The 57,671-nt window shown below is 41.2% G+C and carries 57 protein-coding genes, 1 tRNA gene, 1 rRNA gene and 1 other RNA gene (1 of these 60 running past the window's edge); 53 read left to right on the top strand and 7 right to left on the bottom strand.

The features are described 5' to 3' along the window. The 4 genes from ACVBAX_RS19510 to ACVBAX_RS19495 all read left to right on the top strand — a co-directional run. A protein-coding gene (locus ACVBAX_RS19510) for a beta-glucoside-specific PTS transporter subunit IIABC (RefSeq protein WP_447118473.1) crosses the window boundary here: on the top strand, positions 1–1,033 show its 3' portion. Its footprint begins 887 nt before the window's first position; only the last 1,033 of its 1,920 coding nucleotides appear in the window; the start codon falls outside the window, past its left edge; the stop codon is at positions 1,031–1,033. 59 nt (positions 1,034–1,092) lie between these two features. Further along, complete coding sequence (locus tag ACVBAX_RS19505; protein ID WP_447118472.1) at positions 1,093–2,523, top strand: 6-phospho-beta-glucosidase; 1,431 nt, start codon at positions 1,093–1,095, stop codon at positions 2,521–2,523. Positions 2,524–2,648: 125 nt separating this feature from the next. After that, positions 2,649–3,479: a BglG family transcription antiterminator LicT gene (gene licT, locus ACVBAX_RS19500; RefSeq protein WP_447118471.1), complete on the top strand. Its 831-nt coding sequence runs from the start codon at positions 2,649–2,651 to the stop codon at positions 3,477–3,479. Between the two features lie 61 nt (positions 3,480–3,540). Next, positions 3,541–3,678, top strand: a complete 138-nt coding sequence (locus ACVBAX_RS19495) for a hypothetical protein (protein ID WP_430775652.1) — start codon at positions 3,541–3,543, stop codon at positions 3,676–3,678. Between the two features lie 50 nt (positions 3,679–3,728). Here ACVBAX_RS19495 and ACVBAX_RS19490 read toward each other — a convergent pair whose 3' ends face one another. Continuing rightward, positions 3,729–4,640, bottom strand: a complete 912-nt coding sequence (locus ACVBAX_RS19490) for a TIGR03943 family putative permease subunit (RefSeq protein WP_447118470.1) — start codon at positions 4,638–4,640, stop codon at positions 3,729–3,731. A gap of 13 nt (positions 4,641–4,653) precedes the next feature. Beyond that, complete coding sequence (locus tag ACVBAX_RS19485; RefSeq protein WP_447118469.1) at positions 4,654–5,649, bottom strand: permease; 996 nt, start codon at positions 5,647–5,649, stop codon at positions 4,654–4,656. 214 nt (positions 5,650–5,863) lie between these two features. Here ACVBAX_RS19485 and ACVBAX_RS19480 point away from each other — a divergent pair, with 214 nt between their 5' ends. The 5 genes from ACVBAX_RS19480 (at position 5,864) to ACVBAX_RS19460 (ending at position 11,060) form a co-directional block, all read left to right on the top strand. Next, positions 5,864–6,283 (top strand): universal stress protein, encoded by a 420-nt coding sequence (locus ACVBAX_RS19480; RefSeq protein ID WP_447118468.1) that lies wholly within the window; start codon positions 5,864–5,866, stop codon positions 6,281–6,283. A 115-nt stretch (positions 6,284–6,398) separates the two neighbouring features. Next, entirely contained in the window at positions 6,399–7,361 is a 963-nt protein-coding gene (locus ACVBAX_RS19475) for a methyl-accepting chemotaxis protein (protein ID WP_447118467.1), read from the top strand. A gap of 273 nt (positions 7,362–7,634) precedes the next feature. Then, the gene (locus ACVBAX_RS19470) at positions 7,635–8,072 is read left to right on the top strand and encodes a MarR family winged helix-turn-helix transcriptional regulator (protein ID WP_447118466.1); all 438 of its coding nucleotides are present in this window, start codon (positions 7,635–7,637) and stop codon (positions 8,070–8,072) included. A gap of 24 nt (positions 8,073–8,096) precedes the next feature. Next, positions 8,097–8,495, top strand: a complete 399-nt coding sequence (locus ACVBAX_RS19465; protein ID WP_447118465.1) for a DoxX family protein — start codon at positions 8,097–8,099, stop codon at positions 8,493–8,495. A 201-nt stretch (positions 8,496–8,696) separates the two neighbouring features. Then, positions 8,697–11,060 carry a sensor domain-containing protein gene (locus tag ACVBAX_RS19460; RefSeq protein WP_447118464.1) on the top strand — a complete coding sequence of 788 codons (2,364 nt, stop codon included), beginning with the start codon at positions 8,697–8,699 and terminating at the stop codon, positions 11,058–11,060. Between the two features lie 235 nt (positions 11,061–11,295). Here ACVBAX_RS19460 and ACVBAX_RS19455 read toward each other — a convergent pair whose 3' ends face one another. Next, the gene (locus ACVBAX_RS19455) at positions 11,296–11,577 is read right to left on the bottom strand and encodes an alpha/beta-type small acid-soluble spore protein (RefSeq protein WP_447118463.1); all 282 of its coding nucleotides are present in this window, start codon (positions 11,575–11,577) and stop codon (positions 11,296–11,298) included. A 121-nt stretch (positions 11,578–11,698) separates the two neighbouring features. Here ACVBAX_RS19455 and ACVBAX_RS19450 point away from each other — a divergent pair, with 121 nt between their 5' ends. From ACVBAX_RS19450 to ACVBAX_RS19320, 27 genes are all read left to right on the top strand, one after another. Next, positions 11,699–11,926: a CsbA family protein gene (locus ACVBAX_RS19450; RefSeq protein WP_119709995.1), complete on the top strand. Its 228-nt coding sequence runs from the start codon at positions 11,699–11,701 to the stop codon at positions 11,924–11,926. A gap of 294 nt (positions 11,927–12,220) precedes the next feature. Continuing rightward, positions 12,221–14,200, top strand: a complete 1,980-nt coding sequence (gene uvrB, locus ACVBAX_RS19445; protein WP_447118462.1) for an excinuclease ABC subunit UvrB — start codon at positions 12,221–12,223, stop codon at positions 14,198–14,200. A gap of 7 nt (positions 14,201–14,207) precedes the next feature. After that, the gene (gene uvrA / locus ACVBAX_RS19440) at positions 14,208–17,087 is read left to right on the top strand and encodes an excinuclease ABC subunit UvrA (RefSeq protein WP_447118461.1); all 2,880 of its coding nucleotides are present in this window, start codon (positions 14,208–14,210) and stop codon (positions 17,085–17,087) included. A 112-nt stretch (positions 17,088–17,199) separates the two neighbouring features. Further along, a complete protein-coding gene (locus ACVBAX_RS19435) occupies positions 17,200–17,526 on the top strand; it encodes a DUF4870 domain-containing protein (RefSeq protein WP_119709992.1) in 327 nt (108 codons plus the stop codon). 21 nt (positions 17,527–17,547) lie between these two features. Further along, positions 17,548–18,654 (top strand): DUF4097 family beta strand repeat-containing protein, encoded by a 1,107-nt coding sequence (locus ACVBAX_RS19430; RefSeq protein ID WP_447118460.1) that lies wholly within the window; start codon positions 17,548–17,550, stop codon positions 18,652–18,654. Positions 18,655–18,669: 15 nt separating this feature from the next. Beyond that, positions 18,670–19,032: a phage holin family protein gene (locus ACVBAX_RS19425; protein ID WP_447118459.1), complete on the top strand. Its 363-nt coding sequence runs from the start codon at positions 18,670–18,672 to the stop codon at positions 19,030–19,032. Positions 19,033–19,465: 433 nt separating this feature from the next. Beyond that, positions 19,466–21,070 carry an alkaline phosphatase gene (locus ACVBAX_RS19420; RefSeq protein WP_447118458.1) on the top strand — a complete coding sequence of 535 codons (1,605 nt, stop codon included), beginning with the start codon at positions 19,466–19,468 and terminating at the stop codon, positions 21,068–21,070. A gap of 130 nt (positions 21,071–21,200) precedes the next feature. Next, positions 21,201–22,139 (top strand): HPr(Ser) kinase/phosphatase, encoded by a 939-nt coding sequence (gene hprK / locus ACVBAX_RS19415; RefSeq protein WP_160548664.1) that lies wholly within the window; start codon positions 21,201–21,203, stop codon positions 22,137–22,139. 21 nt (positions 22,140–22,160) lie between these two features. After that, a complete protein-coding gene (lgt, locus tag ACVBAX_RS19410) occupies positions 22,161–22,979 on the top strand; it encodes a prolipoprotein diacylglyceryl transferase (RefSeq protein WP_430775667.1) in 819 nt (272 codons plus the stop codon). Between the two features lie 197 nt (positions 22,980–23,176). Then, a complete protein-coding gene (locus ACVBAX_RS19405; RefSeq protein ID WP_430775668.1) occupies positions 23,177–24,121 on the top strand; it encodes a nucleoside recognition domain-containing protein in 945 nt (314 codons plus the stop codon). Beyond that, positions 24,111–24,761, top strand: a complete 651-nt coding sequence (gene ppaX / locus ACVBAX_RS19400) for a pyrophosphatase PpaX (protein ID WP_430775669.1) — start codon at positions 24,111–24,113, stop codon at positions 24,759–24,761. Before ACVBAX_RS19405 ends, ppaX begins: the two co-directional genes overlap by 11 nt. After that, entirely contained in the window at positions 24,761–25,300 is a 540-nt protein-coding gene (locus tag ACVBAX_RS19395; protein WP_447118457.1) for an acyltransferase, read from the top strand. Before ppaX ends, ACVBAX_RS19395 begins: the two co-directional genes overlap by 1 nt. A gap of 225 nt (positions 25,301–25,525) precedes the next feature. Further along, the gene (locus tag ACVBAX_RS19390) at positions 25,526–26,704 is read left to right on the top strand and encodes an ATP phosphoribosyltransferase regulatory subunit (RefSeq protein WP_447118456.1); all 1,179 of its coding nucleotides are present in this window, start codon (positions 25,526–25,528) and stop codon (positions 26,702–26,704) included. A 2-nt stretch (positions 26,705–26,706) separates the two neighbouring features. Further along, positions 26,707–27,345, top strand: a complete 639-nt coding sequence (hisG, locus tag ACVBAX_RS19385; RefSeq protein WP_119709982.1) for an ATP phosphoribosyltransferase — start codon at positions 26,707–26,709, stop codon at positions 27,343–27,345. Positions 27,346–27,350: 5 nt separating this feature from the next. After that, positions 27,351–28,616, top strand: coding sequence for a histidinol dehydrogenase (gene hisD, locus ACVBAX_RS19380; protein ID WP_447118455.1), 1,266 nt, complete (start codon positions 27,351–27,353; stop codon positions 28,614–28,616). Between the two features lie 110 nt (positions 28,617–28,726). Next, a complete protein-coding gene (gene hisB / locus ACVBAX_RS19375) occupies positions 28,727–29,314 on the top strand; it encodes an imidazoleglycerol-phosphate dehydratase HisB (protein ID WP_447118454.1) in 588 nt (195 codons plus the stop codon). After that, positions 29,315–29,950: an imidazole glycerol phosphate synthase subunit HisH gene (hisH, locus tag ACVBAX_RS19370; protein WP_447118453.1), complete on the top strand. Its 636-nt coding sequence runs from the start codon at positions 29,315–29,317 to the stop codon at positions 29,948–29,950. After that, on the top strand, positions 29,947–30,675 hold the full coding sequence (hisA, locus tag ACVBAX_RS19365) for a 1-(5-phosphoribosyl)-5-[(5-phosphoribosylamino)methylideneamino]imidazole-4-carboxamide isomerase (RefSeq protein WP_119709978.1): 729 nt from the start codon (positions 29,947–29,949) through the stop codon (positions 30,673–30,675). The genes hisH and hisA overlap by 4 nt, the downstream gene beginning before the upstream one ends. Position 30,676: 1 nt before the next feature. Further along, positions 30,677–31,435: an imidazole glycerol phosphate synthase subunit HisF gene (gene hisF, locus ACVBAX_RS19360; protein ID WP_447118452.1), complete on the top strand. Its 759-nt coding sequence runs from the start codon at positions 30,677–30,679 to the stop codon at positions 31,433–31,435. Then, positions 31,432–32,073 (top strand): bifunctional phosphoribosyl-AMP cyclohydrolase/phosphoribosyl-ATP diphosphatase HisIE, encoded by a 642-nt coding sequence (hisIE, locus tag ACVBAX_RS19355; protein ID WP_119709976.1) that lies wholly within the window; start codon positions 31,432–31,434, stop codon positions 32,071–32,073. Before hisF ends, hisIE begins: the two co-directional genes overlap by 4 nt. Positions 32,074–32,249: 176 nt before the next feature. Next, entirely contained in the window at positions 32,250–33,731 is a 1,482-nt protein-coding gene (locus ACVBAX_RS19350; RefSeq protein WP_447118451.1) for a tetratricopeptide repeat protein, read from the top strand. 102 nt (positions 33,732–33,833) lie between these two features. Beyond that, on the top strand, positions 33,834–34,784 hold the full coding sequence (gene trxB, locus ACVBAX_RS19345) for a thioredoxin-disulfide reductase (RefSeq protein WP_447118450.1): 951 nt from the start codon (positions 33,834–33,836) through the stop codon (positions 34,782–34,784). A 483-nt stretch (positions 34,785–35,267) separates the two neighbouring features. Continuing rightward, positions 35,268–35,726 carry an NUDIX hydrolase gene (locus tag ACVBAX_RS19340; protein WP_066058777.1) on the top strand — a complete coding sequence of 153 codons (459 nt, stop codon included), beginning with the start codon at positions 35,268–35,270 and terminating at the stop codon, positions 35,724–35,726. Between the two features lie 12 nt (positions 35,727–35,738). Then, entirely contained in the window at positions 35,739–36,632 is an 894-nt protein-coding gene (rapZ, locus tag ACVBAX_RS19335; protein ID WP_160548677.1) for an RNase adapter RapZ, read from the top strand. Further along, complete coding sequence (locus ACVBAX_RS19330; protein ID WP_160548678.1) at positions 36,629–37,612, top strand: YvcK family protein; 984 nt, start codon at positions 36,629–36,631, stop codon at positions 37,610–37,612. The genes rapZ and ACVBAX_RS19330 overlap by 4 nt, the downstream gene beginning before the upstream one ends. Positions 37,613–37,649: 37 nt before the next feature. Continuing rightward, positions 37,650–38,603, top strand: a complete 954-nt coding sequence (gene whiA, locus ACVBAX_RS19325) for a DNA-binding protein WhiA (RefSeq protein ID WP_447118449.1) — start codon at positions 37,650–37,652, stop codon at positions 38,601–38,603. Positions 38,604–38,643: 40 nt separating this feature from the next. Beyond that, entirely contained in the window at positions 38,644–38,901 is a 258-nt protein-coding gene (locus ACVBAX_RS19320) for an HPr family phosphocarrier protein (protein WP_119709969.1), read from the top strand. Positions 38,902–38,951: 50 nt separating this feature from the next. On the opposite strand, the gene clpP is transcribed toward ACVBAX_RS19320, so the two are convergent. Beyond that, positions 38,952–39,593, bottom strand: a complete 642-nt coding sequence (gene clpP / locus ACVBAX_RS19315) for an ATP-dependent Clp endopeptidase proteolytic subunit ClpP (RefSeq protein WP_447118448.1) — start codon at positions 39,591–39,593, stop codon at positions 38,952–38,954. Between the two features lie 647 nt (positions 39,594–40,240). Here clpP and ACVBAX_RS19310 point away from each other — a divergent pair. The 10 genes from ACVBAX_RS19310 (at position 40,241) to eno (ending at position 50,024) form a co-directional block, all read left to right on the top strand. Continuing rightward, on the top strand, positions 40,241–40,789 hold the full coding sequence (locus ACVBAX_RS19310) for a DUF6241 domain-containing protein (RefSeq protein WP_447118447.1): 549 nt from the start codon (positions 40,241–40,243) through the stop codon (positions 40,787–40,789). Between the two features lie 90 nt (positions 40,790–40,879). Next, a tRNA-Arg gene (locus tag ACVBAX_RS19305) sits at positions 40,880–40,951 on the top strand. A gap of 106 nt (positions 40,952–41,057) precedes the next feature. Continuing rightward, complete coding sequence (gene rpoN, locus ACVBAX_RS19300; protein WP_447118446.1) at positions 41,058–42,371, top strand: RNA polymerase factor sigma-54; 1,314 nt, start codon at positions 41,058–41,060, stop codon at positions 42,369–42,371. 12 nt (positions 42,372–42,383) lie between these two features. Then, positions 42,384–42,632, top strand: coding sequence for a glutaredoxin family protein (locus ACVBAX_RS19295; protein ID WP_447118445.1), 249 nt, complete (start codon positions 42,384–42,386; stop codon positions 42,630–42,632). Between the two features lie 127 nt (positions 42,633–42,759). Continuing rightward, positions 42,760–43,779 carry a sugar-binding transcriptional regulator gene (locus tag ACVBAX_RS19290; RefSeq protein ID WP_430775692.1) on the top strand — a complete coding sequence of 340 codons (1,020 nt, stop codon included), beginning with the start codon at positions 42,760–42,762 and terminating at the stop codon, positions 43,777–43,779. Between the two features lie 50 nt (positions 43,780–43,829). Continuing rightward, positions 43,830–44,837 carry a type I glyceraldehyde-3-phosphate dehydrogenase gene (gap, locus tag ACVBAX_RS19285; RefSeq protein WP_160549601.1) on the top strand — a complete coding sequence of 336 codons (1,008 nt, stop codon included), beginning with the start codon at positions 43,830–43,832 and terminating at the stop codon, positions 44,835–44,837. A gap of 153 nt (positions 44,838–44,990) precedes the next feature. Next, positions 44,991–46,175 (top strand): phosphoglycerate kinase, encoded by a 1,185-nt coding sequence (locus ACVBAX_RS19280; RefSeq protein WP_447118444.1) that lies wholly within the window; start codon positions 44,991–44,993, stop codon positions 46,173–46,175. A gap of 23 nt (positions 46,176–46,198) precedes the next feature. After that, a complete protein-coding gene (tpiA, locus tag ACVBAX_RS19275) occupies positions 46,199–46,960 on the top strand; it encodes a triose-phosphate isomerase (protein ID WP_447118443.1) in 762 nt (253 codons plus the stop codon). Then, on the top strand, positions 46,953–48,488 hold the full coding sequence (gpmI, locus tag ACVBAX_RS19270; protein WP_447118442.1) for a 2,3-bisphosphoglycerate-independent phosphoglycerate mutase: 1,536 nt from the start codon (positions 46,953–46,955) through the stop codon (positions 48,486–48,488). The genes tpiA and gpmI overlap by 8 nt, the downstream gene beginning before the upstream one ends. 240 nt (positions 48,489–48,728) lie before the next feature. Next, complete coding sequence (gene eno, locus ACVBAX_RS19265; protein WP_066058826.1) at positions 48,729–50,024, top strand: phosphopyruvate hydratase; 1,296 nt, start codon at positions 48,729–48,731, stop codon at positions 50,022–50,024. 149 nt (positions 50,025–50,173) lie between these two features. On the opposite strand, the gene ACVBAX_RS19260 is transcribed toward eno, so the two are convergent. After that, positions 50,174–51,208 (bottom strand): nuclease-related domain-containing protein, encoded by a 1,035-nt coding sequence (locus ACVBAX_RS19260; protein WP_447118512.1) that lies wholly within the window; start codon positions 51,206–51,208, stop codon positions 50,174–50,176. Between the two features lie 98 nt (positions 51,209–51,306). Between ACVBAX_RS19260 and secG the strand changes: the two genes are divergently transcribed. From secG to ssrA, 5 genes are all read left to right on the top strand, one after another. Continuing rightward, complete coding sequence (gene secG / locus ACVBAX_RS19255; RefSeq protein ID WP_430775698.1) at positions 51,307–51,537, top strand: preprotein translocase subunit SecG; 231 nt, start codon at positions 51,307–51,309, stop codon at positions 51,535–51,537. A 139-nt stretch (positions 51,538–51,676) separates the two neighbouring features. After that, a complete protein-coding gene (locus tag ACVBAX_RS19250; protein WP_447118441.1) occupies positions 51,677–52,423 on the top strand; it encodes an alpha/beta hydrolase in 747 nt (248 codons plus the stop codon). A gap of 19 nt (positions 52,424–52,442) precedes the next feature. Continuing rightward, entirely contained in the window at positions 52,443–54,806 is a 2,364-nt protein-coding gene (gene rnr, locus ACVBAX_RS19245) for a ribonuclease R (RefSeq protein ID WP_447118440.1), read from the top strand. A 99-nt stretch (positions 54,807–54,905) separates the two neighbouring features. After that, positions 54,906–55,370 carry an SsrA-binding protein SmpB gene (gene smpB / locus ACVBAX_RS19240; protein WP_119709954.1) on the top strand — a complete coding sequence of 155 codons (465 nt, stop codon included), beginning with the start codon at positions 54,906–54,908 and terminating at the stop codon, positions 55,368–55,370. 163 nt (positions 55,371–55,533) lie between these two features. Beyond that, positions 55,534–55,869, top strand: a transfer-messenger RNA (tmRNA) gene (gene ssrA, locus ACVBAX_RS19235). A gap of 109 nt (positions 55,870–55,978) precedes the next feature. Here the strand turns inward: ssrA and ACVBAX_RS19230 are convergent. Beyond that, on the bottom strand, positions 55,979–56,149 hold the full coding sequence (locus tag ACVBAX_RS19230; RefSeq protein WP_430775701.1) for a hypothetical protein: 171 nt from the start codon (positions 56,147–56,149) through the stop codon (positions 55,979–55,981). A 270-nt stretch (positions 56,150–56,419) separates the two neighbouring features. Next, positions 56,420–56,605, bottom strand: coding sequence for an LAGLIDADG family homing endonuclease (locus tag ACVBAX_RS19225; protein ID WP_447118439.1), 186 nt, complete (start codon positions 56,603–56,605; stop codon positions 56,420–56,422). 211 nt (positions 56,606–56,816) lie between these two features. On the opposite strand from ACVBAX_RS19225, the gene ACVBAX_RS19220 reads away from it, so the two are divergent. Beyond that, positions 56,817–57,200, top strand: coding sequence for a cupredoxin domain-containing protein (locus ACVBAX_RS19220; protein ID WP_447118438.1), 384 nt, complete (start codon positions 56,817–56,819; stop codon positions 57,198–57,200). Between the two features lie 370 nt (positions 57,201–57,570). Further along, a 16S ribosomal RNA gene (locus ACVBAX_RS19215) occupies positions 57,571–57,671 on the top strand; the annotation flags it as partial.

The following is a 57,671-nucleotide window of genomic DNA, read 5'->3' as shown; positions in this document are numbered from 1 at the left end:
CCCAATGATTGCAGGTCTGCTATTAGGTGGTTTCTGGCAAGTATTCGTTATCTTCGGTCTTCACTGGGGATTAGTACCAATCGCATTCAACAACCTAGCAACACTAGGTTATGACACAATCCTTGCAACAGTATTCGCAGCATCATTTGCTCAAACGGGTGCGGTACTAGCAATTTTAATCAAAACAAAGAACCAGAAATTAAAAACTTTAAGTATCCCGGCATTTATCTCAGGTATTTTTGGTGTAACTGAACCAGCTATTTACGGTATTACACTTCCATTAAAGAAAGCATTTATCATGAGCTGTATCGCTGCAGGTATTGGTGGAGCTATTGCAGGGGCTACAAATGTAACGGGTTACATTATTGGTGGTCTTGGGATTTTCGGAATTCCATCTTATATTAGCCCAGAAGGAATCGATTTCGGTTTCTATGGTGCAATCATCTCTATCGTAGTAGGTTTCATCGCAGGTTTCGTTCTAACATTATTATTCGGTGGAATTAACAAAGAACAAAACGCAACAACAGAAACAACGTCAGCAGCTAGTGAAGTAGCAGCAACAAAGGTTCAAGATGTTCAAAATGAAGAAGTAGTTAGTCCATTAAATGGTGAAGTAATTGCATTATCAGAAGTAAGAGACGCAGCATTTTCGTCAGGTGCATTAGGTCATGGTGTAGCGATTGAGCCAAGTGAAGGGAAATTAGTTGCACCAGTAGCAGGAACAGTTTCTGCACTATTCCCAACAAAGCATGCAATTGGTATTACAACAGATTCAGGTGCTGATCTTTTAATCCACATCGGTATGGATACCGTTCAATTAGAAGGGAAGTTTTTCACCGCTCATGTGTCTCAAGGTGATTACGTGAAAGCAGGTCAATTACTAATTGAGTTTGATATGGAGCAAATTAAGGAAGCTGGTAAGCCGTTAACCACTCCAATCGTTGTCACAAACCATAAAGAGTTCAATTTACAACTTGCGGATGCAAAACAAGTGAAAACAGGCGCACCATTATTTACACTAGATAGTAAGTAATCAACATGTTAGGAGAAAGGAAAAATACGTTTCCTTTCTTCCTGTTGTTTTAAGAAAGGATGGATAGAATGGTATTTCCAAAAGGATTTTTATGGGGTGGCGCTATTGCCGCAAACCAAGCAGAAGGTGCTTATTTAGCAGATGGCAAAGGATTAACAACGGTTGATTTAATGCCAACTGGAAAACTAAGATGGGAGATTTTATTAGGGAATCTACCATCGTATGAACCACTTGAAGGCGAATTTTACCCTTCTCATGAAGCGATTGATTTTTACAATCGTTATAAAGAGGATATCGCGCTTTTTGCAGAAATGGGTTTTAAAGCTTTACGTTTATCAATCTCTTGGGCGAGAATTTTTCCAAATGGTAACGATGCAGAACCAAACGAAGCAGGACTTCAATTTTACGATAAAGTATTTGATGAATTATTAAAGTATGGCATCGAGCCTGTTGTGACGATTGCTCACTTTGATGTACCAGTGAACCTTGTAAAGAACTATGGCAGTTGGAGAAATCGCAAGCTTGTTACTTTCTTTGAAACGTATGCAACGACACTTTTTAAAAGATATAAGGACAAAGTAAAGTACTGGATGACGTTTAACGAAATCAATATGCTCCTACACTTGCCATTCGTTGGTGCCGGTCTTGTATTTGAAGAAGGCGAAGATAAGAAACAAGTGAAGTATCAAGCAGCACATCATCAGTTAGTTGCCAGTGCTTTGGCTGTAAAAGCAGGTCATGAAATCAATTCGGATATGAAAATTGGCTGTATGTTAGCAGCGGGTCAAACCTATCCATACTCTTGTAATCCGGATGATGTGTTTGATGCGATGGAAAAAGATCGTGATTCATTCTTCTTTATCGATGTTCAATCTCGAGGTCAATATCCTGGATATGCGAAGAGATTCTTCAAAGACAATAACTTGAATATTGTGATGGAAGCAGGCGATGAAGAGCTTCTTAAGAATCATACAGTAGATTATCTTGGCTTTAGTTACTATGCAAGTCGTACGACTAGTACAGATCCTGAAATTAACAAGACCACATCTGGAAACGTGTTTGGTTCGATTGAGAATCCATACTTAGAGAAGTCTGAATGGGGATGGACAATCGATCCAAAGGGCTTCCGTATTACAGCGAACCAATTATATGATCGTTATCAAAAACCTCTATTCGTTGTAGAAAATGGTCTTGGTGCGGTTGACGTTCCAGGTGAAAACGGTGAAGTGAACGACGATTACCGAATTGAATACTTACGTAAGCATGTATCGGAAATGTCAGAAGCGATTGAAGACGGTGTAGAAATCCTTGGATATACGAGCTGGGGCCCAATCGACCTAGTGAGTGCATCAACGGGTGAAATGAAAAAACGCTATGGCTATATTTATGTGGACAAGGATAATGAAGGCAATGGAACATTAAAGCGTTCTAAGAAGAAGAGCTTTGACTGGTATAAAGAAGTGATAGCTTCAAACGGGGAAAAACTATAGTTTGGATAAAAATGGGAAAGCTTTTAATTAGCTTTCCTTCTTTTGAATGTCTAAAGATTTTATAACGCTCACTATTTCCATTATAATAAAAATAAGAGAACCATAATAAACTTATAGGTGGTCAAATGAAAATAGCCAAAGTGTACAATAACAACGTTATCAGTGCGTTTAATGAAAAAAACGAAGAGTTAGTGGTTATGGGGAGAGGTTTGGCCTTTCAAAAAAAACCAGGAGATTCTGTAGAAGAAGACAAAGTTGAGAAGATTTTTGCTCTCAAAAATAATGATATGTCAGAAAAATTTAAAACTCTTTTATATGAAGTCCCGATTGAATATATGGAAGTTACAGAGGATATTATTAAGATTGCCAAATTTAGACTAGGACGAGACCTAAATGATAGTATCTATATATCTTTAACTGATCATATTCATTTTGCGGTCGAGCGTAATCAAAAAGGGTACGACATTAAAAATGCTCTTTTATGGGAAATTAAGCGATTTTATAAGCAAGAATTTGTGATTGGGATGGAAGCATTAAAGATTATTCAGGAGAAACTGGGGGTCCTTTTACCAGAAGATGAAGCAAGCTTTATCGCGATGCATATTGTCAATGCTGAGCTCAACCAGGAAATGCCGAATGTCGCTAATATAACGAAAGTCATGCAGGATATTTTAAATATTGTTAAGTATCATTTTAAAATGGACTTTGACGAGGAATCATTAAATTATTTTAGATTTATTACGCATTTAAAATTTTTTGCCCAGCGATTATATAGCAAAACATATATCGAAGATGACGATCCGTTCTTATTCGAAACGGTGCGTGAGAAGCATCGAGCAGCTTTTGAATGTACGGAGAAAATTAATGAATATATCGAAAATCAATTTGATTACAGTCTTACGAATAACGAAAAATTATATTTAATCATCCATATCCAAAGAGTCGTGAACCGCTAACTGCATAATTGAGATAAGACATGGAAAAAATCTAATTATCACCTTAGAAAGGGGTACTTAGATGAGTGTGTATGAAAATTTTCCTGTAGCTGATCTTGAGAAAAGCCAATTAGACAAAATTACCTCTCTTGAGAAGGAATTGCGGAAGGAAACAAACGAAAATATCGTGCTAATCGCCTATGATGAAAAAGATGAATAATAGAAAAGGAGGGGAGAATGACTAATTGATGCCATTCTCCCCTTTATTTATTATAAAATCCTCACATTTAACGGAAATAGATAGGGTTCGGATGGTTCCTCAATCGTTTTCCAGTCGGTAATTTTGATAAAAGGCATCTCCGTCCCGTTATAGGTTGTCACTTCTATTACACCAGTGGCTTCCACCCATGTGTCTTTTTCGAGAGTAGCTGCTTCATCAAATTGTGTTAAAAAACCGATAATGCTTGCATCCGCCACACAGTGTGTGATCAAGAAACGGGAGATGACAAGCTGATCCGTTTGAAAGCCTTCCTCTTTATAAACGAAGCCCTTTAAGGTGATTTCCCTTCCTTTAAAAGTTGCTACGTCCTTACTAATTTCTTCATAGTTTAAATAATACACATAATCATCCATGTCAATCGGATCACTTTGCTTTAGTTTTTGAACAAGAGATTTCATCTCATCTTGAGTGATTTCTCCATGCGGATTTGGAAGTACCTCCGTGTCGGATGGTTGAACATCTTCTTCATTTGTTGACTCATCGGTTGAAGGTGTTTCACTTTTTCCAGTAATCACTGCCATTCCCCCTTTTTTCTCTGCGATAGAGGAATCAAGCACTTTTGCTGGTATGGTAAAACCAGTAACGAGAGGAAAGGCAATTATGACGTACGAAAGCACTTTTTTTAGTGTCATCGGTGTATTTCCATGGTCATGGTTATGATCACAGTCGTGATTATGGCTGCACTCATGGTCGTGATGGTGGTGATGAGTCTTTTTCTCCCAAATACGCGTAATTTGGATGAAGAACAAGATTAGGAACAGAACAGATGCGATCTGACTGAGTCCGATGTATTTTGGATTAATAAACTTGGTAATCTCACCCGTATAGTGAAATTTGAAAATTAATACCGTGAAAAAAAGCAATATGGCTGCACGTAGAGCTTGTTGTGCTTGGAAGACCATCTAAAATCCCTCCTTATAAAAAGCTCTGCACGAGCACAATGGATAGAAACACAGTCGTTGCAACAAAGAACAGTACACTAAAAACAAATTTTGCACGGAACACACTTAACATCATAAGCGTATTTTTTAAATCCATCATCGGTCCGAAAATTAGAAAGGCTAGGACAGATGGTGTTGGGAAAATGCTATTAAAGGATGAACCGATAAATGCATCTGCTTCCGAGCAAAGAGATAATACATAAGCAAGACCCATCATGACAGCGACGGAGGAAAAAGGACCATCTCCTGCTTCTAATAGGGATTTTGCTGGCATATACGTTTGAACAGCTGCAGCAAGAAAGGCCCCAAAAATTAAGAACTTCGCCATATCGAAAAACTCATCAATGGAGTGGGTAAGCATCGAGAAGAAACGCTTGGTAAAAGGTTCTTTTTTCCTACCTACAGGGATGGTTTGTGTACTAACAAGTGCCTGCTTGAATTGATGACCTCTGAAGAAAAAGCTCACGAGAAACGCAACAAAAAGAGCAACTGCAAATCCAAGTCCCATTCTCCACCCCGCAATGGCCGCGTTATTTCCAAACGCCATATACGTGGATGCAATCACGATCGGGTTAATCAGTGGCCCTGTTAGCATAAAGCCAATGGCTGCATATAGAGGGACCCCTTTAGCTACAAGTCGTCTAACAATCGGTACAATTCCACATTCGCAGGCAGGGAATAATGCACCGACCACACAACTCATGATAATCGCCTTTGTCCTGCTTTGAGGAATCCACCGCTGAATATGTTCTTCTGTTACAAAGATTTGAATCACACCTGCAATCAGAACACCAATAAGCACAAAAGGAAAAGCTTCTATTAATATACTTAGAAAAATGGTATTAAGATTTAAAAATGAAGAGGGAAGAACGTCCCCAACGTCTAATTTTAATGGTAGTAAAAGAAAAGCAGCTGCTAATAAAATCAATCCAGCGATATCAATCAAGTTCGTTCGAACAATTCGATTCATATGTCCCTCCTATGTATTAATTAAACCGTAATAATTACGTTTTATATTCTACCTTAAACTATATGGGCTTGTACATGGGAATATGTCTCTCTTTTTTGAATAAAAAGTATGTGAAGGAATGAGAGGGTGCGGTGAGGAACATCACTGCGATAATGATGCATTTCACGCATAATTAACATATTAGACTTTTTTAACAAAAGAAGGAGGTTATCCATTGTATAAAAATATTATCTTAGCCACCGATGGATCGGATCATGCGAAAAGAGCCGCAGAAAACGCGATGCATATGGCAAAATGCACCCCAGGGTCATTAGTAGAGATTGTTTTTGTTGTTGATGCTGATAAAGTGAAATCAGACGTGCTGAGCCATTGGAACTCAGCAGACTTGGATGGAAAACGTAAAGAACGAATAAGAGAGGTCGAAAAAATGGCCAGAACCCATGAAGTATCCTATAAGGTAACGATTCTCCAGGGTGACCCGGGCCCTGCGATAGTTGAATATGCAAACAATCATCATGCGGACATTATTGTGATTGGCAGCAGAGGATTAAGCGGTTTGCAGGAATTTGTTCTCGGAAGTGTGAGTCATAAAGTAGCCAAACGAGCAAACTGTCCGGTGCTAATTGTGAAATGAACATCAAGCATTTAAAAATGCTTGGTGTTTTTTTGTACCTATGACATATATCACAAAAAGAGATATCTGAATGCGATATGATTTTACTATCATTTGATAAAAAGGGCATCTCTATATGTTTAGGACCATTCGTGAAAACAAAAGATTACAAAGTGAATTAGACTTTTTCAAAGCTGAATATATGAAAGCAAAACAGAAAAAACAGGAGATGGAGAACGGGATGGAGGATTTTTTACATAGCTTGTATGGGGATTTGTTGTCAACAGTGAACCAGCACGAGGTTGTGAATGGACAGCATCATGATCTAGCAGAACTGGTCGAAAAAATTAAAAAAAGGTTCGATAAAGTGGAAGAAATCAGTCAACACTCTAATCAAATTTCGACCAAGATGCTTGTGATGGGACAAACTTTGATAGATTCCACGGAGGAAATGGTGAGAGAGTCGAAGGAGGGTAGAGAGTCTGTTGGAAAAGTAGAAACAATGATCAAGAAGCTTGGGGAGCAATCGAGTTTAGCGGCAACCAGTATGAATCAACTTAATATACGTTCAAAAGAAATTGAGGACATTGTCAAGGTCATTCATGCCATTGCCGAACAAACCAATTTGCTTGCCTTGAATGCATCAATTGAGGCAGCACGAGCAGGAGAACATGGAAAAGGCTTTGCTGTGGTAGCAAGTGAGGTGAGAAAACTTGCGGAAAGTACAGCCCAAAGCACCATGGACATCGACGGCCTCACGAGAAGTATTCAGCGGGAAATTAACAAAGCGCTCACAGAAACACAAACAAGTCTAACAGTTGTTAATGAAGGAATTCAGCTTAGTACGGGAACAACAGCGAAAATCGATCATATCCTTGAGGTGATTGAAACGGTGCAAACCGAAGTACAATCGGTTCTCCACACCATTCAAGAACAAAAATCCTTTAGTGGAGATATCATTGAAGAAATCTGTATGACAAAAGAAGTGTTCAATAAAGTAAATGACGCGATTTTACAACATATCGACGACGCTCACATAGTTGATCAGCGATTGGAAGAAGGAATTATGCAGATTAAGGGGATTGGTCATGGAGAGTGAAAATGGCATGAAGCGGTTTTAGTCTTATGACTCGTGGAGCTAGTTTTACTTGTGCATCAGGTCATAAAAGGTATCTTATGACCTGATGTATTTCATTTTAATGGTCTGTCACGTCATAAAATCATGTTTATGACATTAGGAGTTAATTTTTCAAGGGCAATCAGGTCATAAAAAAATTGCCACTCACCCATTGACAATATCTCGAATTCGTAATATTATTATCTCACATTCAAGATATTTGAATCAGAGATAAAAAGACAAGGAGGTGAGCATATGGATAAGATTTGTTCTAATGAACCTTTTCTGCTCCTCATGCAAACAACAAAGGCGATTCAAGAATGTATAAAGTCCAATGTAACAAAACATGATCTAAGCGTGACAGAGTTTTCGGTTCTTGAAGTTCTTTATCATAAGGGGACGCAGACGATTCATCAAGTGGGGAGCAGCATTCTTGTGGCTAGCGGATCGATGACGTACGTAGTTGATAAGCTGGTACAAAAGGGGTTTTTAGAGCGGAATATTTGTCCAGGAGATCGGCGAGCCATTCATATTTCTTTGTCGGATAAAGGGAGAATATTAATGGATACCCTTATTCCGGAGCATCAAGTACTGATTGATTCCATGTTTGCTTCATTAGATCATCAAGAGGTAAACAGTTTAATAGATGTACTAAGAAAAACGAAGAAGAAAGTAGAAGAGCTATCAAATTAACAAACAACTAGGAGGAATTACAAGATGTTAGATTTAGGATTATTATTGATTCGTGTGGTTATCGGTTTATTATTCATTGGTCATGGTGCACAGAAATTATTTGGTTGGTTCGGTGGTTACGGACTAAAAGGAACCGGTGGCTGGATGGAGTCGCTTGGATTAAAGCCAGGTGTAACAATGGCTCTTCTTGCTGGTTTAGCAGAGTTGGTGGGTGGCTTATTCTTTGCTGCGGGATTCTTAACTCCATTTGCAGGTCTACTTATTGCTGCAACTATGGTTATGGCCATTGTAAAAGTTCACGGTGCCAATGGGTTATGGTCAACAGCAAATGGATATGAATACAACTTAACGTTATTAGTTGTGGCTGTTGGTGTTGCATTAACAGGTCCTGGAGCTTACGCAATCGACGCATTTATTTTCTAAATTATCTCGGTTTTGAGAATCATGAAACTAGACAAAGACTCACCTTCAAATCAGGTGGGTCTTTCATTCGTTGATCGAATAAATAATCCTTTTTCCCTGCGAAAATAGTAGGATATTACTGTCGAATCATGGTAAAATGGAGTCCACAGTAGGTCGAAAAAGGGCAGTCTACTGAATTTTGCTCTGGGATGAGGGGTTACTTTGCTTGGGTCTGCCACATTTTATGTGTTCAATTTAAGCGATGTGTTGATTGCTATCTTCATTTCGATAATATGCTGTACACTTGGGGCAGAATTTTGTCGTCGGTTGAAGCTAGAAAATTATACGTTTATGAGAAGAGTAATATACTCGTTAATGCTAGGCTTTACTTTTTGGTTAGCGTTGTTATTGGTTTGTTTGGCAATGGAATTACCTTACTCTACAGGAAATATCAATTTATACTTTCAATTAAGTTTTTATTTTTGCTTTATCGGATCCTATATTGCTCTTGGGGTAACGAAACAGAGACTAAATAGTTCGATTCAGTATATATTTGCAGGTTTGTTCGTTACAGTTTGTATTTTAGGTACACTTAGTCTTGGTTTTTATCTTCTATACTCGGATCATCTAGATATAAAGCCGATGCTTGGGACCATGACTGTATTTTTAACATTAGCAACGATGTTTTCCTTGCTTCGCTTCCTTATTCAAATAACGAATTCGGATATCTATCAATTCCTGTCTCGATGGAAGCTTGTTGGTAGTATTCTTGGTGGAGCTGCTTTTGCAGGAATTCCTTTTATGGTTGTTGTAGCTATGCTAAATCTTGAAGAAATTGGTACGGGGAATACAAAACCATTGGTTATGCTTTTACCTTTTACATATAGTGTCATTACGAATCTTGCTTTCATGCTAGTACCGGACCTGTTTGGTGAACGTTTATTGATGCGTAACATTCAATCGTATTTATCACTATTTAATCATAATCCTGATGCCGTATTTGCCGTAAACTTGTCAGGCAACATTATGCATGCGAATAAGGAAGCCTTTAAACTTACAGGCTATGATCAAAAAGCGATTAAGGGTTTGCATTTCAAGGAGCTATTAATCTACGACGAAGAGGAATTCAATCACTATCTTCAAAGCTTCCTTCAAGAAGATATTCAATCGGTTGAAGTAAAACTTCGACATCGAGATGGCTTTTTTATTGATGTTAGAATTACACCTGTTCGAATCATTGTGAAAGAAGAACTGATCGGGGTATATGGAATTGTCCGAGATATTACAGAGAAGACGCATGCCGAGGAGACGATTCGTTACCTTGCTTATCACGATGATTTAACCAACTTACCGAATAAACGGAAGCTTGAAAAAGTGGCAGCAGAGTCGATTGGTGAAAATAAACCTTTTTATCTTTTTTATATTGATTTTGATCGTTTTAAACGGATTAATGATACCTTTGGTCATTTTTTCGGTGATAAAATTCTTCAAGAAACCGGGAAAAAGCTTGAGGAGCTCATGCCTGAAAATTGTACGATTGCAAGGCTTGGGGGAGATGAGTTTGCGGCCCTCCTTCCTCATCCAGCAGACTATGATGAGATTGCTCAAAAAATTATCGAAGGTTTTCGTACCCCTATCGTACTCGATGGCTTTGATTTTTTACTTACAGCAAGCATCGGTGTGGCTTATTTTCCAAAAGATGGAGAATCGATTTTGGATTTATTGAAGGCGGCAGATCTCGCGATGTATCGTGCGAAAAATGAAGGCTCCAATCGATATGTTGTGTATGAGGCGACCATGAAGGAACAATCACTTAATAAAATAAAGATAGAAAGTGATCTTCGCAGAGATATTGCGAATCGCAAGTTAACGGTTTATTATCAACCGAAATATGATACGGGTTCAAATCTATTGGTGGGCTCCGAGGCACTCATTCGTTGGCAACATGAAGAGAACGGGTTTATTCCTCCTAGTAAGTTTATTCCTATCGCCGAAGAAAGTAACTTAATTATTGATCTTGAGAGATTTGTAATTACGGAAGTATTCGAAACGATTGGGGAGTGGAAACGGAAAGGCATGCCGGTGCCTAGAACTTCTATTAATATTTCCGTCATTCATTTTTACCAAGAAGACTTTGTCGATTTTATCATAAAAAACTTAGCCTCCTATGAGATCGATGGCAGTGATATTGAGATTGAAATTACGGAAAGTGTTATTATGCGTGGAGAGGAGCGAGTCAATCGAAACCTGCTTGCCCTTAGAGAAGTCGGGGTTGAGATCAGTGTCGATGACTTTGGAACAGGGTATAGCTCCTTAAGTTATTTGCAAAAGTTATCTGTCGATCGTTTGAAAATTGACCAGTCGTTTATCGCTGATTATGAGAGCAATAAAGAAATTATATCTGCCATCATTTCGATGTCTCACAACCTAAATCTGAAGGTCATTGCAGAAGGTGTGGAAACGTCGAATCAAATCGGTTTCCTGCAAAACATGAATTGCTTCGAGGTGCAAGGTTATTTCTACTCCCCTCCAGTCGAGCGTTCTAATTATGAAGATATTTTATCTAAATACGGTAATGCTAGTTAAAAATGCCTCATTTAGAGGCATTCAGAATGTCGACAAAAGGTAGTGAGAACTTCTCGCTGCCTTTTGTCATTTTTTTGTTTGGAAAAAGGCTGATTCCGCTTCGGGCGCTTGCTTTCCGGGGGGCGGGCAGTGAGTCTCCTCGTCGCTGACGCTCCTGTGGGGTCTCACTTGTCCCGCTGATCCCCAGGAGTCAAGCACCTTGCCAAGTCTGAATGCTTCATTTAGAGGCATTTTTTTAATCAGCCGATTGATTTCTCATTCTTTCTTGTGCAAGTCGGACCATTTCTTTGACCATGCTTCCACCGATTTGGCCACCGATCTTGCCTGCTTGATGGGAGGTAAGATTTCCGTTATTGCCTTTACTCAGTGGAATATGCATATCCGCTGCCACTTCGTATTTTACCTGGTCCGGGTTATCGTTAGGCACCATATACCCTCTCTGTTTCATAACATCTGCTTTTAACGAATCTAATGCCTCTCTAGCCTCTGGGATTAATGGACGTCTTTTTCTAGCCATATTCTCTATGCTCCTTTTACTTTTTTCTTAGTATGCACTTTCCATACGTGAAATACTTGTACAACCGGAGTTGACCATATATTCTATAACTATAAGTGGTAACAAAGAGGGGTTGAACGAGATGAAGTATGTATTGGGTCTTTTTATCCCTGGTGCTCTCGTTATTTTTTTCACAAGAGTTACATACAGCCATGTGATTGGTTTATTGCTTACAGTTGCACTAATAGCTGCATCGGTTTATAAGGGGTATACCGATTCCTTATCGCTCATTATTGTAGATGCATTGTCTTTAACGGTTGGGTTTGCGTATTCGAAAATGGTTCGAGAGAGGGCAAAAAAACGATCGTAGGTAGAAGCTTGTCGATAAAATTTTCGACAAGTTTTTTTATGCCATTTTCACATACAGAGGGTGTTTGAATCATTTCAATCAAACGTTTGATTGACCTTTTTTCGACTGAGACTGACAGACTTCATCGTAAAAACGAAAAACATCGAATATTTGTTCGCATATTATTGGTTTGTTTTCCCTTATTTGTGGTAGAATGATTAATATGAAAATATAGGTTATTTACTCAGCTAGGTCCGCCGCCGCTAGTTACTATAGATGAAATTCTAATGGATACTTTTAATAGGAGGAGTACTTGTGAAGGACCAATTTGAATTAGTCTCTAAATACTCACCACAAGGAGATCAGCCTGCAGCCATACAAAGGATTGCTGATGGAATACATAATGGTGAAAAACGTCAAACGTTGCTCGGAGCAACAGGGACTGGTAAAACATTCACGATCTCCAATGTGATTAAAGAAGTGAATAAGCCGACACTTGTGATCGCTCATAATAAAACACTTGCTGGCCAGCTTTATAGTGAGTTTAAGGAGTTTTTTCCGAATAACGCCGTCGAGTATTTTGTTAGCTATTACGATTATTATCAGCCAGAAGCGTATGTTCCTTCAACAGATACGTTTATCGAAAAAGATGCTAGTATCAATGACGAAATTGATAAGCTTCGTCACTCGGCTACATCCTCTTTGTTTGAAAGAAAAGATGTTATTATCATTGCGAGTGTTTCTTGCATTTACGGTCTAGGTTCTCCTGAGGAATATCGAGATCTTGTGCTCTCACTAAGAACGGGAATGGAAATTGAGCGTAATCAGCTCTTGCATCGCTTGGTAGATATTCAATATGAAAGAAACGATATTAACTTTCAGCGTGGGACATTTCGTGTTCGTGGCGATGTGGTCGAGATTTTCCCGGCTTCACGGGATGAGCATTGCTTACGTGTGGAGCTATTTGGTGATGAAATTGATCGCATTCGAGAGGTGGATGCATTAACAGGGGAGATTCTTGGAGAAAGAGAACATGTTGCCATTTTCCCAGCTTCCCACTTCGTTACGCGTGAAGAAAAACTCCTTGTTGCCATTGAAAATATTGAGAAGGAACTTGAAGAACGCCTAGCGGACATGCGTGAAAACGGAAAGCTTCTTGAGGCACAGCGATTAGAGCAACGTACACGTTATGACTTAGAAATGATGAGGGAAATGGGCTTCTGTTCGGGAATTGAAAACTACTCCCGACATCTAACTCTAAGACCACCTGGGTCAACACCATATACATTGATCGATTATTTTCCAGAAGACTTCTTAATTGTCATTGACGAGTCGCATGTGACGCTTCCGCAAATTCGTGGAATGTATAACGGCGACCAAGCGCGTAAGCAGGTTCTCGTGGACCATGGTTTCCGTCTGCCTTCAGCGATGGATAACCGACCTTTAACGTTTACAGAATTTGAGGAGAAGATCAATCAAATTGTGTTTGTTTCGGCAACACCGGGACCTTATGAGCTTGAACACACGCCAGAAATGGTTCAACAAATCATTCGTCCAACAGGATTGCTTGATCCAACGATTGATGTTCGTCCGATTGAAGGGCAAATTGATGACCTTATCGGTGAGATTCATGAGCGGATTAAGAGGAATGAACGCGTTCTTGTCACAACGTTAACAAAAAAGATGTCCGAGGACTTAACAGATTACTTGAAAGAAATTGGTATCAAGGTACAATATCTACACTCTGAGGTAAAAACACTCGAAAGAATTGAAATCATCCGAGAGCTACGACTTGGAAAATATGATGTTCTTATAGGAATTAACTTGTTAAGGGAAGGTATAGATATTCCTGAGGTTTCGTTAGTAGCCATTTTGGATGCGGACAAAGAAGGCTTCCTTCGTTCAGAACGTTCGTTGATTCAAACCATAGGTCGTGCGGCGCGTAATTCCCGCGGTCATGTGGTGATGTATGCCGATCGAATGACAAACTCAATGGAGCTTGCGATTTCAGAAACGAAACGTCGTCGCGCCATTCAAGAAGAGTACAATGAGAAGCATGGAATCACACCGATGACGATCCAAAAAGATATAAGAGATGCCATTCGAGCAACACATGCGGCTGAGGATGAAGCAGAGTACAAGACAACAGAAAAGCTTACAAAGCTTACGAAAAAAGAGCGTGATAAGCTAATTGAGGATATGGAGAAGGAAATGAAAGAAGCAGCAAAGGCGCTAAACTTCGAGAGAGCAGCAGAGCTTCGTGATTTAATATTAGAGTTGAAAGCGGAAGGATGACGAATCAATGGCAATGGAAAAGCTCATAGTTAAAGGGGCTAGAGCTCATAATTTAAAGGATATCGATGTGACCATTCCGCGAGATAAGCTCGTTGTACTAACAGGACTTTCAGGCTCGGGGAAATCCTCTCTTGCATTTGATACGATATATGCTGAGGGGCAGAGACGCTATGTGGAATCATTATCTGCGTACGCAAGACAGTTTTTAGGGCAAATGGATAAACCGGATGTGGATATGATTGAAGGACTTTCACCGGCTATTTCAATTGATCAGAAAACAACGAGTCGTAATCCTCGTTCGACCGTCGGAACGGTTACGGAGATTTATGATTATTTACGATTATTATATGCAAGAGTGGGTCGCCCGACCTGTCCGAATCACGGGATTGAAATTAGCTCCCAAACGATCGAGCAAATGGTCGACCGAATTATGGAGTATCCTGAACGAACAAAGCTCCAAGTACTTGCACCGATTATTGCAGGACGCAAAGGGACACATGTGAAGGTTTTTGAAGATATTAAAAAGCAAGGCTTTGTTCGTGTTCGTGTGGACGGAGAAATGCTTGATCTTTCAGACGAAATTGAGCTGGAGAAAAACAAGAAACATACGATCGAAGTGGTTGTTGACCGGATTGTCGTAAAGGAGGGAGTAACTGCCCGTCTCGCTGATTCGCTTGAAACCGCTCTTGGTCTGGGTGAAGGAAAAGTAATTATTGATGTCATCGGCGAAGAGGAATTGCTTTTCAGCGAACACCATGCCTGTCCATTATGTGGCTTCTCGATCACGGAGCTTGAACCTCGTATGTTCTCGTTTAACAGTCCGTTCGGTGCATGTCCTGACTGTGATGGATTAGGGTCAAAGCTCGAAGTGGATGTAGATCTTGTTGTTCCGAATAAAGAGTTATCCCTAAAACAGCATGCCATCGCACCGTGGGAGCCAACAAACTCTCAATACTATCCACAGCTATTAGAAGCAGTGTGTAACCACTTTGGAATTGATATGGATATTCCTGTGCAGGATCTTCCAAAACATTTGTTTGACAAAGTGCTATTTGGATCAAAAGAAGACGATATTTACTTCCGGTACGAAAATGACTTCGGACAAATTCGTGAAGGCTATATCCAATTCGAAGGTGTCATTCGAAATGTGGAGCGACGTTACAAGGAGACAAGCTCTGATTATATTCGTGAGCAAATGGAAAAGTACATGGCTCAGCATCACTGTCCGACTTGTAAAGGAGACCGCCTGAAGAAGGAAACATTAGCGGTACTAATCAACAACCACCATATAGGGAAAGTGACGTCCTTCTCGATTCAAGAAGCTCATCATTTCTTTGACCATCTAGACTTAACGGAAAAAGAAACAAAAATAGCTAACTTAATTCTGCGTGAAATCAAAGAACGCCTTGGTTTCTTAATCAATGTCGGCCTCGATTATTTAACGTTGAACCGTGCGGCGGGAACTTTATCTGGAGGAGAGGCCCAGCGAATTCGTTTAGCCACACAAATCGGGTCAAGATTAACCGGTGTGTTATACATTCTAGATGAACCCTCCATTGGACTTCATCAGCGAGACAATGACCGATTAATAGATACGTTAAAAAATATGCGTGATATTGGGAACACATTGATCGTTGTTGAGCATGATGAAGATACGATGCTTGCGGCTGATTACTTAATTGATGTTGGCCCAGGAGCAGGAGTTCATGGCGGACAAATTGTTTCTGCTGGAACCCCCCAGGAGGTTATGGAGGATCCAAACTCACTAACCGGTCAGTATTTAGCAGGTAAGAAATTTATTCCGCTACCAGTTGAGCGAAGAAAAAGTGATGGTAGATACGTCGAGATTAAAGGCGCTAAGGAAAATAACTTGAACAATGTAAACGTAAAGATCCCGCTTGGCATGTTCATCGCAGTAACCGGTGTTTCTGGTTCAGGAAAAAGTACATTGATCAATGAAATTCTACATAAATCATTAGCTCAAAAGCTAAATCGTGCAAAAATCAAGCCTGGTCAGCATCGAGAAATCAAAGGGATTGAGCACTTGGATAAGGTCATTGATATCGATCAATCACCGATCGGGCGTACACCAAGATCGAACCCAGCAACTTATACTGGTGTGTTCGACGATGTGCGTGATGTGTTTGCATCGACTAATGAAGCCAAGGTTCGAGGCTACAAAAAAGGTCGCTTTAGCTTTAACGTCAAAGGTGGCCGATGTGAGGCATGTCGTGGAGATGGAATTATCAAAATAGAGATGCACTTTTTACCGGATGTCTATGTCCCTTGTGAAGTGTGTCACGGCAAACGCTACAACCGTGAAACGCTAGAAGTAAAATATAAAGGTAAGAATATTTCGGATGTGCTAGATATGACAGTGGAAGATGCACTCGTTTATTTCGAAAATATCCCAAAAATTAAAAGGAAGCTTCAAACCATCTATGATGTGGGTCTTGGTTATATTACACTCGGTCAACCTGCCACGACTTTATCTGGTGGGGAAGCACAAAGGGTAAAACTAGCGTCTGAGCTTCATCGCCGTTCTACTGGTCGCTCGTTCTATATTCTCGATGAGCCGACCACAGGGTTACACGTGGATGATATTTCACGATTGCTTGTCGTCCTCCAGCGCCTGGTGGAAAACGGTGATACGGTATTAGTCATTGAGCATAATCTCGATGTCATTAAAGCAGCCGACTATATTATCGATCTCGGACCTGAGGGTGGCGATAAAGGTGGTACCATTATTGCCATGGGAACACCAGAACAAGTATCAGAAGTACCACTATCGTATACAGGGAAGTACTTAAAACCGATACTCGACCGTGACCGTGAGCGAATGAAGAAGCAAATTCAACAAAAGGAAGAACAAGTAACTAACGCGTAAAGGAGGGAGCAGTTCCGTATAAGGAATTGCTCCTATTTGTATCACTCTCCTCAAAATTCATGAAACTTTTATTTATTAAGAACGTACATATGAGCAGAGGAGATGAAAGAAAATGAATACGAATAAAGTTTTGGCCGGTATGAGTTACTTGAGCATCTTTTTCGCTGGATTTATTTTTCCGTTGGTCGTATTTTTAGTATCATCCAGTTCATATGTCAAACAACATGCAAAGAAAGCCTTTTTGTCGCATTTAATCCCAATTGTTCCCGTACCGTTTCTAGTCGGTTCAGCGGTTTATCTAGATATGACGAATCAATTAACAGACACAGCACCGATTGCTATTATTGTAGGCGCGCTTTTAACTGGATTAATCGCCATCATCGTTACGATATGGAATCTTGTAAAAGCGATTAAAGTCTTTGCGAATGAAGATTATTAGTCCATTGAGGAGGGTATAGATATGAAAGAAGAGAGAAAACGCATCTTACAGATGGTAGAGGAAGGAAAGCTTAAGGTTGATGAAGCGTTACTGCTATTAGAAGAATTGGAGAAATCCAATACCTCTATGGAAGAAAAACAACAGAAATTATACAATGAGCTTTCAACGGTTGTGAACTTTGAGGAGGGGAAAAAGTCGTCAGGTTTTTCTTATCAAAAGGCTCAATCTGCCAAAGAAAAAATACTAGAGTTTGTGGATGTTGCTTTTAAAAAGATTAAAGATTTTGATCTTGATTGGAATTTTGGTCAATCGGTAGATGTTTCTCATATTTATCAACAAACTCATGCAAGAGTAAAGGATATTGATATTGATGTGGCCAATGGTTCGGTGACCCTTATTCCGTGGAATCAATCGGATGTTCGTGTCGAATGTGAGGCAAAGGTGTATCGTGTGGAATCACCAGAGGAAGCGAAAAGTCTATTTATCAAAGACGTGTTATTTTCGGTTGAAGGGGATAAACTCCGTTTCGGAGCACAACAAAAGTGGATGAAGGTTCAGGCAAAGGTATATGTGCCTTCCACTGATTTTGAACAAATTCGCATTCGAATGTTTAACGGGCCGATTACAAGTGAAAACCTAGTGGTGGCGTCGTTTAAAGCAAAAACAGCAAATGGAAAAGTGGATGTGTCAAACATTAAGGCATCAAAAGCAGAACTAGAAACAGCCAATGGGCAAATATCCGTTCAACAAAGTCAAATCGAAGACTTTGAAGCGGAAACAATTAATGGAGCGATCCGAGTGGATGGTACTTATAAAAAGCTCGATCTTCAATCCTTTAACGGAAACATCGAATGTGAGCTAGCTGGAGACCAAAGTGATGTGGTGGTAACCAAAGCAACAACAGGCTCCATCAAGGTGAAGGTACCTGCTTCATGGGCATTAAGTGGTGAACTAAAGTCCAATCTGGGTGGTTTCCAAGTAGACGTAGACGATATTTCAGTTGTCGAAAATAAGAGCGAAGTTGTTCAAAAAATGTTTGCTTTTAAATCTACAAGACCGTTAGATACCTTTACAACGATTCTTGCAGATACAAAGACCGGTTCGATTTCGTTGAAAAAAGTGAAATAAGAATGGATGATTGCGATGAGATGGCTTATAGGAATAGGAATTAATGCGATTTTGTTTATCGCTCTGGCAGGCTATTTTGAAAACTCCTTTTATATAGAAGGCTTTGGGGCGGCGTTGGCCGCGAGTTTCATCTTAGCGATTTTAAATATGCTGGTTAGACCTATTTTAATCATATTAACTCTGCCGATCACGATTGTGACGCTTGGTGCGTTCTTGCTAGTAATTAATGCATTGACACTTTTGCTCACCGATGAATTGGTTGGTTCCTCCTTTGAAATCGAAGGATTCTGGATGGCCTTCTTCATCGCGCTCATCATGTCGGTAGTTAATGTCATTCTTCAGAAAACTGTTTTTTCGAGAAAAAAGGAAAATGACTAAGTTTCCACCCTCCTTTTAGCAAAGGAGGGTTTTTTATATGGAAAAAGGGGGGATTTTAGTAGAAATCAATGGTTTTTACGTTCACTTCAGAAGTTCAATGTGATTTTACTTGCGATTATAGAGATTTATTTGCTATTTTAAAAACTTTTTTGCGATTCTAGAAATTTATTTGCTATTCCAAAAATATATTTGCGATTGTGAGGAATTACTTGCGATCACGAGAAGATATTTGCGATTAAGAGGAATTACTTGCGATCACGAGAAGATATTTGCGATTAAGAGGAATTACTTGCGATCCAAGTACATATTAGCGATTCAAAAAATTCAACCACTATTCCCCGGAAGTTCTAGTGTTCCCTCACGAATTTTCATTTTCCCGGTTACTTTCCCACAACCTGAGTAAAATAAACAACGATTGGGAAAGGAGGCATTTATGAGCAAGAAACTACTGATTTCAACCTTAGTATGCATGGTTTTAGTTTGGAGTGTAGGTTGTACAGAGATGAAAGCCCAGCAGCAGCATACCGAGTCCCCGAGGAATGTCATTATGATGGTGATGGATGGAACGAGTTCGGGAGCGGTCGCATTAGCCCGCTGGTATAAAGGTAGAGATCTTGCACTAGATCAAATCTTAACGGGAGGCGTGCGAACGTATTCTGCAGAATCTGCGATTACAGACTCGGCCGCTGCGGCTACCGCTCTAGCGACTGGAAATAAAACGGATGAGCATTATATTGGGCTACTTCCTTCGAAAATTACGACACCAGGCAAACAGGAAGAGAACCCGAAGCATGCGCTCATGCCGGTGGCCAATGTCCTTGAAGGAGCAAAGAAAGTAGGGAAAGCGACGGGGATTGTTGCCACCTCTGAAATTCAACACGCCACACCAGCCGGATTTTCCACACATGTTCTGAGCCGAAAGCAGCAAGAAGATATTGCTGAACAACAGGTGTATCAAGGAATCGATGTTGTACTTGGTGGCGGAAAAGTTCATTTAACAAATCGTAAAGATCAAGAAGATTTACAAAAGGTTATTGAAGAAAAAGGATATCAATGGGTCGATACGAGAAGTGAATTACAAAAGGCGAACGGTACGAAGATTTGGGGGAGCTTTGCAGATGAGTCACTAGCCTATGATATAGATCGTCCGGCAACCCAACCTTCCGAGCCCACTCTTGCTGAAATGACGAACAAGGCGATTCAAACCCTTTCGAAAGATGAAGATGGATTTTTCTTGTTTGTGGAAGGAAGTAAAATTGATTGGGCTGCGCACAAAAATGATATTGTTGGCATGATTAGTGATGTGTTAGCCTTTGACGAAGCAGTAAAGGAGGCAGTCACGTATGCTGAAAGAGATGGGAATACGATGGTGATTGCCGTGACCGATCATGGAAATAGTGGAATCTCGATAGGGAATCGGCAAACGTCTAGATCGTATGCGCATACTCCTGTTGAAAGCTTCATTCAGCCATTGAAAAAAGCCCAGCGGACGGTCGAGGGTGCACTGCAGGATCTAAAGCAGGATCGCTCTAATATCAAACAAGTGGCAAAGCTATATGGTCTAGATGATTTATCAAACAACGAAATAAGAATGCTGATTAACTCCAATCATGTTGGGGCAGACCTATCTGCTATGTTAGCCAAAAAAGCAAATCTTGGTTTTACAACAGGTGGACATACGGGGGAAGATGTATTTTTATACGCCTACGGTCCATCTCATCCAACCGGATACCTGGAAAACACGGAGTTACCTGAAAGAATGGCCGAATTCATGGGGGTTAACTTAGAAAAGTTGAGCCAATCGTTGTTTATGAATGCAAAGGAATTTTTTGAGAAACAAGGCTTCGTTACAAAAATTGACCAATCGAAAAATCATAATCCTATATTTGTAGCTGCTAAAAGAGACGTTTCCATTGAAATCCCTGCTAATAAAAATATCATTATGGTGAACGGAAAGTCACATTCGCTGAATGGGGTAGCCGTTTTCAATGGAATAGACTTTTTTGTAAGTGAACAAGTAAAAGAGTTGCTCCCGTAATTTCTATCCCTTCTCAATATTGAGGAGGGTCATTTTTTTGACAAAATATGAGGATCAAATTTGGTTCTTTTAAAAAAGATGGTAAAATAGATAGGAATTGTCTCTTTACATACAGAGGAGGAAGACGACCATGGCGAAAGTTCGTACAAAAGATATTATTGAAAAATTTGACCTTGAGTTACTTAGTGGAGAAGAAGGAATAAATCGCCCGATCACGATGAGTGATATCTCTAGACCGGGTATTGAAATAGCAGGTTTTTTCGATTATTATCCAGCCGAGCGAATTCAACTTCTTGGGAAAACAGAGCTAACCTTTGCGGAAAAATTGTCGCCAACTGAGCGTGCCATTCGTATGGAAAAGCTTTGTACGGATGTAACTCCTGGAATCATTGTGACAAGGGAACTTGACGTACCTGAAGAGCTGATTGAAGCGTGTGAACGTGAGGCTGTGCCACTTATGCGGTCTAGACAGAAGACGACTCGTTTTTCTGGACGTTTGACGAACTTTTTAGAAAGCAAGCTTGCGCCTACAACAGCTGTTCATGGTGTTTTGATTGATATTTATGGAGTTGGGGTTCTAATCACGGGGAAAAGTGGAGTCGGGAAAAGTGAAACTGCCCTTGAACTTGTTAAACGTGGACACCGATTGGTTGCAGATGATTGCGTAGAAATTCGTCAAGAGGATGAAGATACGCTCATTGGTAATTCTCCAGAATTGATTGAGCATTTACTAGAAATCCGTGGATTAGGAATCATTAACGTGATGACGCTATTCGGAGCGGGAGCGGTTCGAAGTCATAAACGAATTACCTTGGTCATTAACCTGGAGTTATGGGATCAAAACAAGCAATATGATCGTTTAGGATTAGATGAAGAAAAGTTGCGTATTATTGACACAGATTTAACAAAATTAACGGTTCCTGTTCGACCTGGTCGGAACTTAGCCGTTATTATTGAAGTAGCAGCGATGAACTTCCGTCTAAAACGAATGGGAGTGAACGCAGCGGAGCAGTTTACGAATCGATTGGCTGATGTGATTGAAGAAGGCGAGCATGACGAAGAACATTAATCCTAAGGGGGATGAGCTGTAATGGAATCAACTATTCAACCGATTGACCCAATTGCGGTGTCACTCGGTCCAATCCAGATCCATTGGTACGGTGTGATCATTGGGGTGGGTATTGCACTTGCATTATTTTTAGCGATGCGAGAAGGAGAAAGAAGGGGACTACATAAAGACATTTTCCCTGATTTGATGCTTTGGGCGATACCCATTGCGATTATTTCAGCACGTATTTATTATGTTGCATTTGAGTGGGATTATTACTCTCAAAATCCAGGTGATATTATCAAGATTTGGAATGGTGGAATTGCCATTCATGGCGCACTAATCGGTTCGGTTATCACAGCGATTGTGTTTTCAAGGAAGAAAAATATTTCGTTTTGGAAGCTTGCGGATATTGCGGCACCAAGTATTATACTTGGGCAAGCCATCGGTCGTTGGGGGAATTTTATCAACCAAGAGGCGCATGGTGGCGAGGTAACAAGAAGCTTTTTAGAAGGTTTATTCTTACCAGAGTTTATCATCAACCAAATGTATATAGATGGAGTCTATTATCATCCAACCTTCTTATATGAATCAATCTGGAATCTAGTAGGATTCGTTCTATTAATGTCATTAAGAAGGGTGAATTTACGACAAGGAGAGATTTTCCTTTCGTATGTGATTTGGTATTCCATCGGTCGCTACTTTGTGGAAGGAATGCGTACGGACAGCTTGATGCTAACAGAATCTTTACGTATTGCCCAAACAATTTCGATCGGCTTAATTGTTTTAGCAGTAGCATTAATCGTTTACCGAAGAGTAAAAGGATACGCGAAGGTTCGATATTTGGACCAGAGTGTGTAAATCATAGAGAGAGAAGGGTGCAATTTCTTCTTACGAAAGCTGCCCAATAAGGCTTTCTTCCGGAGAAACTCCACCCCATAAGAAATAAGGGAGAGGGATAGTTTCCCCTTCCGCTAGCTGGTGTTGCTACACAACAAAGGCTAGCTTCAGGGGGAACTATCCTCATCCTAATACAAATAAGGGAGCATGGAGAGAAGATGCTACAATCTACGAAAGCAGGGTTTTTCGTCGGTTTGAAGACCGTTTGGGCATTGGGGAAAATTATATTTCCGGTTGCCCTTATTGTTGCTTTGCTGCAACATACCCCTGTTCTGCCATGGGTGATTCAGTTAATTACTCCTTTGATGGGGATTTTTGGCCTTTCTGGTGACGCAGCGATTCCTCTTGTACTAGGAAACTTTCTGAACCTGTATGCGGCAATCGGAGCCATGCTAACGATTGATTTATCGGTAAAAGAAGTGTTTATCATCGCAGTTATGCTTTCTTTTTCACACAATATGCTCGTGGAATCGAGTGTCGCGATCAAAGTAGGCGTGAAGCTTTGGATTGTGCTAACCGTTAGAATTGGGTTGGCCATTTTTTCAGGAATTGTGATTAATCTAGTATGGCAAGGTGGTAACGAGCGTGCTCAATACGGGTTGGTGGCAGCGAAAGAAGAAACGGTGAGTGGAGTCATTCCGGTCCTTCTCGATGCTTTGCAAACAGCCGCACTTGGAATTGTTCAGTTAGCTATGATTGTTATGCCATTAATGATTGTGATTCAAGTATTAAAGGACTTACATTGGCTTCAAGTATTTTCACGCTGGATGGCACCAGTGACCAAAGCATTAGGAATGAAGGAAAATACGTCAACCACTCTAGCAGCAGGATTGATTTTTGGTCTTGCATATGGAGCCGGTGTCATGATTCAGGCCGTAAAAGAGGATGGGGTAAGCCAGAAGGACGTAACGATTGCGTTTATTTTCCTCGCAGCCTGCCACGCCGTTGTGGAAGATACCCTCATCTTTATACCATTAGGAATTCCTGTCCTTCCTCTGCTACTCATCCGTTTAGTATTGGCGATCGTATTGACCGCTATTGTGGTGAGAATATGGAAGCGAGTCGAGTTCTCAAAACGAAAGGAAACAGTCTATGACCACTAAAACAACAACCATCTTATTTGATTTAGACGGAACATTAATCGATACAAATGAACTGATTATTCAATCCTTTTTACACACCTTACAGCACTACTATCCTGACCAGTACAAACGTGAGGATGTGATCCCGTTTATGGGACCAACGCTTGTAGAAACATTTGGTGGAATGAATCCGGAAAGTGTCGAGGAAATGATAAAGACATATCGTTCCTTTAACATTAGCAATCACGATTCACTTGTAAAAGAGTTCGAGGGTGTAAAAGAAACCGTTATTGCTTTAAAGGAAAAAGGGTATAAGATTGGAATCGTGACGTCGAAAATGTCTGACGTCGTGATGAAAGGATTGAAGCTTACTAAGCTAGATCCATATTTTGAAATCGTTGTGGCACTTGATCACGTCGAAAAAGCAAAGCCAGACCCAGGTCCGGTACGTATGGCTTTAGAAAAACTGCATTCTTCTCCAGAGGAAGCGATCATGGTTGGAGATAACCATCATGATATTTTAGGAGGGAGAAATGCGGGAGTAAGAACGGCTGCGGTTGCCTGGTCGATTAAAGGTCGTGATTATTTAGCCAAGTACAATCCAGACTATATGCTTGAAAACATGACTGATTTACTGGCCATTCTAGAGGCAGAAAGATAATGAGAAAGACGACTCGCTACCCCGTCGAAGGAGCGAACTCTCTCTGGCATGTATACAAGACCGTCCCATTTGTAAAAGTCGTCAAAAACTTCATCGTCATCCAACTCGCACGATATACACCATTTTTAGGGATGAAAAATTGGTTGTATCGAACCTTTCTAAAAATGAAAATTGGTGACCAAACCTCATTTGCTCTTATGGTCATGCTCGATATTATGTTTCCAGAAAAAATCAGCGTAGGCAAAAACACCGTCATCGGTTATAACACCACGATTCTTGCCCACGAATACTTAATCAAAGAGTTTCGATTAGGAGAAGTGCAAATCGGAAGCGAAGTAATGATTGGAGCGAATACGACGATTCTCCCTGGTATCACCATTGGGGATGGAGCCATTGTGTCAGCAGGAACGCTCGTTCATAAGGATGTTCCTGCAGGAGCGTTCGTCGGTGGCAATCCCATGCGGGTAATTTACACAAAGGAAGAGCTCACAACCAGATGGGCAGAAGATCCGATTTACGGAAAAGAAAAGCTTCATTAACAGTAGTTAGTGAGGCTTTTTTTATATCATTGTCGATTGGTGTACATAATCGAGCCTTTATTGCGCTAGCCAATAACAGCGAAGAGAATGGGCACCAATTGACTTTGGTACCAATTTTTCAGTTGACGACCTCCTTGTGAAAGGAGTAAACTACATATAACTTCAATTTGCTAACATATTAGCGAACTAAAGGATTCGGAACATTTAGATATAGAGGTGATTGTCTTGAGTCGTTTATTTATGTTCGAAAAACCGCTTGGAATGAGGGATACCCTTCCAGGATTATATGAAACGAAAAGCATTGCTAGAAATGCGATACAATCAGAAATGAAGCGCTGGGGTTTTCAGTTTATTGAAACGCCTGCACTTGAATATTATGAAACGGTTGGAACAGCTTCAGCTATTCTTGACCAGCAGTTGTTTAAATTATTAGATTCACAAGGACATACACTTGTGCTAAGACCGGATATGACGGCACCGATCGCGCGTGTGGCAGCGTCAAAGCTGTTGAACGAAGACTTGCCGCTACGTTTAGCCTACTCGGCAAATGTATACAGAGCACAGCAAAGAGAAGGGGGCAGACCTGCAGAATTTGAGCAAATCGGTGTGGAGTGTATTGGCGACCATACAATTAGTGCAGATGGAGAGGTCATCGCTCTATTAATCTCATCATTACGAGAAGTTGGACTACCAAAGTTCCAAATTTCCGTAGGTCATATCGGTTTTGTACAAACCTTGTTCCAGCAAATTCTAGGAACAGAAGAGCGGGCCCAAGCATTAACGAAATTTCTATATGAAAAAAATTATGTAGGATACCGTGAGCATGTAAAAAACCTCGCGTTATCTTCCATTGATAAGCAAAGATTATTAGATTTCCTAAAGCTTCGCGGAGGCGAGGAGGTTCTAAGCTTTGCCAATGATATTATTGAAAATGAAAGTGGTCGTGAAGCACTTTCTCAGCTTCAGCAATTGTGGGAGATTGTCGTAGCCTTCGGTGAGGAAGATAAGCTGAAGTTTGATCTGACACTTATTAGTCATATGAGCTACTACACAGGAATTGTGTTTGAAGTATACTCTCACGCGGTAGGTACACCAATTGGAAATGGCGGCAGATACGATCTTCTTTTAGAAAAGTTCGGGAAGGCTACGGGAGCGACCGGATTTGCTTTATACTTAGACCGTTTAATCGAAGCGCTTGGTGGAGTATCAGAAGAAACACCGATGACCTGTATATTATTCAGTGATGAACGACGACAGGAAGCTTATACAGTGGCAAAAGAAAAGCGCGCCGTCGGAGAAAAGGTCGTATTACAAGATATCAATGGTGTGAAAAATATTGATGCATGCACGAATCAATATACAGATATCGTCTTTTTAATCGGAAAAGCAGGCAGGGGGTCTTAACAGTGAAGGAAATGCTAACAATTGCAATGCCGAAGGGGCGGATTTTTGACGAAGCAGTTGAGCTTCTTCGTCAAGCGGGCTTTAATCTTCCACCAGAGTTTGAAGACTCTCGCAAGCTCATTATCGATGTGGAACAAGAGCAATTTCGCTTTATTTTAGCGAAGCCGATGGACGTCCCTACTTATGTAGAACACGGCGTAGCAGATTTAGGGATTGCAGGGAAAGATGTTATGCTTGAAGAAGAGCGTGATGTGTATGAACTATTAGATTTGAAAATTAGTGCCTGCTACTTGGCCGTTGCAGGTTTACCAAATACAAAGATGAACGATGTGGCTCCAAAGGTGGCTAGCAAGTATCCGAATGTGGCAGCAGCCTATTTCCGTGAACAAGGGGAACAGGTGGAGATCATCAAGCTAAATGGATCGATCGAACTGGCACCGATTATCGGATTATCTGATCGCATCGTAGATATCGTGTCTACAGGAAAAACTTTGGTCGAAAATGGACTAGTAGAGTATGAACGCATTGCCGATATTACCTCTCGTCTGATCGTAAATCCGGTCAGCTACCGAACAAAGGATGAGCGAATTAGTGAGATCGTTGATAAGTTAACAGACGTGATTCACGGTGTAAGGAGCTGAACAGGATGAGAATTCAAAGGGTGAGTGAGGCGGTTAGCATTAAGCGTTCGGTGGATGCGGGAACCGAGGAGCAACGCCAAACGGTAAAGATGATCATTGAAGATGTACGAAAAAATGGAGATACGGCTCTATTTGCCTATACAGAAAAATTTGATCGTGCGACGTTAACATCGATGCTGGTTTCAGAAGAAGAAATCCGTGAAGCATACGACGAAACTGGCGCGGAATATGTAGCGATTATTAAGGAAGCAGCGGAAAACATTCGCTATTTTCATGAAAAGCAGGTTCGTAATTCATGGCTGACGACAGAAGCGAATGGAACGATTCTTGGCCAAAAGGTCACTCCACTTGATTCCGTTGGCGTGTACGTACCAGGTGGAACAGCGGCATACCCATCGTCTGTCCTTATGAATGTGATGCCGGCAAAAGTGGCTGGAGTTGAGCGCATCGTCATGGTTTCTCCTCCTGGTGCCAATGGAAAGTTACCAGCAGCCGTTGTTGTGGCGGCTCAAGAAGCTGGTGTGAAGGAGATTTTTAAGGTTGGGGGAGCACAAGCAGTTGCCGCTCTTGCTTATGGAACAGAAGCGATTAAGCCGGTTGATAAAATCGTCGGACCGGGAAACATTTATGTGGCCCTGGCCAAGCGTGAAGTTTTCGGTGACGTGGATATTGATATGATTGCAGGTCCTAGTGAAATTGCGGTTTTGGCAGATGACACGGCTCGAGCAAGCGAAGTGGCAGCCGATCTTCTTTCTCAAGCAGAGCATGATGAAAGAGCGTGCTGTGTGCTTGTTACCACTTCACAAGAATTAGCTGAACAGGTTTCTGAGGAGGTTGTTCGTCAGCTTGAAACACTTCCTCGTAAGGCGATTGCCGAACAATCAATCGTTGATTACGGAGCGATTTATGTGGCTGACACATTAGAAGAAGCGATTGCCACTATTAACACATTGGCGCCAGAGCATTTAGAAGTGATGACGGCTAACCCAATGGAGCTTTTAGGACAAATCAAACATGCGGGTGCCATTTTTATCGGCCGATTTAGTTCCGAACCAGTCGGAGACTATTTCGCAGGCCCTAACCACGTGCTACCAACAAACGGAACCGCCCGTTTCTCAAGCCCATTAAACGTAGACGATTTCCAAAAGAAATCAAGCATTATCTCATACAGTGAACAAGCATTACAACAAAACGTCGAAAAAATCGCCGCCTTCGCAAGACTCGAAGGCCTAGAAGCCCACGCAAGAGCGGTAGAATCACGATTTAAATAAATGGAAGAGGGGCGTTTCCACCCGAAGAAGCCTTTGTTGCGCAGCAACACCAGCGCACGGAGGGTGAAACGACCCCTTGACCAACACTTTTTTGAACAGGAGGATTCGAGATGACAAGGTCAGCAAGCATTACAAGAAAAACAGGTGAAACAAATATAGAACTTTCTTTAACGATTGATGGAGAAGGGAAATCAGAACTAGAGACGGGCGTTCCTTTTATGACACATATGCTTGATTTATTTACCAAGCATGGTCAGTTTGATTTAACCATCAACGCAAAAGGTGACACAGAGGTGGATGATCACCATACAACAGAAGACATCGGCATCTGTTTAGGACAAGTCCTTCGTGAAGCATTAGGCGATAAAAAGGGAATCAAGCGCTATGGTAATGCTTTTGTACCAATGGATGAGACACTTGCGCAAGTAGTCGTTGACTTAAGCAACCGTCCACATCTAGAAATGCGCGCGCACTTTCCAAGTCAAAAGGTTGGAACCTTTGATACAGAGTTAGTTCACGAATTTCTTTGGAAGCTTGCCCTTGAAGCACGAATGAACCTCCATGTGATCGTTCACTATGGTCAAAATACACACCATATCATCGAGGCCATTTTTAAAGCATTAGCTAGAGCATTGGATGAAGCAACCACGATTGACCCAAGAATAAAGGGCGTTCCATCAACGAAAGGGATGTTGTAAATGATCGGAATTATTGATTATGGAATGGGGAATTTATTCAGTGTTTCGAAGGCCCTTGAACGGCTCGAAGCTCCTTACTTCATTTCAGAAGATGCTAGCGAACTGCTACAGGCTGATAGCTTAATCTTACCAGGGGTTGGATCGTTTAAAGATGCTATGGAAAAGCTGAACGAATCAGGCCTGACTGCGATGATCAAGGAATATGTGAAAACTGGAAAGCCTTTGCTTGGTATTTGCCTTGGTATGCAGCTGTTATTTGAAGAAAGCGAAGAGAACGGAATTACTAAGGGATTAGCGTTACTACCAGGAAACGTAGTTCGTTTTCCAGGTGTAACGACTGAGGGAGAGGCGTACAAGGTTCCGCATATGGGCTGGAACAATATTCACTTCTTCCGTACGTCGCCAATTTTAGAAAATATTCATGAAGACTTTGTATATTTTGTTCACTCGTATTACGTAAATACGCAGGATCATGAGGTCGTCATCGCTAGCTGCGATTATGATGTGGAAGTACCTGCTGTTGTAGGACGTGGAAATGTATTCGGAATGCAATTTCACCCCGAAAAAAGCAGCAAGCTAGGCATGGAATTATTGCGTAATTTTACTGAGCTAACGAAAGAAAGGGTGGCACGATGAGCTTTACTATTTATCCAGCGATTGATATGCGCGGAGGCAAATGCGTCCGCCTTTTACAAGGAGATTATAATCAAGAAACCGTGTATGGAGATTCTCCATTTGATATGGCGAAAAGCTTTGCCGACGCAGGAGCCGAGTGGATACATATGGTCGACCTTGACGGAGCAAAGGATGGCAAGCGTGTGAACGACCGCTTTGTGATCGAGGCTGCCCAAAAGCTTGATGCGAAAGTACAAATTGGTGGAGGGATTCGTACCGAGGAAGATATTCTTCATTACCTAAACAATGGCGTGTCACGTGTCATTATCGGGAGTGTGGCCGTGTCAAACCCAGAGTTCGCTATTGAAATGATTCAAAAGTACGGTGAGAAGATTGCAATTGGACTCGATGCGAAGGATGGCTATGTGGCAACGCATGGTTGGCTCGATACTTCTTCTGTCACAGCGGTTGAGCTTGGAAAGCGACTGGCTGAAGCGGGTGCAGAGACATTTATTTTTACAGATATCGCAACAGATGGAATGCTTTCTGGCCCAAACTTATTGGCTGTGGAGAAACTGGCGGTTGAAACAGGTAAAAGTGTCATCGCCTCTGGTGGAGTAAGTGAGTTAGCTGATCTACGGGCATTGAAGGAGCTTGTTGGAAAAGGTGTGAGCGGTGCAATTGTCGGAAAAGCCATTTATGAAGGAAGATTCTCTGTTCCTGAAGCATTGAAAGAGGTGAAGTAACATGCTAACCAAGCGTATTATTCCATGCCTAGATGTGAAGGACGGTCGTGTGGTAAAAGGAATTCAGTTCGTACAGCTGCGCGATGCAGGAGACCCCGTCGAACTGGCTCGTTTTTACGATGAGCAGGGAGCAGATGAGTTAGTTTTTTTAGATATTTCTGCTTCGCATGAAGGCCGCGGTACGATGGTGGATGTGGTAAAATCTGTTGCTTCCGAGTTAGCAATTCCGTTTACTGTAGGTGGAGGGATCAATTCCCTAGAAGACATGAAGCGCATTTTACGTGCTGGTGCGGACAAAGTGTCATTGAATACGGCTGCTGTGCTAAATCCTGAGCTTATTACTGAAGGAGCGAACTTCTTCGGCACACAATGTATTGTCGTTGCCATTGATGCAAAATACGACGAAGAGCTTGGTTCGTGGCGTGTTTTCACGCATGGTGGTCGAAAAGCAACCGAATATGAAGTCGTTCAATGGGCAAAAGAAGCGGTTCGCCTTGGTGCAGGAGAGATCCTGTTAACGAGCATGGATAGTGACGGAGAAAAGAAGGGCTTTGATGTGGCGTTAACTCGTGCCGTAAGCGAGGCGGTATCGGTTCCGGTCATTGCTTCTGGTGGAGCAGGAAACTCTGAGCATTTTGCAGAAGCCTTTTTAGAAGCAAAGGCAGATGCAGCTTTAGCAGCATCAATTTTCCACTACAAGGAAACATCAGTTGAAGAAGTGAAATCATTTTTAAAGGAAAAAGGGGTGAATGTACGATGAATGTAAAATTTGATGAAAACGGCTTGCTGCCGGCAATCGTTCAGGATGCAGTGACGAAAGAAGTATTAACCCTTGCGTATATGAACAAGGAATCTTTAGATAAATCGATTGAAACACGTGAAACATGGTTTTACAGTCGTTCACGTCAGGAGCTTTGGCATAAAGGAGCAACAAGCGGGAATACACAGAAAATCGTTGATATGAAGTTCGATTGTGATCAAGATGCAGTGGTTGTATTGGTAGAACCAGCTGGTCCTGCTTGTCACAACGGAACAACCAGCTGTTTTACAGAGAGTGTGTTCACAGGTGAGGAAGCAGCTTCTGGTGCAGAAAGCCTAGCAGACTACCAAATTTTATTTGAACTTGAGCAGTTGATTCGCAACCGTGAAAAAGAACGTCCAGAGGGTGCATACACGACGTACCTGTTTGAAAAAGGCGTTGATAAGATTTTGAAAAAGGTCGGGGAAGAAGCATCTGAAGTCATCATTGCTGCAAAAAACCGTGATGCTGAGGAGCTAAAGTGGGAAGCAGCCGATTTACTGTACCACTTATACGTACTGTTGGTGGAGCAAGGCTTGCCAGCTCGAGACGTATTGTCCGTATTAAATAAGCGACATGAAAAATCTGCAGCAAAATAACCAGCCGAGGGGCTGGTTATTTGTTTTTTGGACAAAGCTTCCTAGATCGCCTTTCTACATTCATGGTTTCAGCAACATAGGACTTATGATATAATAATTAGGTTAAACATATTCTTGTTATAAATTACTTCATTACATCTAAGAAGTGCTTGTAAACACGTTAAATGGAGGATTTCATGAGCAAAGACTCTAAAGCATATCAACCTAAAGGTAAATTATTGTCTTTTCATCCAACTGGTGAATACTACTTTGCTAAAGGCTTAAAGGCGTATCAACGGAGGGATTTTTATAAATCAAAAAAATATTTGGAGCGTGCGATTCAGTTAGAGCCGGGCGAGCCGATGATTTATTGTCAGCTGGCGATTGTTTGTACGGAGCTTGGTGACTATCAGCAGTCCAATCGCTATTTGCACGAAATTTTAGAAGAGCTGGATGAGCATATGCTGGAGTGCCATTATTTCTTGGCTAACAACTACGCACATCTCGGCCTTTTTAAAGATGCATACACACACGCGTCGCTGTATTTAAAGCTGGATCAGGACGGAGAGTTTGTCGAGGATACGGAAGAACTAATCGACTTACTCACCCTTGAAGCCGAGGAGCTTGATGAGGACCTGTACGAAGAGGATGACTTAATCGTAAAGCAGGATGAGGCGCGCCGTTTATTAGAATCAGGACATTTCCCAAGAGCGGTTGACCTTTTAGAAGAGGTGATCGAGGAATTTCCTGAATACTGGTCAGCCTACAACAACCTAGCCCTTGCCTATTTCTATCTAGGAGAAACAGACAAGGCCGACAGCATTCTTGAGGATGTACTCACGAAAAATCCAGGCAATCTGCATGCGCTTTGCAACAAGCTTGTGTTTGCTTTTTATCTAAAGGATAAAGAGAACGTGAACAGCCTGAAGGACGTGTTGAAAAAGATTAAGCCAATGCTGCAAGAACATCAATTCAAACTTGGAGCGAGCTTTGCGCTTGTTGGAGAGTATGAGCTGGCTTACGGATGGCTAAGAAAGCTGCAACGAGTAGGCTTTGAAGGGGATGGACCATTTTATTACTGGTTATCCTACTCTGCGTATCATACTGATCGTCAATCCACGGCTGAGCAAGCGTGGAAAAGAGTTCTTGAATTCAGCCCTGAAAAAGAAGGACATGAGCCATGGGAAAAGAATAAGCCAGAAGCAGCTGGCTTTGAGCATATTCCAAAAGCGATTCATCAAAAGCTAGAAAGCAGCTTCATTGAAGAGCGTTTATTCGGGTTATTCCTTGCTTCCTTATCGGGAGAAAAAGAAAAACTTTTAACTTCTATGAAGCCGAAGTACTCGATAGAAAAGGAATATGTCGATCTTTTAAGCAGGGAAACATGTGAAAAACCTATCATGCGTTCCGGACACGAGACGGCACTGGAGCTTTATAAACAACATCAACCGATTGGTACGACACAGTCGAGCTTGTTTTTATTATGGTTTACCATTTTGCCGGGTCTTATGAAAGAAAATGTGCAAGCAAACAACTCGAAGGCGTTGGCAGCGGCAACCGAATATATGTGGAGAAAGCAACGTGGGGAGCGTACATCTCAGCAACAGATGGCAAAGCTCTACAGTCTATCCAGCTCCACCCTCCAGAAATATGTCAAAATTGTAAAAGGGCTCATTTAGTGAGCATATATTTGGACTCCACTCACTTTGTTTTATAGGATAAGGGTAACAAGGAAATACTATTACAAGTATTGTTTTCTTTTTTAAAAGGAGTGAATAAACGTGCCTGAAGAAAAAATTTATGATGTCATTATTGCTGGTGCCGGTCCTGCTGGGATGACGGCTGCTGTGTATACATCACGTGCGAATTTATCTACATTGATGATTGAACGCGGTGTGCCAGGTGGACAAATGGCTAATACAGAAGAGGTTGAAAACTATCCAGGGTTTGACCATATTTTAGGACCTGAGCTTTCTACAAAAATGTTTGATCACGCGAAAAAATTTGGTGCAGAGTACGCGTATGGCGATATAAAAGAAGTCATTGATGGTGAAGAGTATAAGACTGTTGTTGCGGGTTCAAAGCAGTATAAAGCTCGTGCCGTGATTATTACAACTGGTGCTGAATATAAGAAAATTGGCGTTCCTGGTGAAAAAGAGCTTGGTGGCCGTGGGGTTTCTTACTGTGCGGTTTGTGATGGCGCATTTTTCAAAGGAAAAGAACTTGTCGTTGTTGGTGGAGGAGACTCTGCGGTGGAAGAAGGAGTGTACTTAACACGCTTCGCTTCTAAAGTAACGATCGTTCACCGTCGTGACGAGCTTCGTGCCCAAAAAATTCTTCAGCAACGTGCGTTTGACAATGAAAAAATTGATTTCATCTGGAATCACACCGTGAAGCAAATCAATGGCAAGGATGGCAAGGTAGGAAGTGTTACTCTTGTGTCAACACAAGACGGCGCAGAGCAGGAATTCCAAGCGGATGGTGTATTCATCTACATCGGAATGGTTCCTCTATCAAAACCATTTGCGAACCTTGGTATTACTAACAGTGACGGATACATTGAAACCAATGACCGTATGGAAACGAAGGTTCCTGGCATTTTCGCTGCTGGAGATATTCGCGAAAAAACACTTCGTCAAATTGTTACGGCAACAGGTGACGGAAGTATCGCTGCTCAAGCTGCGCAACACTATGTAGAAGAACTAATGGAATCATTAAAGCAAAAAGCATAACTAGGAAAAGCTAGCCTTTTGGGGTTAGCTTTTTTAAAAAGATAAGAGAGTATAAAATTTTCAACTTTGAGAATTGTCTAGCTCCAGCGCCCTAGCGCCTAGTGTCCTTCGCTCTCCGCCCTACGATAAGTCAAGCACGAATGCGCCTCTGGCTCTTTGTGTTTCCTTTATCTCAGTTGGAGCGCTCCAGGCCTGTCGTGCGCTGACCAGGGCGCTTGCGCATTTCTTATTGGTGCATCCCTTCATCCATTCTTAACAAAACGTAATCTCCAATTAATTATACTGTAACAGTAGTGAAACATTGTTCGTGTAGAATAAGAATTGAAATTGACCCCCTTTTAAGATATATATCTTTGGCACAGGAACATGTCCTGTGCTCTTTTTTTATATTTGTCCATTTCCTATTCATTGTGAGCCCATTGTAAAAATAGTATAATAGAAAGAATAAAAGTCGTTAAATCTAGTCTCTGAGGTGATTGAAGCGTGCAACGAGTGACAAATTGTGTATTGGTAAAGGATAATAAAGTCTTGCTGCTCCAAAAGCCTAGACGTGGCTGGTGGGTGGCTCCCGGTGGAAAGATGGAGCCCGGTGAATCAGTGAGAGACTGCTGTATTCGAGAGTACCGTGAAGAGACGGGTATTTACTTGAGAAACCCCAATATTAAGGGTATTTTTACATTTATCATGAAAGATGGAGACCAAGTTGTTTCAGAGTGGATGATGTTCACCTTTTTTGGAACAGAAGCTGATGGTATCAATCTGGATGAGTCAGAGGAAGGGAAACTTGCTTGGCATGACTTTCATCAGATTAAAGATTTACCGATGGCAGAAGGGGATTATCATATATTGGACTACATGATCCACGGTCAAGGAATCATCTATGGCACGTTTACATATACAACCGATTTTCAGTTAATTCAATATCGTCTTGATCCTAGCTAAGGAGGAATTTTTATGAGTACTGGAGCGACACAAGATACACAAATGGTGATTATAACGGGGATGTCTGGTGCAGGGAAAACAGTCGCCATTCAAAGCTTTGAAGATCTAGGTTTTTTCTGTGTGGATAACCTGCCACCAACCTTATTGCCAAAATTTCTTGAACTTATGAAAGAGTCCGGAAATAAGATGAATAAGGTAGCGCTTGTAATGGATTTAAGGGGGAGGGAGTTTTTCGACCACTTATTCAAGGCGCTCGATGATCTTGCTGAAACATCATGGGTGACACCGCAAATTCTATACTTAGATGCGGACGATTCCACGCTTGTTCGTCGCTACAAGGAAACTCGACGTACTCATCCGCTTGCTCCATCCGGACTTCCATTAGAAGGTATTCAGCTGGAGCGAGAACTGCTTGAGGAATTAAAGGGAAGAGCACAGCTCATTTACAATAGCTCACAAATGAAGCCGAAAGAATTACGCGAAAAAATCTTAACGGAATTTTCAGCGAATAAGCAAACGATCTTTACGGTTAATGTGATGAGCTTTGGGTTTAAGTACGGAATTCCGATTGACGCAGACTTAGTTTTTGATGTTCGCTTCCTACCGAACCCGCACTATATCGAGTCGATGAGACCAAAGACGGGTCTTGATGAGGATGTTTCAAAGTATGTACTGAAGTGGAATGAAACGACGAAGTTCTTAGAAAAAGTAACGGAGCTGTTAGCCTTTATGCTTCCTCATTATAAACGTGAGGGGAAAGCGCAGCTCGTGGTGGCCATCGGATGTACAGGTGGGCAGCATCGATCCGTTGCATTAACTGAAACCATTGCACACCACTTTGAAAAAGATTATGAAACTCGAATCACTCATCGTGACATCGAAAGGAGAAAGGAACAAACTACATGACGAAGATTCGACAGCCTCGAATTGTGATTATTGGGGGCGGAACAGGGTTGCCGGTGTTGCTTCGCGGTTTAAAGAAGTTTCCCGTTGATATTACGGCCATCGTTACGGTTGCTGACGATGGCGGTAGCTCTGGACGCCTTCGAGATGAAATGGACATTCCTCCTCCGGGAGATGTTCGCAATGTACTAGCGGCATTATCTGATGTTGAACCGTTAATTGAGGAAATGTTTCAGCACCGTTTTGCAACAGCTAACGAGTTATCTGGCCATTCGCTTGGTAATTTGATTTTAGCAGCAATGACATCCATCACAGGGAATTTTACTCATGCCATCCAAGAGATGAGCAAGGTATTGAACGTGCGTGGGAAGGTGCTTCCAGCTGCTACACAGAGTGTCGTTTTACATGCAGAAATGGAGGACGGCACGATCGTTTCCGGGGAATCGAAAATTCCTTACTCCGGAAAACGGATCAAGCGAGTGTTTTTAACACCTGGTAATGCGACTCCGCTACCGGAGACTCTTCATGCCATTCGAAAAGCGGATTTAATCGTCATTGGACCAGGAAGCTTGTATACTAGTATCTTACCTAATCTGCTTGTCCCAAAGCTTGGTGAAGAAGTGTGCCGTGCAAAGGCGAAGAAGGTGTATATTTGCAATTTAATGACTCAAGCGGGTGAGACGCTTGATTATTCCGCAAGCGACCATGTGAAAGCGATTTACGACCATATGAAGAGCGATTTCATGAACACGATTTTAGTAAATAGGGAACATATCCCAGAAGAGGTTCTTACTCGCTATAGCGAAGAGCTAGCAAAACCTGTACACTTTGATTTAACTACTCTATATGATTTAGGACTCGAAGTGGTAGAGGGAGAAATCATGAGCCTTGAAAATGGAGTAATCCGCCATGACACAAGGGAAGTAGCAAATATTTTATATTCTCTATTAATAAATGAAACCCGCAAGCGGTCTAAAGCGTAGATACACTTAAGCAACCGTTTGTATAGGAGGTGAAGATGTGTCATTCGCTTCGGAAACGAAAAAAGAGTTAACGAATATTGAAGGAAAAGAATGTTGCGGGAAAGCGGAACTGTCCGCTTTGATTCGAATGAATGGCTCATTGTCCTTCTCTAATCGAAAACTAGTGGTCGATATCCAAACGGAAAATGCTGCGATTGCACGAAGAATTTATACGTTAGTAAAACGATATTACGACGTTCAAGTAGAACTTCTAGTTCGAAAGAAAATGAGATTGAAAAAGAACAATGTGTATATTGTAAGGCTATCACAGGATGCAAAGATGATCTTAGAGGATTTATTTATCCTAGAAGAAGGATTTGTGTTTGCTCACAATATTGCTGAGGTACTTATTAAAAAGAAATGCTGTAAGCGCTCCTATTTACGTGGAGCATTTTTAGCAGGAGGTTCGGTAAATAATCCGGAAACTTCCTCTTATCACCTCGAAATTTTTTCACTTTATAAAGAGCATAATGACTCTTTATGTGAATTGATGAATACATTTGGTTTAAACAGCAAAACGCTTGAGAGAAAAAAGGGCTTCATTACGTATTTAAAGGAAGCTGAAAAAATCACCGAATTCCTAAATATTATCGGTGCCCATAATGCACTGCTAAGGTTTGAGGATATTCGGATTGTACGTGACATGCGTAACTCGGTGAATAGGCTAGTCAATTGTGAAACAGCGAACTTAAACAAGACGATTGGTGCGTCTTTACGACAGGTTGAAAATATTAGGTTTATACAAGATACTGTAGGTCTTCATATTTTACCTGAAAAGCTTAGAGAAATTGCAGAGCTTCGTATTGCTTACCAAGATGTCACGTTGAAGGAACTAGGAGAAATGGTATCTGGAGGAACCATCAGTAAATCAGGTATCAATCATCGTCTACGTAAAATTGACGAAATTGCCGAAAAGCTTCGAGTCGGGGAAAACGTGAGTAAAACCATTTAATGATATAGATAAAAGATAAGGATAGGGGAGGAAAGCAAGTATGGTGGAAAAACAAGTGGTAGTAAAGTTAAAGACGGGTTTACAGGCACGCCCTGCAGCGTTGTTTGTACAAGAAGCAAATCGTTTTTCGTCAGAAGTATTTTTAGAGAAAGACGGTAAAAAGGTAAATGCAAAGAGCATTATGGGACTTATGAGCTTAGCTGTTAGCTCAGGTTCATCTGTGAATTTGATCGTTAATGGAACGGATGAAGAAGCAGCACTTGAAGCATTAGAAAAATACGTTCAAAAAGAAGCGTAATAAAGAAAACTCGCTCCAGAGTATTGAGAGCGAGTTTTTACTGTTGAAATTTATTTTTCTTCCTTCTTCGTTTCAAGCGTGTTGCGTGAAATGATATGGTCTACTAGGCCATATTCTTTTGCGCGATCAGCTGTCATGAAGTTATCGCGGTCTGTGTCTTTAGCAATCACGTCGATTGGTTGACCAGTACGCTCTGCAAGAATGCCATTTAACTTTTCACGAAGGAAAAGGATGCGCTTCGCAGCGATTTCGATTTCTGTTGCTTGACCTTGTGCTCCACCAAGCGGTTGGTGAATCATTACTTCTGCATTTGGAAGGGCGTAACGCTTTCCTTTTGTACCAGCAGAAAGGAGGAATGCACCCATTGATGCCGCCATACCGATACATATCGTTTGAACGTCAGGCTTAATGAACTGCATAGTGTCGTAGATCGCCATACCAGCTGTAATACTACCACCTGGTGAGTTAATGTAGATGGATATGTCTTTTTCAGGATTTTCCGCTTCTAAAAATAATAACTGAGCGACGATTGAATTAGCCACATTATCGTCAATTCCACTTCCAAGCATGATAATGCGGTCTTTTAATAGGCGTGAGTAAATATCGTATGCACGCTCTCCACGGTTCGTTTGCTCAATAACTGTAGGGATTAAATTCATTTCTTTTTCCTCCTTTAAATGAGAGTCAAACATACAATTGGTTAAGTATGTTTAAAGTGTAACTGTATGTATTTTCATGATACACTCATGGTCAATAAAGGTCAAACAAATAGCTGCAGAATTGTTCGACACAAATTGCTATGTATAATAAACCCACTTTCCATCATACCCACTGGACAGTTTTTTAAACAAGAAATTGAGCTTTTCCGCTATACTGAAAATGGGAACTGTTGTAAAATGTAGGGTAATGATAATAGGGGAATTGGTTAGTGGTGGATGGGTTTGGGGTAGTGGGATCGGTTGATTGCGAATGAGGGTTAGTAATCGCAAATATTGTTGGGGAATCGCAAGTAACTTTTGTGAATTGCAAATAAAGACCGACGATCGCAAGAAAAATTCCAGAATCGCAAATAAAAGCTGAAGATCGCAAGTAAAATCCTAGAATCGCAAATAAAATCTGAAGATCGCAAGTAAAATCCTAGAATCGCAAATAAAATCTCAGAATCGCAAGTAATATTTCATAATCGCAAATAAATTCACAGAATCACCAAACAAACTCTATGAATCTGAAAGAATCACTCTCTTATTCGCGAAAAAACCATCAAAAACACTCTCAGCTCCACGAAATCCAGCAATTCAACATCATAAAATGTAGAAAAATTAGCAGAGGAGTGGGAAACGTGGAAACGAAAAAGACCTTCAAACTAAACAAAATACAAATCGCAGCAATTAGTGCAGGCCTCGTAATCATGGCTGGTTTTGGTGTGTTTTCGTATTGGACAAATGCCACTCCATCAAGCGGTGGGACCGACCGGGTGCTCAAGCAAGCAGAGGAAGCAGAGGCATCTGTTGAAGAAGGAGGACTTGAAATCCAAATTGACGAAAACGTGGAAGAAGTTTTTCCGAGTGATTTAAAAGAATTTGAAGTGCAATCTGCTATTCATCATATGTCACATCAAAAGGTGGAAGCCGAAAAGAAATGGGGAGCCATTCTTATAACGGAAGAGCGGGTCAAGCGTCTCTATGATGTGGTGGTCGCCAATCAAATGGAATATAAATATGCGAACACGTACATCAAGATTCTTGAACGATGGCTTGAAGGCGATTTTTCCCAAGCGGTTAGTGACCATAATACGATATGGGAAATACAGGACGGAAATGTTGGAAAAGCGACTGGCCTGTTAAGTATGAAAGAGGAAGAGAAATTTATAGAGAAGTATATGAAGTAGTGTGGAAGCAGGGGACGACTAGTCGTTGACAGCATTACGAATCATCTAGTATGATGTAAGAGCGCTTATTTTGCATATAAGCACTTTTCTGCCCTCGTGGTGCAACGGATAGCACGTAAGATTCCGGTTCTTGAAATGGGGGTTCGATTCCCTCCGAGGGCGTCATTTATATGGAGAAACACTTGTCACTATAGACAGGTGTTTTTTTATTTACTACCCATTCAATTCCTTCTTATCTTCATGTAAAATAGATAGTGGGGGTGAGAAGATGAATTTAAAAGCAGGTTTGTGGCAACAGCAGACATTAAAATTAAAGATGACGCAAGAGCTTTCACAGGCGATTACGCTACTTCAGTATTCTTCCCAGGAGCTTACGGCTTTTTTAGAAAGCAAAGCATTGGAAAATCCCCTTATCCAGATTGAAACCTCCCATGTTAAAACGATGGATCCCCGCAAAGATCGACCGAAAAAAACGAGAGTCATAGATAAAGATCAGCAAAACTGGATTGAGCAAATAGGAAAAACGGCTGCTACATTATATGACCATCTATATGCCCAAGTAGTGAACCACTCGGATGTGAAGCTGCTTAAGACTTTTTTGGAATATATTGATGGAAACGGTTACATTGCAATAAGCAACGAATCTCTTGTTACTACATTAGGGGTTTCGCACGAGAAAGTAGACTCATTAGTTTCTATTATCCAAGACCTTGAACCAGCAGGGGTAGGTGCGAGGTCATTAGGGGAGTGTTTATTCTTACAGCTCATTCGTATGCTGAACAGAAATCCTTTAGCGGAAAAATTGGTCAGTGATCATTTTGAAGAGTTTGCAGAAAAGAAATGGAAAACACTATCCAAACGACTAAACGTAAGTCTTTCTGATATCCAAGCGGCTTTTGATTTGATTCAAACATTAAATCCGCGCCCAGGGGCTGACTTTCATGAAGAAGCACCTTCCTATGTGATACCAGATGTATCGGTTAAATGGGATGGGAAGCATTTTGAAATTAGTGTGTACGATGACGTGCTCCCGAAGCTTTCGTTCCAGGAGGAGTATTATCAACAATTTTCATCCGTAAAAGATGCCAGTCTCAACAAATACTTGCAAGAAAAGCAACAGGACTACTCGTGGATTGTCAGAAGCTTAGAGCAACGCAAGGAAACCATAACTAAGGTGTCACTTGCAATTGTGCAAAGACAGCAAAACTTTTTCGAAAAAGGGCCTTTGTACTTAAAGCCGATGACCATGAGAGAAATTGCAGAGGAAATAGACGTTCACGAGTCCACCGTTAGCCGGGCGGTTCGTGAAAAGTATATGCAAACCCCGTTTGGAACATTTGAGCTTAAATCGTTCTTTACAAACATGGTATCCACGACCAATTCAGAGGCCACTTCGTCAAACCAGGTGAAGGAGAGCATCAAGAAATTGGTTGATGGGGAAGATAAAGCAAAGCCTTATTCCGATCAGGAAATTTTAGATATATTAAAAGAAAATGATGGATTTGTGATATCCAGACGGACGGTAGCCAAATACCGGGACCAGCTCGGAATTCCATCTTCGTCCAAGCGAAAGAGATTTTAAGGAGATTGTGTAATGATTATTGAGTTTTATACTAGAAAAAGATGTCCTTTATGCGAAAAAGGAAAAGCAATCCTTACCGAACTACAGGAAAGCTGGGAGTTTGAAATCATCGAGAAGGATATTGATACGAATGATGAATGGACAGAGCTGTATGGATTAATGATCCCTGTCGTTGTTTTGGACGGAGAGGAGATTCAATATGGACAGTTAGACAAAATGTTCATAAACGAAGCGCTTACAAAAAAAATACACCGTATATGAGTTGAAAAGGGAAATCGCACCTGTTAGAATAAGTTTTGTAGCAGGGGTGATTTTTTTTACCTTCAGCGGGACACATTATGTCTATGAGGGACATATAATGTCCATATAGGATGAAGGAGACATCAATATGCAGTCGATCATTGATATCCAAAAAAGATTATTACCTGATTTGCTCTCTGTTATGCAGGAACGTTTTCATATTTTACAGTACATAGGTTCCATGGAGCCAGTAGGTCGTCGAAGCTTATCTGTCAGTCTCGGTGTAACAGAACGAGTCCTCAGAAGTGAAGTTTCCTTTCTGAAAGAGCAAGACTTGATCACTATATCAAGTGTAGGAATGAGTCTTACGGAAGATGGAAGGGAATTACTAGAGGGATTAGAAGCGGTTATGCGTGAGATATCAGGTATCGACAAAATGGAAGAAAGACTCCGAAGGAAACTTGGTATTCAGCAAGTGATCATTGTAGCAGGTAACAGTGATGAGTCACCATGGGTAAAAAGCGAATTAGGAAGAGCTTGTGCTCTTTGCATGAAAAATTCGTTACAGGGAAAAAATATCATCGCAGTTACTGGTGGTACAACAATGGCAACTGTAGCAGAGATGCTAACTCCAGACCTCGGCAAAGATCTTCTTTTTGTACCGGGACGCGGGGGAATTGGGGAAGATGTTCAAAATCAAGCTAACACCATCTGTGCCAAAATGGCAGAAAGAACTAAATCAAGCCACAAGGTGCTCTATGTCCCTGATCAAGTAAGCAGTGAAACGTACCACATGATGTTAAAGGAACCTCATATTAAAGAAGTTCTTGGTTTAATCAAATCTGCAAGCATGGTTTTACACGGAGTAGGAGACGCTATGACAATGGCCCAACGCCGACGAACAAGCGTGGAGGACTTACGTAAAATCGAAGAAAGGCAAGCGGTTGGTGAAGCATTCGGGTACTACTTTAACGAAGCAGGAGAAGTGGTCCACAAAGTAAGAACAGTAGGACTTCAACTTGATGATCTGGCAAAAACAGGGCATGTGCTCGCTGTTGCTGGAGGAGCTTCAAAAGAAAAGGCAATTCGCTCTTATATGCAGCAAGCTCCAAAAAACACCGTATTAATTACGGATGAAGGAGCAGCAAAACAGTTATTACAGGGCTAACCCCCTTAAATAAAAAAATATCCTTATTCAATTAAAGGAGGAAACAAATCATGGCAGTAAAATTAGGTATTAATGGATTTGGTAGAATTGGACGTAACGTTTTCCGCGCAGCATTAACAAACCCTAACGTAGAGGTTGTAGCAGTAAACGACTTAACTGATGCAAACACACTTGCTCACCTTTTAAAATATGACACAGTTCACGGCAAGCTTAAAGAAGACGTAACTGTTGACGGCGACTACCTAGTAGTTGGCGGAACGAAAGTAAAAGTTATCGCTGAGCGCGACCCAGCTCAACTTGGATGGGGAGACCTTGGAGTTGAAGTAGTAGTTGAATCTACTGGTCGTTTCACTAAGCGTTCTGACGCTGCTAAGCACTTAGAAGCTGGCGCTAAGAAAGTAATCATCTCTGCTCCTGCAACTGATGAAGATATCACAATCGTTATGGGTGTTAACGACGATAAGTACGATGCAGCTAACCACCACGTTATTTCTAACGCATCTTGTACTACAAACTGTTTAGCTCCATTTGCTAAAGTTCTTAACGACAACTTCGGTGTTCGTCGTGGTATGATGACAACTGTTCACTCTTACACAAACGACCAACAAATCTTAGACTTACCACACAAAGATTTACGTCGTGCTCGTGCAGCTGCTGAAAACATCATCCCTACATCTACTGGTGCTGCTAAAGCTGTATCTTTAGTTCTTCCTGAACTTAAAGGTAAGTTAAACGGTGGAGCTATGCGTGTTCCAACTCCTAACGTTTCTTTAGTAGACTTAGTTGTTGAACTTGACAAAGATGTAACTGTTGACGAAATCAACGCAGCTCTTAAAGCAGCATCTGAAGGTGACTTAAAAGGAATTCTTGATTACTCTGAAGAGCCACTAGTTTCTACTGACTACAACGGTAGCCCAGCTTCTTCTACAATCGATGCTCTTTCTACTATGGTTATGGAAGGCAACATGGCGAAAGTTATCTCTTGGTATGACAACGAGTCTGGTTACTCTAACCGCGTAGTTGACCTTGCTGAATACATCGCTTCTAAAGGTCTTTAATCTTAAGGAAAAAAAACTTCAATTGCGACAATAAATGGATTATGGGTTTAACTCTTGCCATTTTGAAGCAAAATAGGTTTAAAAAGGGGAGAGGGGAACAAATCCCCCTCCTTTTCTATGTTCAAAGCTTATGCTAAATAGGAGGATTTTCCGATGAACAAAAAGAGTGTAAAAGACATTGAATTAAAAGGTAAAAGAGTATTTTGCCGAGTGGATTTCAACGTACCTATGAAAGATGGACAGATTACGGACGAAACTCGTATTCGTGCAGCTCTTCCTACCATCCAATACCTAACTGAGCAAGGCGCAAAAGTAATCCTTGCTAGCCACCTTGGTCGTCCAAAGGGTGCAGTAGTAGAAGAAATGCGTTTAACTCCGGTGGCTGGTCGTTTATCTGAACTTCTTGGTAAAGATGTGAAGAAGGCGGACGAAGCTTATGGTGATAGCGTAAAAGCTCTTGTTTCTGAAATGGCTGAAGGCGATGTTCTTTTATTAGAAAACGTTCGTTTCTATGCTGGGGAAGAAAAGAATGATCCAGAATTAGCAAAAGCATTTGCTGAGCTAGCTGACGTATATGTAAATGACGCATTTGGTGCAGCTCACCGTGCACATGCTTCAACAGAAGGTATTGCACACCACCTACCAGCTGTTTCTGGTCTATTAATGGAAAAAGAACTTGATGTTCTTGGAAAAGCTCTATCTAATCCGGAAAGACCATTCACTGCAATCATCGGTGGTGCAAAAGTAAAAGACAAGATTGGTGTAATCGACAATCTTTTAGATAAAGTAGACAACCTAATCATCGGCGGTGGCTTAGCTTATACATTTATTAAAGCTCAAGGTCACGAGATTGGTAAGTCACTTTTAGAAGCTGACAAAATGGATTTAGCTCTTTCTTTCATTAAGAAGGCGGAAGAAAAAGGCGTTAAGTTCTATATGCCAGTTGATGCAATTGTTGCTGACGATTTCTCTGATAGTGCAAACAAAAAAGCAGTAGGAATCGATGAGATCCCTGCGGATTGGGAAGCACTTGATATCGGACCAAAAACAGCTGAGCTTTACAGCAATGTCATTAAAGAGTCTAAGCTTGTTATTTGGAACGGACCAATGGGTGTGTTCGAATTAGATTCGTTTGCAAACGGAACAAAGGCAGTAGCAGAAGCATTAGCAGCATCTGAAGGTACATATTCTGTTATCGGCGGTGGAGATTCAGCTGCAGCCGTTGAAAAATTCAACCTTGCTGACAAAATGAGCCATATCTCAACAGGTGGCGGAGCTTCTCTTGAGTTCATGGAAGGTAAAGTTCTTCCTGGAGTCGTTGCATTAAACGATAAGTAATATTTTTAGAGAGGATGAAAACCATGCGTAAACCTATTATTGCAGGTAACTGGAAAATGCATAAAACTCTTTCAGAAGCGACGAGCTTTTTGAATGAAGTAAAATCAATCGTTCCTTCTTCTGAAAAAGTGGATTCTGTAATCTGTGCTCCAGCATTATTTTTAGAGCGTTTAGTTGATGGAGCAAAAGGAACAGAAGTGAAAATCGGTGCTCAAAACATGCACTTTGAAGAAAGCGGAGCATTCACAGGTGAAGTTTCTGGGCCAGCTCTTGCTGATCTTGGTGTTCAATATGTGATCATTGGTCACTCTGAGCGTCGTGAAATGTTCAATGAAACAGACGAGTCTGTGAATAAGAAAACTCTTGCTGCATTCAAGCATGGTATTACACCAATCGTTTGCTGTGGGGAAACTTTAGAGCAACGTGAAGCAGGTGAAACCAATGCGCTTGTGGGCGATCAAGTGAAAAAAGCACTTGTTGGCTTAACAGATGAGCAAGTTAAGCAAACAGTTATCGCTTATGAGCCAATCTGGGCAATTGGAACAGGTAAATCTTCTACTGCTGAAGATGCAAACGAAGTATGTGCACATATTCGCCAAGTAGTTGCAGACAACTACTCTAACGAAGTAGCAGCTGCTGTTCGCATCCAATACGGCGGAAGTGTAAAACCAGGTAACATCGCTGAGTACATGGCACAGCCAGATATCGACGGCGCTTTAGTTGGTGGAGCAAGCTTAGAAGCTGATTCGTTTGTACAATTATTGGAGGCAGGTAAGAATGAGTAAGTCTCCTGTTGCATTAATCATCCTTGACGGCTTCGCACTTCGTGGCGAGCGTATGGGAAATGCAGTTGCACAATCGAAAAAACCAAATTTTGATCGCTTTTGGAACAGCTATCCACACGCACAACTTACTGCTTCTGGGGAAGCAGTAGGATTACCTGAAGGTCAAATGGGTAATTCGGAAGTGGGCCACTTAAATATCGGTGCAGGACGTATTGTATACCAAAGCTTAACACGTGTGAACGTATCCATTCGTGAAGGCGAATTTGAACGTAATGAAACGTTTTTAAATGCCATTAATCACGTGAAAGAAAAGGGAACAAACCTTCACCTATTTGGATTATTATCTGATGGTGGTGTTCACAGTCATATTCAGCATTTATTTGCGCTACTAAAGTTAGCTGCTCAGGAAGGTGTGAACAACGTATACGTTCACGCATTCTTAGATGGCCGCGACGTAGCACCACAATCTGCAGCTGACTTTATTAAGCAAGCAGAAGAAAAGATGAAAGAATACGGTGTTGGTCAGTTTGCAACGATCTCTGGACGTTACTACTCGATGGACCGTGACAAGCGTTGGGAACGTGTAGAAAAATCTTACCGTGCAATGGTGTACGGAGAAGGTCCTGCCTACTCAAACGCTATGGATGTCGTAGAAGACTCTTACAACAACGGAATCTTCGACGAATTCGTTCTTCCATCTGTTTTGAAAAAGGAAAATGGAGAGCCGGTTGCAACGATTTCTGATAACGACGCAGTTATTTTCTATAACTTCCGTCCAGACCGTGCAATCCAAATTTCTAACACGTTTACAAATAAAGATTTCCGTTCGTTCGACCGCGGCGATCAGCATCCACAACACTTAAACTTCGTGTGCTTAACACACTTTAGTGAAACGGTTGATGGATATGTAGCCTTCGAACCTACAAACCTTGATAACACACTCGGTGAAGTGTTATCTCAAAACAATCTGTCACAGCTTCGTATCGCTGAAACAGAAAAATACCCACACGTAACGTTCTTCATGAGCGGTGGACGTGAGGCGGAATTCCCTGGTGAAAAGCGTATCTTGATCAACTCACCGAAAGTTGCAACATATGACCTTCAACCAGAAATGAGTGCTTATGAAGTAACAGACGCGTTAGTAAAAGAGATCGAGGAAGATAACTTCGATGCGATTATCTTAAACTTCGCTAATCCTGATATGGTAGGTCACTCTGGAATGTTAGAGCCAACAATTAAAGCGATTGAAACGGTAGATGAGTGCCTTGGTCGTATTGTTGATCTGATCATTAAAAAAGGTGGAACAGCGATAATCACAGCCGATCATGGGAATGCTGATGAAGTAGTGACATTAGAGGGTAACCCAATGACTGCTCACACCACAAACCCAGTTCCAGTTATCGTTACTAAGGAAGGCATAGAGCTTCGTGAAGACGGAATCCTTGGCGACCTTGCGCCAACGATGCTTGAACTATTAAACGTAGCACAACCAGCTGAAATGACTGGGAAGACATTACTTAAGAAGTAATTTAGTATCGATTGTGGATGCCGGACCTGCTAGCACATGGCGGAAGCAAACGTTACTGACCATTTTTCAAAAGTAAAAAGGCAGTTTACGTCTTTGACGAAACTGACCACTTGTAGTAGCTAAGCTTAGGGCAGTTTCCACCTGAAGAAGGCCTTTGTTGCAAAGCAACACCAGCCGCCGGAAGGTGAAATTGACCTACACATAAAACCTAAATTTTCTATAATAAGGAGAGATTTTATTATGCCATATATTCAACATGTATACGCTCGTGAAGTATTAGATTCTCGCGGAAATCCAACTGTAGAAGTAGAAGTAATTACTGAGTCTGGTTCATTCGGACGCGCAATCGTTCCATCTGGTGCTTCAACTGGTGAGCACGAAGCAGTAGAACTACGTGATGGCGACAAGTCACGCTACCTTGGAAAAGGTGTTCAAAAAGCTGTAGATAACGTAAACAATATTATCGCTGAAGAAATCATCGGTATGGATGTAACTGACCAAGTTGGAATCGACCGTACAATGATTCAATTAGACGGAACTGAAAACAAAGGTAAGCTAGGCGCTAACGCAATCCTAGGTGTTTCTATGGCTGTTGCACACGCTGCTGCTGAATTTGTTGGTCTTCCATTATACCGTTACCTTGGTGGATTCAACGCGAAGCAACTTCCAACTCCAATGATGAACATCATCAACGGTGGATCTCATGCTGACAACAACGTTGACTTCCAAGAATTTATGATTTTACCAGTAGGAGCTCCTACTTTCAAAGAAGCAATCCGTATGGGTGCTGAAATTTTCCATTCATTAAAGAAAGTTCTTTCTGACAAAGGTCTTAACACTGCTGTAGGTGACGAAGGTGGATTTGCTCCAAACCTTGGTTCTAACCGTGAAGCTCTACAAGTTATCATGGAAGCAATCAAGAACGCTGGTTATGAGCCTGGAAAAGACATTTTCTTAGGTATGGACGTTGCGTCTTCTGAGTTCTTTAACAAAGAAACAAAACAATATGACCTAGCTGGAGAAGGCCGCACTGGTTTATCTTCTGAAGCAATGGTTAACTTCTACGAAGAATTAGTAAACGAATTCCCAATCATCTCAATCGAAGATGGTTTAGACGAAAACGACTGGGAAGGCCACAAGCTATTAACTGAGCGCATCGGTGACCGCGTTCAATTAGTTGGTGACGACCTATTCGTTACAAACACTAAGAAGCTTGCTGAAGGTATCGAAAAAGGAATTGCTAACTCAATCCTTATCAAAGTGAACCAAATCGGTACACTTACTGAAACTTTCGAAGCAATCGAAATGGCGAAGCGCGCTGGTTACACAGCAGTAGTTTCTCACCGTTCTGGTGAAACTGAAGATGCTACAATCGCTGACATCGCAGTAGCTACAAACGCTGGTCAAATCAAAACTGGTTCTATGAGCCGTACAGACCGTATTGCTAAGTACAACCAACTTCTTCGCATCGAAGACGAGCTTGGCGAATTAGCTGTATATGATGGAATGAAATCACTTTATAACTTGAAGAAGTAATTCGAGTTGATGGAGCGGGCCTTTTGTGAGGCCCGCTTTTTTGTGAGTTCAGTTGGAGGATTAGGAGTGTGGTAGTCGCTGATATATTGGTGAAAGTCGCCGATATATTCAAAAACTCGCTGATATAGTTGCAAAAGTCGCTGATATATTTATAAACTCGCTGATATTTCCTCTACGCTGGCTTTTGGATAATAGATTCGCCCCTTATTTGACCCAGAATAGCCTAGGTTTAACTCGTTTAATAGACGTTTAGCCACATCTGGAGACTCCAACAACATAAATTCCCGAAATTCCTGGTTCGTTATCGTCGGTTTTATTAAATAAAAGTAGTCTTTCAGTGCAGAAATATGTGCATTAGCATCGTTATTGTCACAATACGCACAATACCACTTCCCATACAATCGCTCCATCCCCAATCTACCACAAGCGCTGCATTTCACCCCTTTACAAATATCAGCAGGAGATAACCCAAATCGACCAAGTGCATCATATTCAGCAGGCTGATGACTTTTTAAAAGAAGCTTACTTACTCTTTTAACTCCACGCTGATCCAAAATATTCATTTTGAATTTACTATTCAGTCCGTTAATTCGCTCTGGTAATTTATCACCATGAATAACACGCTGAAACAAGTATGCTTTACCAGGATCAGTTCGTATAATGGAAGCTGGATTGCTTACCACCACAAAGTACTCTACTGAAATACGTAAACCACAGTGTTTCAATAGCCACGCTCCCAACTTCTCTTGTTGTCTCTTCGCCTGTGTTATTGGGTCCTGAAATCCGTTTTCCTCCCCATCTTTCATGCGAATCAGTTGACCAAATGCTGAATCAAAAAACAACGTACCCATAATATTTTTCGTTTCGAGTAGCAATGCAAATCTAGTAGTTAGAACAAGGAAATCAATTTGAAAGTAGAATTCTCCCAATGGAAGACGTAAATTGTGGAAAATAAAGTACTCTTTTTCGGGGAGTTGTTGAAGATAGTACAAGAGGGATTGCTCACCTTTATGTCCGGCAAGTCTTCTAGCTAATTCACTCGTCACTTCAGGTTTCACGCATTGACCTGCATTTAACCGTTTTTCCAATGCCATTAACTTATAAATAGCTAAAGGCATCTCAAAATCCTTAACAAACAATAACACCACTCCAATCCGAATTATCTCCTCTACCATTTCTCCCATCAGCCCCACATTTCCTCCAAAAGGAAACTATTGTTTATAAACTTGTGTTATGGTACATTTAAACTACTGCAATGTGCGTTTTAGGAGGTGGACTTTTTATGGAAACATTAGTTACTGTATTACTTGTGGTCGTTTCGATCGCTTTGATTGTGGTTGTGCTTCTTCAGTCTGGAAAAAGTACAGGTCTTTCTGGTGCTATCTCGGGTGGAGCGGAACAGTTATTCGGGAAGCAAAAAGCACGTGGACTTGACCTATACCTCCACCGTGCGACAATCGTTTTGTCGGTATTCTTCTTTATCTTAACGGTTTTACTAGCGTACGTTTTTTAAGAGTCTACAAACCTGGCCACTTTCGGGGTCAGGTTTTTTTGTGGCTGTTGTGATATGTTCGAACATATCATTGGAATGTCGTCGCAAACTATGATTACAATAATTAAATAGATACAAACAGTTTAAAGGAGTTTTACATATGAAAATTGCTATGCCAAAGCCATTTACGTTTGAAGGGGGATCACGAGCGGTTCTTCTCCTACACGGATTTACAGGAAACAGTGCAGACGTGCGAATGCTAGGTCGTTTTTTAGAAAAAAGAGGGTACACCTGTCATGCGCCGCACTACAAAGGGCATGGAGTTCCACCGGAAGAACTTGTCCATACGGGACCTGAAGACTGGTGGGAGGACGTGACAGAGGCGTACGAGTATCTGAAAAATAAGGGACACAAGGAAATTGCTGTGGCTGGGCTGTCTCTAGGTGGCGTATTTTCACTGAAATTGGGTTACACTGTACCTATTAAGGGAATTGTTCCAATGTGTGCCCCGATGTACATAAAAAGTGAAGAAGTCATGTATGAGGGAATCCTTGATTACGCTCGGGAATTTAAAAGACGTGAAGGAAAATCAGCCGAACAAGTCGAAGCAGAGATGGATGACTTTAAAAAGACGCCAATGAACACATTGAAGGCACTACAAAACCTAATTGCTGATGTTCGTGATCATGTGGATCATATTTACGCTCCAACCTTTGTCGTTCAAGCACGCCATGATCATATGATCAATACAGATAGTGCCAACATTATTTACAATGGAATTGAATCTGATGAAAAGTCTATTAAATGGTACGAAGAATCTGGACACGTCATCACCCTAGATAAAGAGAAGGAACAATTACACGAAGACGTTTTTCAGTTTTTAGAAAGTTTAAATTGGGAAGAATAAGTGAAAAGGAGGGTTTACTATGGACGAAAGTATTAAACAACACGTCGATAAACTTCTTCATTATATGAAGGACGAAGCCTACAAGCCTCTAACTGTACAGGAGCTGGAAGAAGCATTTGGGATCCAGGACTCTGGTGATTTTAAAGATTTTGTTAAAGCACTTGTACATATGGAAGAAAAGGGACTTGTCGTCCGAACAAGAAGCAATCGTTACGGACTGCCAGACAAGATGAACCTAATAAGAGGAAAATTAACAGGACACTCGAAGGGATTTGCATTCGTTATTCCTGAAGAACCAGGAATGGATGATATCTTTATCCCGCCAAATGAAACGAATAATGCCATGCACGGTGATACCGTATTAGCACGTGTAAACTCAGAAACCTCTGGCCAGAGGAGAGAAGGAACGATCGTACGAATTCTTGAGCGTGGTATTCAGCAAGTGGTTGGAACCTATACAGAAAGCAAGCATTTTGGCTTTGTGATTCCAGATGATAAAAAGTTTACGAGTGATATTTTTATTCCTAAAGCTGCTGCTAAAGGGGCAGTGGAAGGACATAAAGTTGTCGTGCTTCTCACGATGTATCCAGAAGGAAGAAAAAGCGCAGAAGGTGAAGTTATTGAAATTCTTGGACATAAAAATGATCCAGGAGTTGATATTCTTTCAGTCATTCATAAGCATGGACTTCCAGGGCCATTTCCAGAAGAAGCCATCAAGCAAGCAAATGAGACTCCAGATGAAATTGATGAAAAGGATCTCGTAGGTCGCCGTGATCTTCGTGACCAAGATATCGTTACCATTGACGGTGCCGATGCAAAAGACTTGGACGATGCTGTAACGGTTACAAAGCTTCCTAACGGAAATTACAAGCTGGGCGTACATATTGCTGACGTATCACATTATGTAACGGAAGAGTCTCCGATTGATCGTGAAGCTGCCGATAGAGGGACAAGTGTGTACCTTGTGGACCGTGTGATTCCGATGATTCCGCACCGTTTGTCAAACGGGATCTGTTCTTTGAATCCACAGGTTAACCGTCTAACGCTTTCTTGTGAGATGGAGATAACATCGACGGGGGAAGTCGTTAACCACGAAATTTTCCAAAGTGTGATCAAAACAAAAGAACGTATGACCTATAGTGACGTGAATAAAATCTTAACCGACAAAGACGAGGAGCTCTTGAAGCGTTACGAGCCACTTATCCCTATGTTTGAGATGATGGAAGAGCTAGCAGCTATCCTACGCAATAAGAGGATGACTCGAGGAGCTATTGACTTTGACTTTAAAGAAGCAAAGGTTCTTGTTGAAGAGGATGGCAAACCAACGGATGTGGTCATTCGTGAGCGTTCCGTAGCGGAAAGGTTAATCGAAGAATTCATGCTTGCGGCAAACGAAACAATTGCTGAGCATTTCCACTGGCTGGATGTGCCATTTATCTATCGTATTCACGAAGATCCAAAGGAAGATAAATTACGTAAGTTTTTCGAGTTTATCACGAATTTTGGCTATATCGTAAAAGGAACAGCGAATTCAGTTCACCCTCGTGCGCTTCAGGAAATCATTGAAGAAGTACAAGGAAAACCTGAAGAGATGGTTGTTTCAACCGTTATGCTTCGCTCGATGCAGCAGGCGAAGTACGATCCAGAAAGCCTTGGTCACTTCGGACTATCGACGGAGTTTTATACGCACTTTACGTCACCAATCCGTCGTTACCCAGACTTAATCGTTCATCGCCTCATTCGAACGTATCTTATTGAGGGTAAGCTTGATCAAGGAACACGTGAAAAATGGGATGCGCGCTTACCAGACATTGCAGAACATACCTCTAAGATGGAACGTCGTGCAGTTGATGCCGAGCGTGAGACAGATGAGCTGAAAAAAGCGGAATATATGATGGATAAAATCAGTGAGGAATACGATGGCATGATTAGTTCGGTGACAAACTTTGGAATGTTTGTTGAGTTGCCGAATACGATTGAAGGTTTGGTTCACGTTAGCTATATGACGGATGATTATTACCGCTTTGACGAGCGTCACTATGCAATGATCGGTGAACGTACCGGGAAGGTCTACCGAATTGGAGACGAAATTACCGTACGTGTCGTAAAAGTTGATAAAGACGAGCGTTCCATCGACTTTGAAGTCGTTGGTATGAAGGGAGCTCGTCCAGTTGATCGCGATCGTACACCTAGGGTATTTAAAACAGGCAGTACCGAGAAAAAGCCTCGCAGGAAAGCAGGTGCTGGGGACCCAAGAGGCGGATCTGGCGGATCTGGTGGCTCGAAGCCGCGTGGTGGATCAGGTTCTGGCCCTGGCTCTGCTCGTAAGAAAAAGAAGCATTTCGAAAATGCTCCTAAAGCGAAGCGTAAGAAAAAACGGTAATCATACAGAGAGAGCCATTCAGCATGGCTCTCTTCTTCCCTCTATTGGGGAAGTTTGCTACAATAGAGAAACAGACGAGCACGAAAGGAGGAGAATATCGTGCCAAAAGGAATGGGGAAGGTCGTTGCCCAAAATAAAAAGGCAAATCACGACTACTTTATTGAAGAAACATATGAGGCAGGAATGGTTCTCCAAGGAACGGAAATTAAATCGATTCGTAATGGACGTATTAACTTAAAAGATTCATATGCCAGAATTCAAAATGGAGAAATTTATCTATTAAATGCTCATATAAGCCCATACGAGCAAGGAAATCGCTACAACCACGACCCTCTTCGCCAACGTAAGTTATTGCTTCATAAGAGAGAAATTGATAAACTATTAGGCGAAACAAAGGAAGCGGGTTATGCGCTAGTTCCTCTGAAAGTATACTTGAAAAATGGCTACGCAAAGATTTTAATTGGTCTTGGAAAAGGGAAGAAGAACTACGATAAGCGTGAAGACCTGAAGAAGAAGGAAGCTAAGCGTGATATCGAACGAGCTTTCCGAGAAAGACAGAAATAAGTTTCTTACAAAAACTTACAATTGAAATCATAAAGAAGTATGCTATAATAACTTATGTCGGGTAACTGACAAACATAATCTTAGCTCTGAAGCTTACCTTCAGACTTTCCTAACGTACGCTAGCGTGAAATACCAATAGCGCACCTTTAACTTGAGGGGACGTTACGGATTCGACAGGGGTAGTTCGAGCTTAGGTTGCGAGTCGAGGGGATCGGCCTCGTTAAAACGTCAAAGCCTATAACTGGCAAAACAAACAACAACTTAGCTTTCGCTGCTTAATAGCGCGTAGCTGTTCCTCCCTCCATCGTCCATGTGGTAGGGTAAGGGACTCAACGATAGTGGACTACGCCGGATCCCACCGTCTGAGGGTGAAGGAAGAGAACAACCAGACTAGCTGACCGGGCGCCTGTCGATAGGCAGATGGTTCAGCGAAATACGAATATGTCGACTACACTCGTAGACGCTTAAGTGCCGATATCTTTGGACGTGGGTTCGATTAGTTCATAGTCGCCTTGTGTGGTAACATACAAGTGAAAATTCGGCTTTATCGGTGAAACCTAAGTCGCACTCGTGGCGATAAGGCAATGCCGAGCGGTATGTGAAGCAATTCAACAGCCGTGTATCGACTTATAGGCTGCCAATATGGTAGTACTAGGATGCAGCATCCTGCTTGTGAAGCAAGCAAAACTACGATCTGCATAATACGCCGAAGAACCTGTAACTAACAGGTTCAAGATATAGTCAGTGCCATCTCGAAAGAATGGAATAGCACGTCCCACCGTCTCCACCAAATACATATTTGGTGGTTTTTATTTTGTCTAAAAAGCTATAACTGAAAAAATTCCTCTTCGAATTGTAGTTTTTGTTTTAATAATGTGGGTGAATATTTCCCGTTTCTTCGACTAACATTGTCATAAAATCTTAGAATCCAAAGGGCACGTGCTCGTTTTTTGTTAACCCTTAAATAAGGGTGTGTTTTTTCCAATACTTCAAACACCTTTTCTTTTTTCTTAATAGTTAATGTGTAGGAGTCTTTATGTCTTTCAGGATTATAATTTTTTTTTATTGTTTATTACTCCATCTGTTAAGCTTTTTATGTAAATCAATAATTCTTTATCAGTAGAGGAGATCGAAATACAAGGTCTCCTAAATTCCCCTTTATGCATTCTGGTTAGGCTTATAGTACCTTCACCATCAATAATTCCAGCTATATATGAAGCTTCCCATTCCTTCAATTAGCTTCCCCTCCTCTTATAGAACAAACGTTCCTATATTATTATATAGCATAGTAAAGATGTTTGACTTAACGAAATAAGTACAATTTATTAAATAATAATCTTTGTCCTAGTTATTGTAAAAAGCTCTATTTAGAAGGAAGTTGGAAAACAAATTTAAAGTGATAATATTTTACGAATTTGAAGAAAATAGTTCTTAGGAAAGGAGGGATTGTCTATGAAAATGAGGTTAACAGGGTTAGTCGTTTTGCTTTCGGTGATTCTGGTTATGACAACACCATTCGGTGCGTTTGCCAAAGTCGGTGATGTTACGCAACCTATGGAAATGGAGAAAGCGATTGAGGTCGAGTTAAACGATGATTACTTTAATCCGAAAGCCATTACTATCCCCAATGGAAAAACGACAACGTTGATATTGAAAAACAAAGGTAAGAAAGAGCATACCTTTACAGTGGAAAAGCTCGGAATTGACGCAGAAGTTCAGCCGGGTAAAGAAAAAACAATTACTGTAAATCCGAAAACCCCTGGTACATACGAACTAATATGTAGGTACCATGTCAAGGAAGGCATGGTTGGGAAAGTAATAGCAAAATAACAAGCAGGGCCATTCGTGCCTTGCTTTTATATTTGATAATTGTCGATGTTTAATATTTTGTTATTAACCTCTTGTGTTTTATAAGAGAATTATGTAATATATAATCCTTGGCTTCAAACAATGAAGCCTAAAGGAAAAATAATTTTAAAACAGAAGTTGACTTCTGCGAATCAAGATGATATAGTAATACATGTAGCCGACAACAACGACTTGAAAAAAACTTTCAAAAAAGTTTTTCGTGGAAGTTGACAACGGTGAAGTGATATAGTAAGATAATCAAGTGCTTAATTGAACCTTGAAAACTGAACAAGACAACAACAAACGTCAACGTTTTAACTAAGTTTTAAACTTTAAGAGCTAATCTTACTCTTTATTGGAGAGTTTGATCCTGGCTCAGGACGAACGCTGGCGGCGTGCCTAATACATGCAAGTCGAGCGGATCTTTGGGAGCTTGCTCCTAAAGATTAGCGG

Source organism: Robertmurraya sp. GLU-23 (genome assembly GCF_052983275.1).
Note: the sequence above shows the minus strand (reverse complement) of the source record. Positions and strands in the feature narration are given on the sequence as shown.

What these genes read in the sequence shown, in the direction of transcription:
- ACVBAX_RS19490 (WP_447118470.1), bottom strand. Translation starts at nt 4,640, where the DNA reads ATGGTCTTCCAAGCACAACAAGCTCTACGTGCAGCCATATTGCTTTTT.
- licT (WP_447118471.1), top strand. Translation starts at nt 2,649, where the DNA reads ATGAAAATAGCCAAAGTGTACAATAACAACGTTATCAGTGCGTTTAAT.
- ACVBAX_RS19395 (WP_447118457.1), top strand. Translation starts at nt 24,761, where the DNA reads ATGAGAAAGACGACTCGCTACCCCGTCGAAGGAGCGAACTCTCTCTGG.
- ACVBAX_RS19475 (WP_447118467.1), top strand. Translation starts at nt 6,399, where the DNA reads ATGTTTAGGACCATTCGTGAAAACAAAAGATTACAAAGTGAATTAGAC.
- ppaX (WP_430775669.1), top strand. Translation starts at nt 24,111, where the DNA reads ATGACCACTAAAACAACAACCATCTTATTTGATTTAGACGGAACATTA.
- ACVBAX_RS19290 (WP_430775692.1), top strand. Translation starts at nt 42,760, where the DNA reads ATGCAGTCGATCATTGATATCCAAAAAAGATTATTACCTGATTTGCTC.
- ACVBAX_RS19295 (WP_447118445.1), top strand. Translation starts at nt 42,384, where the DNA reads ATGATTATTGAGTTTTATACTAGAAAAAGATGTCCTTTATGCGAAAAA.
- ACVBAX_RS19280 (WP_447118444.1), top strand. Translation starts at nt 44,991, where the DNA reads ATGAACAAAAAGAGTGTAAAAGACATTGAATTAAAAGGTAAAAGAGTA.
- ACVBAX_RS19350 (WP_447118451.1), top strand. Translation starts at nt 32,250, where the DNA reads ATGAGCAAAGACTCTAAAGCATATCAACCTAAAGGTAAATTATTGTCT.
- rapZ (WP_160548677.1), top strand. Translation starts at nt 35,739, where the DNA reads ATGAGTACTGGAGCGACACAAGATACACAAATGGTGATTATAACGGGG.
- ACVBAX_RS19495 (WP_430775652.1), top strand. Translation starts at nt 3,541, where the DNA reads ATGAGTGTGTATGAAAATTTTCCTGTAGCTGATCTTGAGAAAAGCCAA.
- ACVBAX_RS19435 (WP_119709992.1), top strand. Translation starts at nt 17,200, where the DNA reads ATGAATACGAATAAAGTTTTGGCCGGTATGAGTTACTTGAGCATCTTT.
- rnr (WP_447118440.1), top strand. Translation starts at nt 52,443, where the DNA reads ATGGACGAAAGTATTAAACAACACGTCGATAAACTTCTTCATTATATG.
- clpP (WP_447118448.1), bottom strand. Translation starts at nt 39,593, where the DNA reads ATGTTTGACTCTCATTTAAAGGAGGAAAAAGAAATGAATTTAATCCCT.
- ACVBAX_RS19250 (WP_447118441.1), top strand. Translation starts at nt 51,677, where the DNA reads ATGAAAATTGCTATGCCAAAGCCATTTACGTTTGAAGGGGGATCACGA.
- eno (WP_066058826.1), top strand. Translation starts at nt 48,729, where the DNA reads ATGCCATATATTCAACATGTATACGCTCGTGAAGTATTAGATTCTCGC.
- ACVBAX_RS19320 (WP_119709969.1), top strand. Translation starts at nt 38,644, where the DNA reads ATGGTGGAAAAACAAGTGGTAGTAAAGTTAAAGACGGGTTTACAGGCA.
- hisIE (WP_119709976.1), top strand. Translation starts at nt 31,432, where the DNA reads ATGAATGTAAAATTTGATGAAAACGGCTTGCTGCCGGCAATCGTTCAG.
- secG (WP_430775698.1), top strand. Translation starts at nt 51,307, where the DNA reads ATGGAAACATTAGTTACTGTATTACTTGTGGTCGTTTCGATCGCTTTG.
- ACVBAX_RS19405 (WP_430775668.1), top strand. Translation starts at nt 23,177, where the DNA reads ATGCTACAATCTACGAAAGCAGGGTTTTTCGTCGGTTTGAAGACCGTT.
- ACVBAX_RS19455 (WP_447118463.1), bottom strand. Translation starts at nt 11,577, where the DNA reads ATGGCTAGAAAAAGACGTCCATTAATCCCAGAGGCTAGAGAGGCATTA.
- hprK (WP_160548664.1), top strand. Translation starts at nt 21,201, where the DNA reads ATGGCGAAAGTTCGTACAAAAGATATTATTGAAAAATTTGACCTTGAG.
- ACVBAX_RS19430 (WP_447118460.1), top strand. Translation starts at nt 17,548, where the DNA reads ATGAAAGAAGAGAGAAAACGCATCTTACAGATGGTAGAGGAAGGAAAG.
- gpmI (WP_447118442.1), top strand. Translation starts at nt 46,953, where the DNA reads ATGAGTAAGTCTCCTGTTGCATTAATCATCCTTGACGGCTTCGCACTT.
- ACVBAX_RS19450 (WP_119709995.1), top strand. Translation starts at nt 11,699, where the DNA reads ATGAAGTATGTATTGGGTCTTTTTATCCCTGGTGCTCTCGTTATTTTT.
- gap (WP_160549601.1), top strand. Translation starts at nt 43,830, where the DNA reads ATGGCAGTAAAATTAGGTATTAATGGATTTGGTAGAATTGGACGTAAC.
- ACVBAX_RS19330 (WP_160548678.1), top strand. Translation starts at nt 36,629, where the DNA reads ATGACGAAGATTCGACAGCCTCGAATTGTGATTATTGGGGGCGGAACA.
- uvrA (WP_447118461.1), top strand. Translation starts at nt 14,208, where the DNA reads ATGGCAATGGAAAAGCTCATAGTTAAAGGGGCTAGAGCTCATAATTTA.
- hisA (WP_119709978.1), top strand. Translation starts at nt 29,947, where the DNA reads ATGAGCTTTACTATTTATCCAGCGATTGATATGCGCGGAGGCAAATGC.
- ACVBAX_RS19470 (WP_447118466.1), top strand. Translation starts at nt 7,635, where the DNA reads ATGGATAAGATTTGTTCTAATGAACCTTTTCTGCTCCTCATGCAAACA.
- hisD (WP_447118455.1), top strand. Translation starts at nt 27,351, where the DNA reads ATGAGAATTCAAAGGGTGAGTGAGGCGGTTAGCATTAAGCGTTCGGTG.
- hisF (WP_447118452.1), top strand. Translation starts at nt 30,677, where the DNA reads ATGCTAACCAAGCGTATTATTCCATGCCTAGATGTGAAGGACGGTCGT.
- ACVBAX_RS19485 (WP_447118469.1), bottom strand. Translation starts at nt 5,649, where the DNA reads ATGAATCGAATTGTTCGAACGAACTTGATTGATATCGCTGGATTGATT.
- lgt (WP_430775667.1), top strand. Translation starts at nt 22,161, where the DNA reads ATGGAATCAACTATTCAACCGATTGACCCAATTGCGGTGTCACTCGGT.
- ACVBAX_RS19425 (WP_447118459.1), top strand. Translation starts at nt 18,670, where the DNA reads ATGAGATGGCTTATAGGAATAGGAATTAATGCGATTTTGTTTATCGCT.
- rpoN (WP_447118446.1), top strand. Translation starts at nt 41,058, where the DNA reads ATGAATTTAAAAGCAGGTTTGTGGCAACAGCAGACATTAAAATTAAAG.
- ACVBAX_RS19505 (WP_447118472.1), top strand. Translation starts at nt 1,093, where the DNA reads ATGGATAGAATGGTATTTCCAAAAGGATTTTTATGGGGTGGCGCTATT.
- ACVBAX_RS19420 (WP_447118458.1), top strand. Translation starts at nt 19,466, where the DNA reads ATGAGCAAGAAACTACTGATTTCAACCTTAGTATGCATGGTTTTAGTT.
- tpiA (WP_447118443.1), top strand. Translation starts at nt 46,199, where the DNA reads ATGCGTAAACCTATTATTGCAGGTAACTGGAAAATGCATAAAACTCTT.
- ACVBAX_RS19465 (WP_447118465.1), top strand. Translation starts at nt 8,097, where the DNA reads ATGTTAGATTTAGGATTATTATTGATTCGTGTGGTTATCGGTTTATTA.
- hisB (WP_447118454.1), top strand. Translation starts at nt 28,727, where the DNA reads ATGACAAGGTCAGCAAGCATTACAAGAAAAACAGGTGAAACAAATATA.
- ACVBAX_RS19260 (WP_447118512.1), bottom strand. Translation starts at nt 51,208, where the DNA reads ATGGGAGAAATGGTAGAGGAGATAATTCGGATTGGAGTGGTGTTATTG.
- hisH (WP_447118453.1), top strand. Translation starts at nt 29,315, where the DNA reads ATGATCGGAATTATTGATTATGGAATGGGGAATTTATTCAGTGTTTCG.